General features: G+C 61.7%; 48 protein-coding genes and 2 pseudogenes (2 of these 50 cut by a window edge). 20 read left to right on the top strand and 30 right to left on the bottom strand.

Going from position 1 to position 57,671, the window contains the following annotated elements; translation table 11 throughout:
* Both ACSHWJ_RS09205 and ACSHWJ_RS09200 read left to right on the top strand, forming a co-directional pair.
* Positions 1–411, top strand: partial view of a ketopantoate reductase family protein gene (locus ACSHWJ_RS09205; RefSeq protein ID WP_432539686.1) — the final stretch only. It extends 528 nt beyond the left edge of the window; 411 of the gene's 939 nt are visible here — the last part of the coding sequence; the start codon falls outside the window, past its left edge; its stop codon occupies positions 409–411.
* Complete coding sequence (locus ACSHWJ_RS09200; protein WP_432539687.1) at positions 408–635, top strand: hypothetical protein; 228 nt, start codon at positions 408–410, stop codon at positions 633–635. Before ACSHWJ_RS09205 ends, ACSHWJ_RS09200 begins: the two co-directional genes overlap by 4 nt.
* Before the next feature lie 306 nt (positions 636–941).
* Here the strand turns inward: ACSHWJ_RS09200 and ACSHWJ_RS09195 are convergent, their stop codons facing one another.
* Both ACSHWJ_RS09195 and ACSHWJ_RS09190 read right to left on the bottom strand, forming a co-directional pair.
* The gene (locus ACSHWJ_RS09195; RefSeq protein ID WP_432539688.1) at positions 942–1,730 is read right to left on the bottom strand and encodes an RMD1 family protein; all 789 of its coding nucleotides are present in this window, start codon (positions 1,728–1,730) and stop codon (positions 942–944) included.
* A gap of 11 nt (positions 1,731–1,741) precedes the next feature.
* The gene (locus ACSHWJ_RS09190) at positions 1,742–2,758 is read right to left on the bottom strand and encodes a tryptophan--tRNA ligase (protein WP_218800529.1); all 1,017 of its coding nucleotides are present in this window, start codon (positions 2,756–2,758) and stop codon (positions 1,742–1,744) included.
* 154 nt (positions 2,759–2,912) lie between these two features.
* Between ACSHWJ_RS09190 and ACSHWJ_RS09185 the strand changes: the two genes are divergently transcribed.
* Genes ACSHWJ_RS09185 through ACSHWJ_RS09175 form a run of 3 tightly spaced genes read left to right on the top strand, consistent with a single transcriptional unit; the run spans position 2,913 to position 4,105 of the window.
* A complete protein-coding gene (locus ACSHWJ_RS09185) occupies positions 2,913–3,215 on the top strand; it encodes a PilZ domain-containing protein (protein ID WP_218800530.1) in 303 nt (100 codons plus the stop codon).
* Positions 3,216–3,221: 6 nt separating this feature from the next.
* Positions 3,222–3,635, top strand: a complete 414-nt coding sequence (locus tag ACSHWJ_RS09180) for a 6-pyruvoyl trahydropterin synthase family protein (RefSeq protein WP_333687048.1) — start codon at positions 3,222–3,224, stop codon at positions 3,633–3,635.
* Positions 3,632–4,105, top strand: a complete 474-nt coding sequence (locus ACSHWJ_RS09175) for a DUF1249 domain-containing protein (protein WP_010961749.1) — start codon at positions 3,632–3,634, stop codon at positions 4,103–4,105. Before ACSHWJ_RS09180 ends, ACSHWJ_RS09175 begins: the two co-directional genes overlap by 4 nt.
* A gap of 2 nt (positions 4,106–4,107) precedes the next feature.
* Here ACSHWJ_RS09175 and ACSHWJ_RS09170 read toward each other — a convergent pair whose 3' ends face one another.
* Positions 4,108–5,238: a 5-(carboxyamino)imidazole ribonucleotide synthase gene (locus ACSHWJ_RS09170; protein WP_432539689.1), complete on the bottom strand. Its 1,131-nt coding sequence runs from the start codon at positions 5,236–5,238 to the stop codon at positions 4,108–4,110.
* A complete protein-coding gene (gene purE, locus ACSHWJ_RS09165; RefSeq protein WP_017366194.1) occupies positions 5,238–5,726 on the bottom strand; it encodes a 5-(carboxyamino)imidazole ribonucleotide mutase in 489 nt (162 codons plus the stop codon). The genes ACSHWJ_RS09170 and purE overlap by 1 nt, the downstream gene beginning before the upstream one ends.
* A 183-nt stretch (positions 5,727–5,909) precedes the next feature.
* Between purE and rapA the strand changes: the two genes are divergently transcribed.
* Positions 5,910–8,759, top strand: a complete 2,850-nt coding sequence (rapA, locus tag ACSHWJ_RS09160) for an RNA polymerase-associated protein RapA (RefSeq protein WP_432539690.1) — start codon at positions 5,910–5,912, stop codon at positions 8,757–8,759.
* A 52-nt stretch (positions 8,760–8,811) separates the two neighbouring features.
* Here rapA and ACSHWJ_RS09155 read toward each other — a convergent pair whose 3' ends face one another.
* The 3 genes from ACSHWJ_RS09155 to ACSHWJ_RS09145 all read right to left on the bottom strand — a co-directional run bounded on the left by ACSHWJ_RS09155 (position 8,812) and on the right by ACSHWJ_RS09145 (position 11,869).
* Positions 8,812–9,246: an Hsp20/alpha crystallin family protein gene (locus tag ACSHWJ_RS09155; RefSeq protein WP_010961753.1), complete on the bottom strand. Its 435-nt coding sequence runs from the start codon at positions 9,244–9,246 to the stop codon at positions 8,812–8,814.
* Between the two features lie 100 nt (positions 9,247–9,346).
* Positions 9,347–10,672 (bottom strand): S41 family peptidase, encoded by a 1,326-nt coding sequence (locus ACSHWJ_RS09150; RefSeq protein ID WP_010961754.1) that lies wholly within the window; start codon positions 10,670–10,672, stop codon positions 9,347–9,349.
* A gap of 51 nt (positions 10,673–10,723) precedes the next feature.
* The gene (locus tag ACSHWJ_RS09145; RefSeq protein ID WP_036246115.1) at positions 10,724–11,869 is read right to left on the bottom strand and encodes a murein hydrolase activator EnvC family protein; all 1,146 of its coding nucleotides are present in this window, start codon (positions 11,867–11,869) and stop codon (positions 10,724–10,726) included.
* A 315-nt stretch (positions 11,870–12,184) separates the two neighbouring features.
* On the opposite strand from ACSHWJ_RS09145, the gene ACSHWJ_RS09140 reads away from it, so the two are divergent.
* The 4 genes from ACSHWJ_RS09140 to ACSHWJ_RS09125 all read left to right on the top strand — a co-directional run bounded on the left by ACSHWJ_RS09140 (position 12,185) and on the right by ACSHWJ_RS09125 (position 14,527).
* Positions 12,185–12,487 (top strand): ArsR/SmtB family transcription factor, encoded by a 303-nt coding sequence (locus ACSHWJ_RS09140; RefSeq protein ID WP_010961756.1) that lies wholly within the window; start codon positions 12,185–12,187, stop codon positions 12,485–12,487.
* A 72-nt stretch (positions 12,488–12,559) separates the two neighbouring features.
* Positions 12,560–12,997, top strand: a complete 438-nt coding sequence (locus tag ACSHWJ_RS09135) for a rhodanese-like domain-containing protein (RefSeq protein WP_010961757.1) — start codon at positions 12,560–12,562, stop codon at positions 12,995–12,997.
* Between the two features lie 37 nt (positions 12,998–13,034).
* Positions 13,035–13,502 carry a protein-export chaperone SecB gene (gene secB, locus ACSHWJ_RS09130; RefSeq protein ID WP_010961758.1) on the top strand — a complete coding sequence of 156 codons (468 nt, stop codon included), beginning with the start codon at positions 13,035–13,037 and terminating at the stop codon, positions 13,500–13,502.
* 17 nt (positions 13,503–13,519) lie between these two features.
* Complete coding sequence (locus ACSHWJ_RS09125; RefSeq protein ID WP_218798238.1) at positions 13,520–14,527, top strand: NAD(P)H-dependent glycerol-3-phosphate dehydrogenase; 1,008 nt, start codon at positions 13,520–13,522, stop codon at positions 14,525–14,527.
* On the opposite strand, the gene trmL is transcribed toward ACSHWJ_RS09125, so the two are convergent.
* From trmL to glnL, 4 genes are all read right to left on the bottom strand, one after another.
* Positions 14,524–15,003, bottom strand: coding sequence for a tRNA (uridine(34)/cytosine(34)/5-carboxymethylaminomethyluridine(34)-2'-O)-methyltransferase TrmL (trmL, locus tag ACSHWJ_RS09120; RefSeq protein ID WP_218798239.1), 480 nt, complete (start codon positions 15,001–15,003; stop codon positions 14,524–14,526). The genes ACSHWJ_RS09125 and trmL overlap by 4 nt on opposite strands.
* 7 nt (positions 15,004–15,010) lie before the next feature.
* Complete coding sequence (locus ACSHWJ_RS09115; protein ID WP_010961761.1) at positions 15,011–17,521, bottom strand: glycogen/starch/alpha-glucan phosphorylase; 2,511 nt, start codon at positions 17,519–17,521, stop codon at positions 15,011–15,013.
* Between the two features lie 111 nt (positions 17,522–17,632).
* A complete protein-coding gene (gene ntrC, locus ACSHWJ_RS09110) occupies positions 17,633–19,045 on the bottom strand; it encodes a nitrogen regulation protein NR(I) (protein WP_017366200.1) in 1,413 nt (470 codons plus the stop codon).
* A complete protein-coding gene (gene glnL, locus ACSHWJ_RS09105) occupies positions 19,011–20,105 on the bottom strand; it encodes a nitrogen regulation protein NR(II) (RefSeq protein ID WP_010961763.1) in 1,095 nt (364 codons plus the stop codon). Before glnL ends, ntrC begins: the two co-directional genes overlap by 35 nt.
* A gap of 255 nt (positions 20,106–20,360) precedes the next feature.
* Here glnL and ACSHWJ_RS09100 point away from each other — a divergent pair, with 255 nt between their 5' ends.
* Positions 20,361–24,314 (top strand): LAGLIDADG family homing endonuclease, encoded by a 3,954-nt coding sequence (locus tag ACSHWJ_RS09100; RefSeq protein WP_432539691.1) that lies wholly within the window; start codon positions 20,361–20,363, stop codon positions 24,312–24,314.
* 114 nt (positions 24,315–24,428) lie between these two features.
* Positions 24,429–25,898 carry a glycosyltransferase family 39 protein gene (locus ACSHWJ_RS09095; RefSeq protein ID WP_041361313.1) on the top strand — a complete coding sequence of 490 codons (1,470 nt, stop codon included), beginning with the start codon at positions 24,429–24,431 and terminating at the stop codon, positions 25,896–25,898.
* Between the two features lie 48 nt (positions 25,899–25,946).
* Here the strand turns inward: ACSHWJ_RS09095 and ACSHWJ_RS09090 are convergent, their stop codons facing one another.
* The 11 genes and pseudogenes from ACSHWJ_RS09090 to ACSHWJ_RS09040 form a co-directional block, all read right to left on the bottom strand.
* Positions 25,947–26,822, bottom strand: a complete 876-nt coding sequence (locus ACSHWJ_RS09090; protein ID WP_010961766.1) for a hypothetical protein — start codon at positions 26,820–26,822, stop codon at positions 25,947–25,949.
* A 5-nt stretch (positions 26,823–26,827) separates the two neighbouring features.
* The gene (locus ACSHWJ_RS09085; protein WP_143708547.1) at positions 26,828–27,646 is read right to left on the bottom strand and encodes a class I SAM-dependent methyltransferase; all 819 of its coding nucleotides are present in this window, start codon (positions 27,644–27,646) and stop codon (positions 26,828–26,830) included.
* Positions 27,639–28,829, bottom strand: a complete 1,191-nt coding sequence (locus ACSHWJ_RS09080) for a glycosyltransferase (protein ID WP_010961768.1) — start codon at positions 28,827–28,829, stop codon at positions 27,639–27,641. The genes ACSHWJ_RS09085 and ACSHWJ_RS09080 overlap by 8 nt, the downstream gene beginning before the upstream one ends.
* Positions 28,826–29,935 carry a GNAT family N-acetyltransferase gene (locus ACSHWJ_RS09075; RefSeq protein WP_017366205.1) on the bottom strand — a complete coding sequence of 370 codons (1,110 nt, stop codon included), beginning with the start codon at positions 29,933–29,935 and terminating at the stop codon, positions 28,826–28,828. The genes ACSHWJ_RS09080 and ACSHWJ_RS09075 overlap by 4 nt, the downstream gene beginning before the upstream one ends.
* A gap of 306 nt (positions 29,936–30,241) precedes the next feature.
* Positions 30,242–30,709 (bottom strand): annotated as a pseudogene (locus ACSHWJ_RS09070) (Wzt carbohydrate-binding domain-containing protein); the annotation flags it as partial.
* 279 nt (positions 30,710–30,988) lie between these two features.
* Positions 30,989–31,489: pseudogene (locus ACSHWJ_RS09065) on the bottom strand (ABC transporter ATP-binding protein); the annotation flags it as partial.
* Positions 31,486–32,313, bottom strand: coding sequence for an ABC transporter permease (locus tag ACSHWJ_RS09060; protein WP_256996538.1), 828 nt, complete (start codon positions 32,311–32,313; stop codon positions 31,486–31,488). The pseudogene ACSHWJ_RS09065 and the gene ACSHWJ_RS09060, both read right to left, overlap by 4 nt.
* Before the next feature lie 46 nt (positions 32,314–32,359).
* Positions 32,360–32,800 (bottom strand): hypothetical protein, encoded by a 441-nt coding sequence (locus tag ACSHWJ_RS09055; RefSeq protein ID WP_154656666.1) that lies wholly within the window; start codon positions 32,798–32,800, stop codon positions 32,360–32,362.
* 374 nt (positions 32,801–33,174) lie between these two features.
* Positions 33,175–34,113, bottom strand: coding sequence for a peptidylprolyl isomerase (locus tag ACSHWJ_RS09050; protein WP_036246109.1), 939 nt, complete (start codon positions 34,111–34,113; stop codon positions 33,175–33,177).
* 18 nt (positions 34,114–34,131) lie between these two features.
* Entirely contained in the window at positions 34,132–35,334 is a 1,203-nt protein-coding gene (locus ACSHWJ_RS09045) for an FG-GAP repeat domain-containing protein (RefSeq protein ID WP_432539692.1), read from the bottom strand.
* Between the two features lie 320 nt (positions 35,335–35,654).
* The gene (locus ACSHWJ_RS09040; RefSeq protein WP_256993018.1) at positions 35,655–37,034 is read right to left on the bottom strand and encodes a hypothetical protein; all 1,380 of its coding nucleotides are present in this window, start codon (positions 37,032–37,034) and stop codon (positions 35,655–35,657) included.
* A gap of 628 nt (positions 37,035–37,662) precedes the next feature.
* Here ACSHWJ_RS09040 and ACSHWJ_RS09035 point away from each other — a divergent pair.
* The 3 genes from ACSHWJ_RS09035 to ACSHWJ_RS09025 all read left to right on the top strand — a co-directional run bounded on the left by ACSHWJ_RS09035 (position 37,663) and on the right by ACSHWJ_RS09025 (position 45,678).
* Positions 37,663–39,261, top strand: a complete 1,599-nt coding sequence (locus ACSHWJ_RS09035) for a PIG-L family deacetylase (RefSeq protein WP_432539693.1) — start codon at positions 37,663–37,665, stop codon at positions 39,259–39,261.
* 618 nt (positions 39,262–39,879) lie between these two features.
* Positions 39,880–44,712, top strand: coding sequence for a glycoside hydrolase family 99-like domain-containing protein (locus ACSHWJ_RS09030; protein ID WP_432539694.1), 4,833 nt, complete (start codon positions 39,880–39,882; stop codon positions 44,710–44,712).
* Positions 44,713–44,883: 171 nt separating this feature from the next.
* On the top strand, positions 44,884–45,678 hold the full coding sequence (locus tag ACSHWJ_RS09025; protein ID WP_432539695.1) for a class I SAM-dependent methyltransferase: 795 nt from the start codon (positions 44,884–44,886) through the stop codon (positions 45,676–45,678).
* 314 nt (positions 45,679–45,992) lie between these two features.
* Here the strand turns inward: ACSHWJ_RS09025 and ACSHWJ_RS09020 are convergent, their stop codons facing one another.
* Positions 45,993–46,169: a divergent PAP2 family protein gene (locus tag ACSHWJ_RS09020; protein ID WP_017366215.1), complete on the bottom strand. Its 177-nt coding sequence runs from the start codon at positions 46,167–46,169 to the stop codon at positions 45,993–45,995.
* Between the two features lie 4 nt (positions 46,170–46,173).
* The gene (locus ACSHWJ_RS09015) at positions 46,174–47,064 is read right to left on the bottom strand and encodes a decaprenyl-phosphate phosphoribosyltransferase (protein WP_017366216.1); all 891 of its coding nucleotides are present in this window, start codon (positions 47,062–47,064) and stop codon (positions 46,174–46,176) included.
* A gap of 278 nt (positions 47,065–47,342) precedes the next feature.
* Here ACSHWJ_RS09015 and ACSHWJ_RS09010 point away from each other — a divergent pair, with 278 nt between their 5' ends.
* The 3 genes from ACSHWJ_RS09010 to ACSHWJ_RS09000 are packed head-to-tail and all read left to right on the top strand — an operon-like array spanning position 47,343 to position 49,786.
* Positions 47,343–47,744, top strand: a complete 402-nt coding sequence (locus tag ACSHWJ_RS09010; protein ID WP_017366217.1) for a GtrA family protein — start codon at positions 47,343–47,345, stop codon at positions 47,742–47,744.
* Positions 47,745–49,046, top strand: a complete 1,302-nt coding sequence (locus ACSHWJ_RS09005) for an FAD-binding oxidoreductase (protein WP_017366218.1) — start codon at positions 47,745–47,747, stop codon at positions 49,044–49,046.
* A gap of 2 nt (positions 49,047–49,048) precedes the next feature.
* A complete protein-coding gene (locus ACSHWJ_RS09000) occupies positions 49,049–49,786 on the top strand; it encodes an SDR family oxidoreductase (RefSeq protein ID WP_017366219.1) in 738 nt (245 codons plus the stop codon).
* 499 nt (positions 49,787–50,285) lie between these two features.
* Here ACSHWJ_RS09000 and ACSHWJ_RS08995 read toward each other — a convergent pair whose 3' ends face one another.
* The 6 genes from ACSHWJ_RS08995 to polA all read right to left on the bottom strand — a co-directional run bounded on the left by ACSHWJ_RS08995 (position 50,286) and on the right by polA (position 56,219).
* A complete protein-coding gene (locus ACSHWJ_RS08995; RefSeq protein WP_017366221.1) occupies positions 50,286–50,618 on the bottom strand; it encodes an MliC family protein in 333 nt (110 codons plus the stop codon).
* A 65-nt stretch (positions 50,619–50,683) separates the two neighbouring features.
* Positions 50,684–51,985 (bottom strand): DUF3422 family protein, encoded by a 1,302-nt coding sequence (locus ACSHWJ_RS08990; RefSeq protein WP_017366222.1) that lies wholly within the window; start codon positions 51,983–51,985, stop codon positions 50,684–50,686.
* Between the two features lie 48 nt (positions 51,986–52,033).
* The gene (locus tag ACSHWJ_RS08985) at positions 52,034–52,894 is read right to left on the bottom strand and encodes a radical SAM protein (protein WP_432539696.1); all 861 of its coding nucleotides are present in this window, start codon (positions 52,892–52,894) and stop codon (positions 52,034–52,036) included.
* 26 nt (positions 52,895–52,920) lie between these two features.
* Complete coding sequence (locus ACSHWJ_RS08980) at positions 52,921–53,094, bottom strand: CcdB family protein (RefSeq protein WP_218798256.1); 174 nt, start codon at positions 53,092–53,094, stop codon at positions 52,921–52,923.
* Positions 53,095–53,131: 37 nt separating this feature from the next.
* The gene (locus ACSHWJ_RS08975) at positions 53,132–53,512 is read right to left on the bottom strand and encodes a GIY-YIG nuclease family protein (protein ID WP_218798257.1); all 381 of its coding nucleotides are present in this window, start codon (positions 53,510–53,512) and stop codon (positions 53,132–53,134) included.
* The gene (polA, locus tag ACSHWJ_RS08970; protein ID WP_218798458.1) at positions 53,499–56,219 is read right to left on the bottom strand and encodes a DNA polymerase I; all 2,721 of its coding nucleotides are present in this window, start codon (positions 56,217–56,219) and stop codon (positions 53,499–53,501) included. Before polA ends, ACSHWJ_RS08975 begins: the two co-directional genes overlap by 14 nt.
* A 171-nt stretch (positions 56,220–56,390) precedes the next feature.
* Between polA and ACSHWJ_RS08965 the strand changes: the two genes are divergently transcribed.
* A complete protein-coding gene (locus tag ACSHWJ_RS08965; RefSeq protein WP_218798258.1) occupies positions 56,391–56,831 on the top strand; it encodes a hypothetical protein in 441 nt (146 codons plus the stop codon).
* A 20-nt stretch (positions 56,832–56,851) separates the two neighbouring features.
* A protein-coding gene (locus ACSHWJ_RS08960) for a transporter (protein ID WP_256996541.1) crosses the window boundary here: on the top strand, positions 56,852–57,671 show its 5' portion. Its footprint extends 368 nt past the window's final position; 820 of the gene's 1,188 nt are visible here — the first part of the coding sequence; the start codon lies at positions 56,852–56,854; its stop codon lies beyond the right edge, outside the window.

Raw genomic sequence — 57,671 nt, 5'->3', positions numbered from 1 at the left:
GAAAACATCACCACCGCACGCTGGCAGAAATGCGTCTGGAACGCCGCCTTCAATCCACTGTCGGTGCTCTCCGGCGGCCTCGATACCCTGGACATCCTGTCGACCCAGGAAGGTTTCGTCCGGGCGATCATGCAGGAGATCCGCGCAGTAGCCGCGGCCAACGGCCATCCCCTGCCGGAAGACATCGTCGAGAAGAACGTCGCCAGCACCTACAAGATGCCGCCGTACAAGACCAGCATGCTGGTCGACTTCGAAGCCGGCCAGCCGATGGAAACGGAGGTCATCCTCGGCAACGCGGTACGCGCCGGTCGGCGGACCCGTGTGGCGATTCCGCATCTGGAGTCGGTCTATGCCCTAATGAAGCTCCTGGAGCTACGAACCGCGAAAAGCCGTTGGGGAAACCCGCCGTGACCTCGACCGCACACCGCGAAGCCGCCGAAATCTTCATCGACACCTGGTCACTCCATGGCCGTGTCGTCTCCCATAATTACATGTATCACCGTGAAATCTTCGCCGACGCGGGCAAACATCTCGCGGCACGTTTCGGCGGCACGGGCATCTCGGTCTGCGACCTCGGCTGCGGCGATGCATGCCATTCCTCGAACGCCTTGCGGGATTCGCCCTGCATCACCTGACCACAGAAGAAAAGGGCGAAGTCTTCCGCCAGGTTTCCCGGAGCCTGCGGCCCGGCGGCGTGTTCCTGCTGGTGGACGTGGTCCGCCATGAGGACGAATCGCACGACGCCCATCTGCAGGCGGCCTGCGACTGGATGCGGAAGGAGTGGCACGACTTCTCGCCGGAAGAGATGGCAACGATCTGCCGGAAACCGTCATCACCCTGGCGCGGCTGGCCACGGCCGCCGGGCTGTCCGCACCCGAACCGGTCAACCGGTACCGTCGGCTCCACATTCTGGCGTTCGGGAAAACGCCCGGCCGAGACGCTCAGCTCAGCTTGTCGTACAGACTCAGCACGATCTCCACGACGATCAGGAGGACGATGTACCACTCGACCCGCAGCGCTTGGCGGTGGTTCACCAGATCGAGATAGGTCTCGGCGGTGCGCGAGATAAGTTCGAGCTTGCGTGACAGCGCCCGGTCCCGGTCGCGCAGCTCGTACTCGGTCGCCAGGCGTTCGTAAAGCTGGTCGAGCTGAGGATCGTCCCAGACGATCTCCGGCTTCTCCGCGACCTCGACCCGTCCCACCATACGCCCCATGATGGACAGCGCCTTGCCGATCTCGTTGAGGATTTCCCGCTTGCCCCGCGGCGGGCCGGCGGCGCGGGTCAGACGCTGGGCGATCTGTTCGATGCGGTCGAACTCCTCCGCCACGTTGCGTTCGTAGTAGGACAGGACACAGCTCTTGGCCAGCACATGGGCGACGACCTGCAGGCGGGCGACCGATGCCTCCCGCAATACCAGCCGGCCTGCGCCGTCCAGCCGCTCCGGCAGCTCCGGGTGGATCAGGAGGTCGACCTCCTCCAGTTCCGGTTCCGCCAACGGGTTGTGGACGACCGGACGCAGCCCCTGAAGGACTTCCGCTTCCTGCTCGGCACTGAGGCCGACCAGGACGACGACGCCGAACCGGAATGTGATCCGGTAGCCTTCGCGACCGACCGCCAGGGTCAGGGGCCCCAGTGCGACCGCGCCGCCCCGTTCGATCTCGCGGTAGTCGATGCGGCTGCCGAGAAACCAGGCACGGGCGCAGATCACCCGTTCGGTGGCGGCAGCCATGACGGGAGGAGTCAGGGAGCCAGCGGCCGGATGCCCACTGCCTCCCGGATCCGTTGCATGAACGGGACGGCGTGAGCCCGCGCCCGGGCGGCGCCCGCCCGCAGCTCCTGTTCGATCCTCTCCGGGTCCAGGATCAACGCTTCGTAGCGTTCGCGGGCCGTTGCGAGGTGATCGTTCAAGTACTCGTACAGCCTGTTCTTCATCTCGCCCCAGCCAATGCCTTCGGCATACCAGCGCCGGGCTTCCTCGACCTCGTGTTTGCTGGCGAAGGCCTGGTAGATCGAGAACAGCGTGCAACCGGCAGGATCCTTGGGTTCGCCCGGAAGCTGGGAATTGGTCTTGATCTTCATGATGAGCTTGCGCAACTGCCTTTCCGGCGCGAACAGAGGAATGGTGTTGTCGTAGCTCTTGCTCATCTTGCGGCCGTCCAGTCCCTGGAGCACGGCGGTCTCCTCGTTGACCACGGCCTCCGGCAGCACGAAATGCTCGCCGAAGATATGATTGAACCGCTGGCCGATGTCTCGGGCCATCTCGATGTGCTGCACCTGGTCGCGTCCGACCGGCACCTTGTGGGCGTTGAACAAAAGGATGTCCGCTGCCATGAGCACCGGATAGTTGAAAAGCCCCATGGTGATGCCCTTGTCGGGATCGGCCTCGTCCGCCTCTTGGTTGGCCTGCACCGCCGCCTTGTAGGCATGGGCACGATTCATCAGCCCCTTGGCGGTCACACAGGTCAGCATCCAGGTCAGTTCGACGATCTCCGGCACGTCCGACTGGCGGTAGAATATGGCATTCTGGGTATCCAGCCCCAGAGCCAGCCAGCTCGCGGCGATCTCCAGCGTCGACTGCCGCACCCGCTCCGGATCATGGCATTTGATCAGGGCATGATAATCGGCAAGGAAATAATACGGCTGTACAGTATGGTCATGGCTCGCCTCGATCGCCGGGCGGATGGCGCCCACGTAATTGCCGAGATGGGGGGTTCCGGTGGTGGTGATGCCGGTCAGGACGACTGATTTGGTGCTCATGCAGACGAAGGAGTGCAAAAACGGCAAGAAACGGCGCGGGCGGCACTATGACACAAAACCCCCGGCGCCGCCACCCGCAGCCGAGGCTCAAAACCACCATACCACGCACCATTCGTTTAGAATACGCCCCGAGGACAATCATGGGGGCGAGCCTATGCCGCATTTCATCGAGAGACGCCGCTCTCGACGCATACCAGTCAGCTATCCGATCAAGTACCGGATCGCAGGAGAGAACGAGGAACGCGCCGGCGTCTGCGTCAACATCAGCGGCTCTGGCATCCTGTTCAGGACCGATGAAATCATCGAGCCGGGCCGCGCCCTGGAAATCCGCATCGAGCCGGACAACCGACTCACCCCCCCCCTGACGGCCAGCATCGAAGTGGTACGCTGCACTCCGGCGCCGGAGCCCGGTTTCCACCATGTGGCCGGCGCCATCAAGGGGATCAAGAGCAAATAAGACCCCATGTACAGCGTCACCAAAGAGATTTTTTTCTGTTACGGCCACCGCTTGATGCACCATTCCGGCAAGTGCCGGCATCTGCATGGCCACAGCGTTCGGGCGGCCATCACCGTATCCGCCAGCGACCTGAACTTCCAGGGCATGGTTTGCGACTTCGCCGACATCTCGGCCGCCGCCCGTGATTTCATCGACACTCACCTCGACCACAACCTGTTGCTGCACCGGGACGATCCTTTGCTGCCCCTGCTGCAGCAGGCCGGCGAGCGGGTCCTCGCGCTCGAACAGCATCCGACGGCGGAAACCCTGGCGGAAATGATTTATCGGGACCTGCGGCGGAAGGGATTCGCGGTCCAGAACGTCACCCTGTGGGAAACCTCGAGCGCCTGCGCCAGCTATCGCGAGGGAAGCCCGCCGTGAGCCGGTTTCTGCCCCGCAACCGCTCCTACTGGCTGGCCAAGCTGTGCGAGGCGAATTACCAGCGGCTGTTGGCGTTGGTACCGGATCTGGAGCGGATCCAGCCGGCACTGAAAGCATCGGTGCACGGCAAACCCGCTCTGCATATCCGCGTGCTGGAACGATCCCCCTACACTTTGACGCTGGAACTGACGCACGCCTTCAGCCGCGCCATGGAAGAACTGCGCGAGCCCGCCGTCCGGATTCGGGTCTATCTCGACGCCCATTCCGTCGAAGTGCTCAGCGACCACTGCCGCCCCGAGGTACGTGACGCCCTGGGGGACCAAGCGACGCCGCAGCGGGTGCTGGACTACAAGTGGTCACTGAACTATTTCCTGGCGCGCTGGCTGGATTACTGCGTCGACAGCCGCTACCGGCTGTCATCCGGCCCGGCCGACCTGTCCCCCTGGAGGGACCGCTCGGCGCCGGCCTGACTTCAGCGCCGCAGGGCACGCTTGAGGGCTTCCGCCTTCTCCAGGGCCGCATCGACGGTTTCGGCCAGCACGTTGAAATGGCCCATCTTCCTCCCCGCCCTGGCGCTGGCCTTACCATAAAGATGCAGGACCGCGGCGGGCTCGCTCAGGACCAGGTCCCAGGCCGGCTCGTCGTCCCGCCAGATGTCCCCGAGGAGGTTCACCATGACCACGGGACTGAGCAGGCGCGTGTCCGCGGGAGGGAGCCCGCACAGCGTGCGGACCTGCTGCCCGAACTGGCTCACGCCGCAGGCATCGAGGGTGTAATGACCGCTGTTGTGGGGGCGTGGCGCGATTTCGTTGATGACCAGTCCGCCCTCCTCCAGCACGAAAAACTCCACCGCCAGCACGCCGATATAGTCCATGGCCTCCGCCAGGGCACAGGCCATCTCGCAGGCCCGCGCGGCGATGTCCGGCGTCACCCGCGCTGGCACGATGCTGACATCGAGGATGCCCGCCTCGTGCCTGTTTTCGGCGACCGGGAAGGTTCTGACGAATTCCGCCGAAGTCCGCGCCACGATCACCGAGATTTCGGTCTCGAGGTCCAGCCGCTTCTCCAGCACACAGGGACGGCAGCCCAAAGCTTCGAAGGCGCCATGGACGTCCTCGGGGGTGGCGACCCGCACCTGCCCTTTACCGTCGTAGCCGAAACGCGCCGTCTTGAGAATCCCCGGCAGCAGGGGCGCGAGGTCGCCGGCCAGATCCTGCGGGGCATCCACCGCCAGGAACGGTGCCACGGCCAGACCGGCACCGGCGATATAGCGTTTTTCGAGGATACGGTCCTGGGCAATGGCCACACAAGCCGAGGAAGGCGACACCCGCGTCCGAGATTCCAGGAAGCGCAGGCTGTCGGCGGGGACGTTCTCGAATTCGGTGGTCACCGCGGCACAGCCCGACGCCAGATCTTCGAGCGCCCCCTCGTCATCATAGGCGGCGCGGATGTGGCGGTCCGCCACGCTCCCGGCCGGGCTCTGGATATCGGGATCCAGCACGGTCACCCGATAGCCCATGGACCGGGCCGCCATCGCAAACATGCGGCCCAACTGGCCGCCGCCGAGAATGCCGAGCATCGCGGGAGGCAGAATGTGCGCCATCAGGGCACCTCCGGCAATCGTGCCGCCAATACGGAGTCGGCCTGATGCCGGCGGAACTCGTCGAGACGAAGCTGCAGGGCCGGATCGCCGTTCGCCAGCAGGGCCACCGCGAACAGCGCGGCGTTGACCGCCCCCGCCTCGCCGATGGCAAACGTCGCCACGGGCACGCCCTTGGGCATCTGCACGATCGAATACAGTGAATCCTGCCCGCCGAGATGTCTGCCGGGCACCGGTACGCCCAAAACCGGCACAGTGGTCTTGGCCGCCATCATTCCGGGCAGATGGGCCGCGCCGCCTGCACCGGCGATGATGCACTTGAGGCCGCGGGACCGGGCCCGTTCCGCATAGTCGAACAACAGGTCCGGCGTACGATGGGCGGACACCACCTTGGCCTCGCAGGGGATACCGAACTCCTCGAGCTTGCGGACAGCGTGCTGCATGACCTCCCAGTCGCTGGTACTCCCCATCACGATACCGACCTGAACCATTAGGGTACTCGTTGCCGTTGAAAAAAGTTCTTATGATACCCCACTGCCTCATGCATCCCAACTCCATCGGATCGCCCGGCGGGCGATCCCCCCTCGGGCGGTGCCGTCCGGTCAAGACGCGGACGATCTGGTAGAATTCCAAGATTTTTTCCAACCCTTCTGCACAACAATCCCCTTGATCATATGGCTGGCCCCCTTCACACATTGCGTTCCGGACAACGCTGGATCAGCGACACAGAGCCGGAATTGGGGCTCGGCACCGTGGTCGGCGTCGAACACGACAGGGTCACCGTATCGTTCATCGCCAGCGGTGAACGGCGCATCTACGCGGTCGGCAATGCTCCGCTGAGCCGGGTCCGGTTTGCCGCAGGCGACCGGGTGGAAAGTGTGGACGGCTGGTCGATGCAGGTCGAGGAGGTCGAAGAGCAAGACGGTCTGCTGGTCTATCTCGGCAAGGACGCGGATGGAAAGCCACGTACCCTGGAAGAAATCGAGCTCAATCCGTTTCTGCAGTTCAACAGACCGCAGGACCGGCTGCTCTCCGGCCAGATCGACCCCGGCGACGTGTTCCGCCTGCGCATCGAAACCGGCGAAAAACTCGCTCGTCTCGAACAATCCCCCGTGCTGGGTCTCGTCGGCCCGCGTACCGCACTCATTCCCCATCAGCTGTATATCGCCCACGAAGTCGCGTCCCGACATGCGCCACGGGTGCTGCTGGCGGACGAAGTCGGTCTGGGCAAGACCATCGAAGCCGGCCTGATCATCCACCACCGGGTCCTCACCGGACGGACCGAAAAAGTGCTGATCCTGGTGCCGAACATGCTGCTCCATCAATGGCTGGTGGAAATGCTGCGGCGGTTCAACCTGCGTTTCAGCCTGATCGGCGAGGACGCCTACGAGGACGCCGCCGAAGAAGGCAGCCCGTTCAAAGACGTGAACCTGGCCCTGAGCAGCCTCGATTTCATCCTCAAGGATCCCGAGCGCCGCCGCTACGTGCTGGACGTCGCCTGGGATATGGTGGTCATCGACGAGGCCCATCACCTGGAATGGACGCCGGAAAAGCCGAGCCCGGCCTATGCCTTCGTCGAAATGCTGGCCCGGCGCACGCCTGGCCTGCTGCTTCTGACCGCGACCCCCGAGCAGCTCGGCAAGCTCGGCCACTTCGCGCGTCTGCGGCTGCTCGATCCGGACCGATTCTTCGATTTCGAGCAATTCCGGCAGGAGGAGCAGGAATACACGGCGCTGGCCGGAGTCATCGACAAGCTGCTCGACAGCCCCCGGCTCGATGCCGATACCCTCGGCCAGCTACAACGTTTCCTGCGCCACGACCGCGCCGATGCGCTGGTGGGTGACCTGAACGACCCGGAGCACGCGGCAGCGGCCCGCAATGCGCTGATCCAGCTCCTGCTGGACCGCCACGGGACCGGCCGCGTACTGTTCCGCAACACCCGTAACACCGTCCATGGCTTCCCCTCCCGCCTGCTGCACGGACGCCCCCTTCCGCTGCCAGAGCATTACCGGACCCAAAAGGCTTCGCTCGAAGCCCGGTTGTGGCCGGAATCGGCCACACCCGACCCGGACTGGTGGCGTCACGATCCGCGCGTGCACTGGCTGCTCGACATCGCCCAGCGCCTCAAATCGTCACGCTCGAAGCTGCTGGTCATCTGCCACCGGCAGCAGACGGCCGTGGACCTGGAAAACGCGCTGAGGACGCTGGGCGGCGTCCGCGCCGCGGTGTTCCACGAAGGCATGTCGATCATCGCCCGCGACCGCGCCGCAGCCTGGTTCGCCGAGGAAGAGGAAGGCGCCCAGGTGCTCGTCTGCTCGGAGATAGGCAGCGAAGGGCGCAATTTCCAGTTCGCCCACCATCTCGTGCTGTTCGATCTACCCCTGGATCCGAACCTGCTGGAGCAGCGCATCGGCCGCCTGGACCGTATCGGCCAACACCACAGCATCGACATCCATGTACCCTACTTCGAGGACTCGGCCCAGGAAATCCTGTTCCGCTGGTATCACGAAGGGCTGGACGCGTTCCACCGTCCCGCCGCGGCAGGGGCCGCGGTGTTCGCCCGGCTCGGCGACGAGCTTCGGCGTGTCCTGCTGGCACCGGACACCCATGCCGGCGTCACCCTGATTCAGGACACCCGAACCCTCGCCGAAACCATCGAAGCCGAACTCCATGCCGGCCGTGACCGGCTGCTGGAACTCAACTCCTGCCGGCCGGAGCCGGCCAACCGCCTGGTTGAGGCCGTCGCCGCCTGGGACCGGGACACCGCCTTGTGGCCCTGGCTGGAAGCGGTGTGCGATGCCTACGGCGTCGTCGTCGAGGAGCATTCCACCGACTGTTACATCCTCCGTCCCGGGGAACACCTGCGGGTCCCGAAGTTCCCGGAGCTGCCGGAAGACGGCGTGACCGTCACCCTCAGCCGGGACGTTGCCCTGGCGCGCGAAGACATGGTGTTCCTGAGCTGGGAACACCCACTGGTGCGAGGCGCCATCGACCTGGTGCTGAACGGCGAGCACGGCAACGCTTCACTCGGCTTCGTATCGCACCCGGCCCTCGCCTCCGGCCAGATGCTGCTGGAAACCTTCCACCGCATCGAATGTCCGGCGCCGCGCCGACTGCAACTCTTCCGGTTCCTTCCGAGCACGCAGATACGTACGCTGCTCGACCACCGCGGACAGGACCTCGGCCGGATCGCAATGGCGGAGTTCGACGAGCGTCCCCAGACTTTCGAACCCGCGAACGTCCGGGCGTTCGTGCGGAGCCAGAAACCGAATCTGGAAAAGCTGCTGGCCCTGGCGGAAACCCGGGCCGGAACCCGATTGACCGAAATCGTGGCCGACAGCAGTCGGCGCATGCTCGATGAAATGACGAACGAACTCAAACGGCTGGCCGCACTCCGGAGCGTCAACCCCAGCGTCCGCCAGGAAGAACTGGACAGGCTCAAGGACGATGCCGTCGAGATGCACGGATACCTTCAAGCCGCCCGGCTGCGGCTCGATGCCGTGCGACTCCTCATCACCGTGTAGCGCCCATGAAAAAAGGGAGCCTCCGCTCCCTTTTTTTACCCGCCACCTGGCGTCAGTCGGCGCTGACGACGATTCGCCGCGGCTGAATCGCGGCTTTCTTGGGAATCACGATTTCCAACACGCCGTTGTTATAGCGCGCGGATATGCCGTCGGCGTCGGCGGTATCCGGCAGCGAAAACCGACGGTAGAAGCTGCCGTAGACGCGCTCGATGCGCTTGTAGCCGGAACGCTCCGTACGGGCTTCGGTGTTCCGCTCGCCACGCAGCGTCAAAACGCCCTGCTCCATCGAGACGTCGATGTTGTCCGTACTGACGCCCGGGAGATCGGCGAGGAGGACGTACCGGTCGGCTTCCTCCTTGATGTCGACGGCCGGCGTCCATTCGGCCGTCGCTGCGGAGTCCGAACCCTGACGTCCCTCGAAGGAACGCTCCAGTTCACGCTGCAGTTGATTCAATAAACTCCACGGCTCATTGCGGCCGATTGTCATGACGCATCTCCTGTCTTGATGGGGTCTGTCTGCGTTATGGCGCACCCACTGCCCGATTTCAATGGAAGTCTCGCCCGCATTTTCCGGCAACGCCGTCTGATCAGTTCTTGACGCCGTTTTTGTGCACGATGTTGATGCCCTTGAGCAGGTTGAGCGCTTCATTCAGCGGATAGTCCTGCAGGGCGAGCGTGTCGTCGACCTTGTCCGACTCCTTGTCCTTCGCATCCTTCGCCTCGCCGCCTTTCTTGGCCTTGTCGTTGCTCAGATGGCCGGTGAGATCAGCCTCCTTGATGGGGGCGAACTCCGACTTCGCCGCCATTTCCAGCTTGACCCGGGAGATCGGCACATCCGGCGTGATGCCCTCGGCCTGGATCGAACGCCCGGACGGCGTGTAGTAGCGCGCCGTGGTGAGCTTGACCGCGCCGCCGTTGCTGGTCGGGAGGATAGTCTGCACCGAGCCTTTGCCGAAGGTCTTCTCGCCCATGATGACCGCCCGTTTGTGATCCTGCAGCGCACCCGCCACGATCTCCGAGGCCGAAGCCGAACCACCGTTGATCAGCACCACCATGGGGGCACCGCCGATGACGTCGTTGGGCGTCGCCGAGAAGCGCATCTTGGCATCCTCCACCCGGCCATCGGTGTAAACGATCAGACCGCTTTCGAGGAAAGCGTCGCTGACCGCCACCGCGGCATTGAGCACTCCGCCGGGATTGTTGCGCAGGTCGAGAACGAGTCCTTTCAGTGCCCCCTTCTTCTTCATCTCGTCGATGGCCTCGATCACATTGTCCCCGGTCTTGGACTGGAAACTGGTGATGCGCAGATAGCCGTAGCCATCCTCGAGAATCCGGCTCTTGACGCTCTTGATCTTGATGATGTCGCGGGTGATGGTGATCTTGAGCGGCTGCTCGACGCCTTCACGGACCACGGTCAGCACGATCGGGCTGCCCGGTTCGCCCCGCATCATCTTGACCGCATCGTTGAGGGACATGCCTTTCACCGGCTTGTCGTCGAGGCGGATGATCAGGTCGCCCGCCTTGATGCCTGCATGGAATGCCGGCGTGTCGTCGATGGGCGCGATCACTTTGACGAAGCCGTTCTCCATTCCGACCTCGATGCCCAGCCCGCCGAACTGGCCGGTGGTCCCGACCTTCAATTCGTTGTACTGCTCCTGGTCCAGATAGGTGGAGTGCGGATCGAGGCCCGACAACATCCCGCGGATGGCGTCCTCCAGCAGCTTGTCGTCCGGTACCGGCTCGACATAGTCCTGCTGGATGCGGCCGTAGACCTCGGAAAAGGTCTTCAACCCCTCGAACGGGATATTGACCGCCCCCGCGGACGTGGGCTTGTCTTCCGCCCAACTCGCCGCCGACACCACACCGACCAACAAACCGATCTTGAGTGCACGCATGCCCGTCACTTTCACCATGTTCAAATATTCCGCAACAAATTCCGCCACAAACTCTATCTCCGGCGCCACTCAATCCTTGCACCACTGTGATGGATCGAGGGCCTGGCCCTTTTCCCGGATACCGAAATACAGGCCCGGCTCCACCTGTCCGCCACTGGAACCGACGCTGGCGATGACCTCTCCGGCCTCCACCCAGTCGCCGACGTTCTTGTAAACGCTTTGATTGAACGCGTATAGGCTCATATAGCCATCGCCGTGATCGACGATGGTAAGCAAACCGTAACCGCGAAGCCAATCGGAAAAGACCACCCGCCCTTCCGATACCGCCTTGACCGGTGCGCCCTCCGGCGCCCGGATCACCACACCGTCCCAGCGACCCGACATCCGCTGGCCGCCGAACTGCGCCACCCGCTCCCCCGCCGCCGGCCAGCTCAACTGGCCCTTGCGCCGCGCGAAGGACCTTGGCGCGGCGAGCGAAGCCGTGAAATCCATGACGATTTCGCGTAGGGAGGATACCAGAGCCTCCAGCCGGTGCTCGCTTTCCTTGAGCCGGACCAGTTCGGCGTCCTTTCCCCGGCGCTCCTCGCGGAGCCTGGCCAGCACCTCCAGCCGCTCCCGCCGGGTTTCATCCAGTTCGACCTTTTCGTGCTCGATGCGTTCCCGCAGCGCCTCGAGACGCCCGGCATCGGCCGCCGCCTCGTCCTGCAGCGCCCGGACCTGGGCGACGTCCTTTTGCAGCGCCTCCAGGCGGGCGTAATGGTCGCGGTTCAGGTAACCGTGGTAGGCCATCATGCGGGCCAACCGCCCCGGCTCATCGATGTTCAGCGCCAGCTTGAGCCATTGCCGGCCGCCCAACGCGTAGGCGGACCGGGCCAGCGAGGCCAAGGCCTTATGCTGTCTGAGCACTGCCTGCTGCAGTTCGGTGAGCCGCCGGTTCGACTCCGCCGCACGCCTGGCCTGAACGGCCGTTTTGTCTTCCAGCAGCCGGAGCGTGTGCACCAGGTCGCCATAGCGCTCCTCCACCCGCCGCAACTCGGCGGACACGCTGCCCTGACGGGTTTCGATCGTCTCCAACTCTTTCTCCGCGGATGCGATCCGGTCGCGAACCGCCTTCAGCCGCGCGGCGGCATCGCCCTCATCCGCGGAAATCGCCTGCCCGGCCACCCAGGACATCAGGAAACCGGCGAACACCGCCAGTTTCATGGGCTGCGGCATCCCGGACGATCCTGCCCGGCCCCTCCCCGAGTCCACGGCAAAGGCACCCGACTGGGAGAGAAAACGGGAACATCGCGAGGCGGCTTTCACGTCGAAAGATCACTGGCAGGCACACGGGGGCGCCGGTTCAACGTATAATCATCCGATTCACCGACCACCGCGAACAAAGTCGGGCATGATAGCCTGATAAAATGCAGGATGCGCGCGAAACCAGGAATCATTAGTCTAACCAATTTTCGGGGTGGCGTCGTGCCTGTCCCTCCACGGCTGGCTGAGGATACCCGCCGCGATACATGCCACTCGGGTGCGAATATCATGCAAACTGACCTCATCACCGACGAATCGGAGATCCGCCGCGCCGCCCACAGCCTGAAGGCCATGGCGCATCCCTTGCGGCTCAAGATCCTCTGCACCTTGAGCAAGGGGCGCATCAATGTCCAGGACCTGGTGGAGCAGGTCGGTACGACCCAGAGCAACGTCTCTCAGCACCTCGCCATACTGCGAGACAAGGGCATCCTAAGTTGCCATCGGGATGCCAACAAAGTCTATTACTTCGTGGAAGACGACAGGATGCTGCAGCTCGTCCGCATGATCAAAGAAGTATTCTGCAAGCACTGAAAGACGCCAGAACGACCGGCGGGTGCCGGCCCCAGACCCCAAAATCCCAATTTTCGAAAAAGTGAGGAAGAAATGACCCGGTTGCTCGAATTTCTCGGCAATCACTGGATGATGGCCGGCGCCCTGCTCGTCGTCACCGTCCTGCTGATACAGGATCTCCTGGAATCGCTGTTCCGCAAGCACAAGGTGCTGACACCGGCCGGTGCCGTCCAGCTCATGAATACGGAAGACACGCTGGTGGTCGACGTCCGCGAGCCGGCGGAATTCGCCGAAGGCCACATCGAAGGCGCCTACCACATCCCCTTGGGAAAGCTCGAAGAACGCGCATCGGAGATCGCCCAGTACAAGGAGAAGCCGGTCATCGTCACCTGCCAGCAGGGCACCCGTTCGCCCTCCGCATGCAAGACCCTGACAAAGCAGGGCTTCAGCCGGATCTACGAGATGCGCGGCGGCATGCTGGCCTGGAGAGACGCCCATTACCCCGTGACCAGGAAACGCAAGAAATCCTGACCCCCGTTTCATTCACCACTCGGCCATTGGCAAAATCATGAGCGAAGAAAACCAGCAGCCCGAAAGACAGTTCGCCATCCAGAAGCTCTACGTCAAGGACGTATCGTTCGAGACCCCCAACTCGCCCGCCGTCTTTACTCTGAAGTGGGAACCGAAAGTCGAGTTCAATCTCGGCTCCAAGGTCCAGCAGCTCCAGGAAGGACTGTTCGAAGTCAGCCTCTCAGTCACGATCACCGTGAAGCTGGAGGAGAAGACGGCCTACCTGGTCGAAATCTGCCAGGCCGGCATTTTCACGATCAGTGGTTTCCCGGAACAGGAAATGGGACCCTTGCTCGGCAGCTATTGCCCCAACATCCTGTTCCCCTATGCCCGCGAGGCGGTCTCGGATCTCGTGAACAAAGGCGGCTTCCCGCCGATGCTGCTGGCGCCGATCAATTTCGACGCGCTCTACATGCAGCAGGTTCAGATGGCCCAGCAGCAGGCCCAGCCGGCCACGCCGCACTGAAGCCTGCCGTTATGCCCATGAGGCACTGCATCAGCGTTCTCGGCGCCGGCTCCTGGGGCACGGCGCTGGCCCTGCTCATCGCCAGGAACGGCGTACCCACCCTGTTGTGGAGCCACCGCCGGGAACACGCCGAGGCCATGGCGGCAGAGCGCCGGAACGCACATTATCTGCCCCATGCCACATTCCCCGACACCCTGAGCGTGACCCCGGACTTGGCCGAGGCAGCCGCCACGGCCAGCGATGCCGTGCTGGTCGCGGTCCCCAGCCACGCCTTCCGCGCCACGCTCGAGCTCTGCGCCCCACACCTGCAACCGGAAGCCGGTCTCATGTGGGCCACCAAGGGGCTGGACCGCACCCGCGGCTGTCTGCTGCACGAAACCGCCCGCGAGATCCTCGGCCCGGACCGTGCGCTCGCCGTGCTGTCGGGACCGACCTTCGCCGCCGAAGTGGTCGCGGAACTGCCCAGCGCCATCACTGTCGGCGCCAGCAGCGAAGCCTTCGGCGCCAAGATCGTTTCCTGGCTGCACAACGCCTATTTCCGCGCCTACACCACCGACGACCTCATCGGCGCCCAGTTGGGAGGCGCCTGCAAGAACGTGCTGGCGATCGCCGCCGGCATCTCCGACGGCTTGGGATTCGGCGCCAACGCGAGGGCGGCCCTCATCACCCGGGGACTGGCCGAGATGATGCGGCTGAGTCTCGCCCTGGGCGCCAGGGCCGAAACGCTCATGGGCCTGGCCGGCGTCGGCGATCTGGTACTCACCGCCACCGACAACCAGAGCCGCAACCGCCGCTTCGGCCTGGGGGTGGGCAAAGGCAGGCCGCGTGAGGAAATCCACGCCGAGATCGGCCAGGAGATCGAAGGCATCCTGGCGGCCCGGCTGATCCACGAACTCGCCGGCAGGAAGGGCGTGGACATGCCGATCACCGCCCAGACCTACCGCGTGCTCTACGAAGGCTTGCCGCCGGAGGAAGCCGTGCGCAATCTGCTGCTGCGGGACCCCAAGCCGGAATGGGACCGCTAACGCTCCGAGGCGGACGCCGCGCCCGCGAAGCCGCATTGACGCCAGGCCTCGAAACACACCACCGCGACGGCATTGGACAGGTTCAGGCTGCGCGAGCCCGGCCGCATCGGCAGCCGGATCCGTCGGCCCGTCTCGAACCGGGCGAGCAGCGCCGCGGGCAATCCGCGTGACTCCGGACCGAACAGGAAGGCATCGCCGGGCCGGTAAGTCACGTCGGCATGGCTGACCTCGCCCCGGGTGGTCAGCGCGAATATCCGTTCCGGCGCGACCGCCCCCACAAAACCTTCCCAGTCACGGTGCCGGGCCACCTCGGCCCATTCCCGGTAGTCCAGCCCCGCCCGCCGCAGACGCGCATCGTCCATTTCGAACCCCAGCGGCTCGATGAGGTGCAGACGGGCGCCGGTGTTGGCACAGAGCCGGATGACGTTGCCGGTGTTCGGCGGAATCTCCGGCTCGTACAGCACGACGTGGAACATCGTCCGCTTACTTCACCGGCAAAGCCGGTATCGGCGTCAGCTTCCAGATCTCGCGATTGTATTCGGCGATGGTGCGGTCGGTGGAGAACTTGCCGCTGGCGGCGGTGTTCAGGATGCTCATCCGGGCCCAGCGATCCTTGTCGCGGAAAGCGGCCGCGGCCGCTCTCTGCGCCTCGACATAGCCGGGGAAATCGGCAGCCGTCATCCAGGGGTCGTGAGGACTGCGGATCGATTCGATGATGGGATCGAATATGCCCGGCTCGAATCGGTTGAAAAAACCACTCTCGAGGAGTCCCATGACCCGTTTCAAGTCCTCGTTCGCCTCGATGACCGCGCCGGGATCGTAGCCACCGCGGCGGCGTTCGACCTCCTCGGCAGTCAGGCCGAACAAGAAGAAGTTTTCCGCCCCCACTTCCTCCCGAATCTCGATGTTGGCGCCGTCCAGCGTGCCGATGGTCAAGGCTCCGTTCATCATGAACTTCATGTTGCCGGTACCCGAGGCCTCCTTGCCGGCCGTGGAAATCTGCTCCGACAGATCGGTGCCCGGACAGATCACCTCCATGGCGGTGACCCGGTAATTCGGCAGGAACAACACACTCAGGCGATCGTTCATTTCGGGATCGCCATTGATCGTTCCTGCCACGTTGTTGATGAGCTTGATGATGCGCTTCGCCATCACGTAGCCCGGCGCAGCCTTGCCGCCGAACAGGACGCAGCGGGGCGTCCAGTCCTGGACATCGCCCCGCTTGATCCGGTCGAACAGATGGATCACGTGCAGCACGTTGAGCAACTGGCGCTTGTATTCATGGATACGCTTGACCTGGACGTCGAACATCAGGTCGGGGTTCACCAGAGTCAACCCCAGCTCGCGGTTCTTGAAGTCCAGCAGCTTCTCCTTGTTGCGCCGCTTGATCGCCATCCACCGTTCCCGGAACGCCGCATCCTCGGCGAACGGCCTGAGTTCGGCCAGACGGGTCAGATCGGCGGTCCACTTGTCGCCGATGGCCTCGCTGATGAGGCCGGCCAGCTCCGGATTGCAGGCGGCCAGCCAGCGCCGGGGGGTGATGCCGTTGGTCTTGTTGTTGAAACGCTCCGGCCACAGTTCGTGGAAGTCCTTGAACAGGCCATGCTTGAGCAGGTCGGAGTGCAGGGCCGCGACGCCATTGACCGAGAAGCTGCCGACGATGGCGAGGTAAGCCATCCGCACCTGTTGTTCATGTCCCTCTTCGATCAGCGACATCCGTGCCAGCCGGTCGATGTCGCCGGGCCAGCGCGCCGCGACCTCGCCCAGGAAGCGCGCGTTGATCTCGAAGATGATCTCCAGCAGGCGCGGCAGCATCTGCCGGAACAGCCGCACCGGCCATTTTTCCAGCGCCTCGGGCAACAGGGTGTGGTTGGTGTAGGCCATGGTGCGGTTGGTGATGGCCCAGGCCTCGTTCCAGGCCAGGCCGTGCACGTCGATCAAGAGGCGCATCAGCTCGGCCACCGCAATGGTCGGATGGGTGTCGTTGAGCTGGAAGCAGTTCTTCTCGGCAAACTCCGAGAAATCCTCGCCGTGGTCCGCCAGCCACCGCCGCAGCACGTCCTGCAGGCTGGCCGACGCCAGGAAATACTGCTGGCGCAGCCGAAGTTCCTTGCCGTTCTCGCTGGCATCGTTCGGATACAGCACCATCGAGATGTTTTCCGCCAGATTCTTGGCGCGGACGGATTCGGCATAGTCGCCGGCATTGAACTCGCCCAGCTTGAATTCGTCAGTGGCAGCGGATTTCCATAGCCTCAGGGTGTTGACCGTGCCGTTCCGGTATCCCGGCACCGGGATGTCGAAGGGTACGGCCAGCACGTCATCGGTGTCGAGCCAGACCACCTGACCCGGCCGCGACACATCGTTGGAGAACTCGGTCCGGCCGCCGAACTTGACCCGCACCGTCAGCTCCGGGCGCTCCTGCTCCCATACGTGACCATTCCGCAACCAGTGGTCGGGCTCCTCGACCTGGTAACCATTGACGATCATCTGGCGGAACATGCCGTATTCGTAACGGATGCCGTACCCCATCACCGGAAGCTGCAGCGTGGCGCAACTGTCGATGAAGCAGGCCGCGAGCCGCCCCAGCCCGCCATTGCCGAGGCCGGCATCGAACTCCGAATCCGCCAACTCTTCCAGTTCCAGACCCAGTTCATTGAGCGCCTGCTGGATGGGCTCCTCGATCCCGAGGTTCAGCATCGCGTTGCTCAGGGCGCGGCCGAGCAGGAACTCCAGCGAGAGGTAATAAGTCCGGCGGCAATCCGCCTGATCGTAGGCATATTCGGTGTTCCGCCAGCGCTCCATGAGGCGGTCGCGCACCGTCAACGCCAGCGCCGAGTAGGCATAGTGTACCGAGCGGCAGTCACGGTCCCGTCCCAGAGTGCAGTTGAAATGCCGGCGGATGTCGGCGCTGAGGTTTTTGGCCCCCATTCCCAGACCCGGCATTTCTGTCAGGAGCGCGGTCGGGTTGCTGGTCTTGAACTTGCGCGTGAGCATGGGCGATCACCTCCCGTGTGAGAATCGGATGCGGACCCTTCCTTCGGCAAAACCGGGCGGAAAGGTCCGATGGATGGTACCGACAGTCTGAAGCAGGACGGTTACAACCGTTCAGACGTCAATGTTCAGCTCGCTTATTTTACGGGTCAGGGTGTTCCTGCCGTAACCCAGCAGCTTGGCTGCCTCCTGCCGGCGACCCCGGGTGAATTGCAAGGCGGTGCTGATGAGGATGCCTTCGGCCGAATCGATGGCTTCCTTCGCGACATTGCGGTCGCCACGCCGCAGACGCGCGTCGATCCACTGAGTGAAACTGTCCTGCCATTCGCTGGAGACGGCGACCGGCTCCGGCCGGGCCTTCAGCAGCTCCGGCGGCAGATCGTCGAGGTGTACGTCCTTGCCGGCCGCCATGACCGTGATCCAGCGGCAGGTATTCTCCAACTGCCGGACATTGCCCGGCCAATCCAGCCGGCACAGGTAAGCCTCGACTTCGGGCAGCAGGGTCTTGGTCTCGACGTTGAGTTCCTGGCTGGCCTCCTTCAGGAAATGCTTGAGCAGCAGGACGATGTCCTGGCGCCGCTCCCTGAGCGGTGGGATGTGGATACGGATGACGTTCAGGCGGTGAAACAGATCCTCACGGAAGCGGCCTTCCGCCACCAGTTGTTCCAGGTTCTGGTGGGTGGCGGCGATGATCCTCACGTCCACCTTGACCGGGGCATGGGCGCCGACCGGAAAAAACTCGCCCTCGGCCAGCACGCGCAGCAGACGGGTCTGCAGTTCCGCCGGCATGTCGCCGATCTCGTCCAGGAACAGCGTGCCACCGTCGGCCTGCTCGAACCGCCCCGCCCGGCGGGCCTGCGCACCGGTGAAAGCGCCGCGCTCGTGGCCGAACAACTCGGACTCCAACAAATCGCGCGGTATGGCGGCCATGTTGAGCGCGATGAACGGCTTGTCGGCGCGGGGACTGTGGCGGTGCAGGGCGCGGGCGACCAATTCCTTACCGGTCCCCGACTCGCCGTTGATCAGCACCGTGATGTTCGAACGCGCCAGCCGGGCGATGGCGCGGAACACCTCCTGCATCGCCGGCGCCTCGCCGATGATTTCCGGGGTCTTCTCCGGCAGGCCCTTGTCGGCCGCTTCCCCGGTCGCAGCCCGCTGGCTGTGGGCACAGGCCTTTGCGACCAGATCCACCGCCTCATCCACGTCGAACGGCTTCGGCAGATACTCGAACGCCCCGCCGCTGAATGCGGACACCGCACTTTCCAGATCGGAATGCGCGGTCATGATCACGACCGGCAGATCGGGATATTTGGCCTGCAACTGCTTCAGCAACTCGATGCCATCCAGACCGGGCATACGGATGTCGGTCAGCACCGCATCCGGCCGGTCCCGATTCAGGGCTTCCATCATGCTGTTGGCGGTGGAGAAGGCACGGGTCTGGATCGACGCTTTTTGCAGCGCTTTTTCCAAGACCCAGCGGATCGATCGGTCGTCATCGACCACCCAAACCTGGAACGCTCGCTTCATGATCCTCCTCCAAAGGCAAAAACAGGGAAAAAACGGTGTTTCCGGGCACGCTGCTGCACTCGATCAAGCCGCCGTGCTGGCTGATCAGCCCCTGTGCGATCGACAATCCCAGGCCCGTGCCCTCGGCCCGCCCGGTGACCATCGGATAGAAAATATGGTTCAGGAGTTCCGGCTTGATACCGGGGCCGTCATCGATGATGTCGATTTTCACCGCCATGCGATGGCGCCGCTCACCGATCGTCACCTGCCGGTCGATGCGGCTGCGGATGACGATCCGGCCGTGCATACCGAGGGCCTGGGCGGCATTGCGCACGATGTTGAGGATGGCCTGGATCAACTGATCGGCGTCGCCGAAGATTTCCGGGATGCTCGGATCGTAGTCACGGACGATCCGGACACCGGCGGGCACTTCCGCCTGCACCAGCTGGGTCACCCGGTCCAGCACCCGGTGGATGTTCAGCCAGGCCTTCTGTGGCAGCTTGTTCGGCCCGAGCATCCGGTCCAGCAGGGACTGGAGACGGTCGGACTCCTCGATGATGATCTGGGTATACTCACGCAGCTCGTCCTGCAGCTCCCGCTCCAGGAGCTGCGCCGCGCCGCGCAGCCCCCCGAGCGGATTCTTGATCTCGTGCGCCAATCCCCTTAGCAGTGACCTAGCCGCGTTTTGCTGCGCCAGCAACTGCTCCTCCATGGAAATCCGCAAATGGCGATCCACCTGCTGCACCTGGACCAGTACCCCGGTGGCCTCGTCCTCGGTGATCGGCGAGATGTGCAGATTCACCGTGATCACATGGAGCGGATGAACCAGGGTGACATTGCGCTTGGTCAGGGAAATGCCGGTCTCCATGGCGTGCCGCAAATCCGGCTCGACCGGCTGTTCGCCGCACGGCAATACCAGACGAGCGCGGGCGCCCAGCACCTGGCGGGCGCTGACGGCGAGCAACATTTCGCCGGGCATGTTGATGTAGGTCAGGGTCAGCGTTTTATCGAACAGCAGCACACCGTCCCCCAGGTTGTCGAGGATGCGCCGGTAGAAGGAAGGTGTGTCCGATGCCGTCATGCCAGGACCCGCAGCAAGTAATGCGCCATGCCTAGGCGTTCGCCGGGGCCGGCCTTTTCGCGCCCCGCATGGGGTTGAGTCTCGCAACGTGCACGCGATGCGCAACCATGCGCACCGATATGGTGCACCATTCCTCGAGACTTGTCGCGTTCCTTGGGAGATTCGTTGTGTTTCCTGATCGCGGCCCGCCCGCATTGCCGCGCCGAACCGCCACGCTTACCATGCCGGGATTCCGCCGTAATCCGGAGTTTTTTCGTGGAACCCCAAGCCATTTCCCTGGAAGTCTTGCGAGAGAAATATGCCAGACACGGCGAGACCTGCGCCGAGGAAATCTTTGCGCGGGTGGCGGACGCCCTCGCCGCCGCCGAACAATCGCCGGACGAATGGCGCCCGCTGTTCTTCTCGGCGCTCGAATCGGGGTTCATCCCCGCCGGTCGGATCATGTCCGCCGCCGGCACCGGCATGCAGGCCACCCTCATCAACTGCTTCGTCCAGCCGGTGGGTGATTCGGTATCGGAAGAAACCGACGGCAAACCGGGCATCTACACCGCCCTGGCGGAAGCCGCCGAAACCATGCGGCGAGGCGGCGGCGTAGGCTACGATTTCTCGGCCATCCGTCCCAAAGGAGCGCGTGTCCACACCACCGAATCGCGGGCTTCCGGACCGGTGTCCTACATGCGTGTTTTTGACCGCTCCTGCGAGACGGTGGAATCCGCCGGTTCCCGCCGCGGTGCGCAGATGGGGATACTGCGCTGCGAGCACCCGGACATCTTCGAGTTCGTCCGGGCCAAGGACCGGCCGGGGGAACTGACCAACTTCAACCTCTCGGTTGCGCTGAACGAAGACTTCATGCGAGCCGTGGAAACCGACGGGCCATGGGAACTGACGCACCGCGCCGAGCCCTCCCCCGAACAGCAGTGCGAGGGTGCCTACCTGCGCGGAGATGGGCTGTGGGTCTACCGCAGCGTTCCGGCGCGGGAACTGTGGGAACTCATCATGCGCTCGACCTACGACCATGCCGAACCCGGCGTGCTGTTCATCGACCGGATGAACCGGGAAAACAACCTGAGCTATTGCGAACGCATCGAAGCCACCAATCCCTGCGTCACGGCCGACACCTGGGTGATGACAGCCAACGGCGCACGGCAGGTGCGCGACCTCATCGATCGGCCTTTCGAGGCCGTCGTCGACGGCGAATGCCATCCGACCGAATCGCGGGGCTTCTTCTTCACGGGCGACAAACCGGTGCTGCGCTTGAGTACCGCTGAAGGGCATACCCTCCGCCTGACCGCCAACCACCCCGTGCTGCGGGTTTCCAGGATGACTCGCCACCTGCGCGAAACGGAATGGGTGAAGGCCGGAGAGCTCCGTCCCCATGACAAAATCGTGCTGCACGACCACCGCGCCCTGTCCTCTTGGGATGGCGCGCACACCGAAGCGGAAGGCTACCTGATCGGATTGCTGATCGGCGGCGGCACGCTCACACGGGACAAAGCCGTTTTGAGCGTCTGGGATGCGGCCGCATCGAAGGTCGCCAACGGCGGCGGGAGCGTCCCCTCCGCCGGCGTCGCCGGTGTCATGCGCGCAGCGGAACTGGCCGCACGCACATTGCCGCACCGTACCGATTTCAACGGTTGGCAAACGACCATGGAGGGACGCGGTGAATACCGCATGGCGACCGGCGCCCTGCATACGCTGGCGCTGGAACTGGGACTGACGCCCGGCGACAAGCGACTCACCGCCCCGCTGGAAACCACATCGTCCGCCTTCCATCGCGGCTTGCTGCGCGGCATGTTCGATGCCGACGGCTCGGTGCAGGGTTCGCATCAAAACGGCGTCAGCATCCGCCTGCCGCAGACCGACCTCGGCAACCTGCAAACCGTGCAACGCATGCTTCTACGCCTCGGCATGGCCTCCACGATCCATCAGAATCGCCGTCCCGGCGGAACGAAGGTGCTGCCGGACGGCGAAGGCGGTGCGAAGGGACATTCCTGCCAGGCGGCACACGAACTCATCATCAGTGGCGAGAACGTCGTACGTTATGCCGAACGGATCGGATTTGCGGACAGTGACAAGATGGACCGGCTGACCGCGTTGCTGCAGCGATACCGACACACGCGGCATGCGGAACGTTTCATCGCCACCGTGCAGTCACTGGAAGACGATGGCATGGAAGCGGTCTACGACGTCACCGTGGCTGACGTGCATGCCTTCGACGCCAACGGTCTGTACGTGCACAACTGCGCCGAGCAACCCCTGCCCGCCTACGGCTGCTGCTGCCTGGGCAGTCTGGACCTGACCCGCTTCGTCAGCCGGCCCTTCACACCGGAGGCGGCCTTCGAGGCCGAGCGCCTCGCCGAAGTCGCCACCATCGCCGTGCGCATGCTGGACAACGTCCTGGATACGACCTACTGGCCGCTGGCGCGACAACGGCAAGAGGCGCAAGCCAAACGCCGCATAGGTCTGGGCTTCACCGGCCTGGGGGATGCGCTCGCCATGCTGGGCCTGCGCTACGACAGCGCCGCAGCCCGCGACATGGCGGCCGGCATCGCCCGGCGGCTGCGCGATGCCGCCTACCTCGCCTCGACCGCACTGGCGCGGGAGAAAGGCGCGTTCCCGCTGTTCGAGGCCGAACCCTACCTCGCATCGCCCTTCGTCGCCGGTCTGCCCGAACCGCTGCGGGCCCGCATCCGGGAATCGGGCATTCGCAACAGCCACTTGCTCAGCATCGCTCCGACCGGCACCATCTCACTGGCATTCGCCGACAACGCCAGTAACGGCATCGAGCCCCCTTACGCCTGGACCTATCTCCGCAAAAAACGCGAACCCGACGGCTCCACCCGCGAATTTCCGGTCGAAGACCACGCCTACCGGCTGTTCCGGGCAACGGCAGGTGACCGGCCGCTGCCACCGGCTTTCGTCACCGCGCTGGACATCTCCGCGCTCGATCACATGCGCATGCTCGCGGCGGTCCAGCCTTTCGTGGATGCGTCCATCTCCAAAACCGTCAACGTCCCTGCCGACTACCCTTACGCCGACTTCCAGCACCTCTATCTCGAAGCATGGAAAGCCGGACTCAAGGGACTCGCCACTTACCGCCCGAACCCGGTCACCGGGGCCGTCCTGGAAGCCACACCGACCCACGGAATCTCGCGCCCGGAATTCGACGAATCCGACCCCGACCGCAGGCTCCGCCTGGACGAAGTCCCCACGCCCGCCTTGGCCTCCTTGCGCTGGCGCCGCCGACCCCGGCCCGCTGCCGGCAATCCCGCCTGGAGCTATCTGATCGACCACCCGCTGGGATCGTTCGCCGTGTTCATCGGCCATATCGAGGACCACGGCAACCATCCATTCGAAGTCTGGGTCACCGGCGCGGAGCAGCCGCGCGGCCTCGGCGCCCTCGCCAAATCCCTGTCGATGGACATGCGCTCGAACGACCGCGGCTGGCTCAAAACCAAACTCGAAAGCCTGATGAAGGCGCACGGCGACGACGGATTCGACCTGCCCTTTCCCCCCAGCGGACGGCCCGTCCGCGTCCCCAGCCTGGTGGCTGGCTTCGCCCGGCTGATCTACTACCGCTGTGCGGAACTCGGAGCCTTCGACACGCTCGCCGACACCCCCGTGGTGGACGCCCTGATGTCACCCAAAGAACCCAAGACCGGTCCCGACGGTACGCTGTCCTGGACCGTCGACATCCTCAACGTCGCCACCGGTGACGACTTCGTCATGGGCCTCAAGGAACTGGTGCTTCCCAACGGCCAGCGGCGGCCTTACTCGATGTGGCTGTCCGGCGAATACCCCAGAGTCCTCGACGGCCTGTGCAAGAGCCTGTCCTTCGACATGCGCGTCATCGACCCCGCCTGGATCGGCGCCAAACTACGCCAGCTCCTGGACTTCCCGGAGCCGCGCGGCGATTTCCTGGCCCGGATGCCCGGGACCGGTCGCCAGCGGAACTATCCTTCGACCGTCGCCTACATGGCTCAACTGGCGATCCACCGCTACGCCATGCTCGGGCTCCTGGACGAACAAGGACGGCCGCTGCAGGACATGGGGCTGATGGACTATGAAAGCGCCGGCCCGGAGACGGGAGAGGCCAAACCGCCCGTCCTGAAAGGCGCCCGCTGCCCAGAATGCGGCAACGACGCGGTGATACGCCGGGACGGCTGCGATTTCTGCACGGCCTGCGGGGCGCTGGGAGGGTGCGGCTGACGGGACGGTTGCCGGACGACATTTGATGCCGCGCGCTTTCACCACTTCCCGTGTATTTCAGCAATGAATCAGCCATCGGCAACATCAGGTCGAATCACCCATTTCGTGACGCGCATGTTCGCCCGCTGGCCTCTCCTCTTCGCGATGGGCACGGGCGCCCTCTATGCCGGACTGGCATACCTGATCGGATCAAGCTATTTCTTCATCTACGACGATACGGCTCTCATCGACGTCGCCGATGGCAACTCCGTCACGCATATTCTCCACACCTCTTTCACCGGATTCTTCCGCCCGCTGACCCTCTTGGTGGTAAAACTCGAGGCGACCGGCTTCGGCTGGAGCCGCCCTTATGGGTACATCCTCGTTTCGCTACTGATGCATGGCCTGAACGCAACACTTCTGTATGCCATATTACGCAGGCTCGATTTCCACATTGGCGCATTTTTCGCGGCGACGTTCTTCCTGTTGTCGCCGTTCGCGACTGAAACTTTTTTCTGGTTCAGCAGCCAGTTCGACCTGCTCTCGGCATTGTCGACGCTGTTGAGCATCTGGATGCTGCTGCGATATCTGGATTCCGGGAAAACGAGGCACGCGATGGGCGCGGTCCTGTCCTACACGGGCGCCCTGTTCTCGAAAGAGAACGCCATCGCTTTTGTTTCGGTGCTTCTGTCATTGATCCTATGGCAACGGAAAAAAGCGCCGGTGGCCCGGACGGCGGGTCTGATCTCCGCCTTTCTCATCCCGTCCGCCGGCTATCTTGCCATTCGCTCCGCGCTGGTGGGAGCGTTCCATAGCCCTTACGGCAACGTGCTGACCCTGGTGCGGAACTCGGACATCGCCTCGCATCTCGCCTCCTATGCGACGACCTTCTCGGACCTGTCACTGAAAATGCCGGCCCCTCTCTCCCGGCTCGGTGTCCTATACGCCGGAACATTGATCGCGTTCCTGGCTGTCGCGCTTTACCGTCGCCCCCGATTCACGGTCAACACCCTGCTCCTGTTTTGTCTGACCTTGTCTCCCGTCATCTGGACAGCCCTCACTCCCGCGGCGACCGCCGACACCCGTTTTCTATATGCGCCGGCGATTTTCCTCATCATTGCGATCTCGGTTGGAATGGAAGCCAGTCTTCGACAGCCGGTCTTCAGCGTAGGCCGGCTCCGGATCGCCGCCCACCTCGGTACCGTCGGCACTTTCATTCTGCTGTCCACCGCCGCGCTCAGCACATCGGAACAGGCGGCGATGTGGCGTTTTGCCTACGAAACCGCTCACGGCGCGGTACTCGGCGTCCTGGACACTGCATGGAAGAATCCTGACGCCACCCTGCGTATCCGGAACCTTCCGCTCCGCCTCACGGAAGGACCTTATCTCGTCAAGCCTTATAATCTGGTTCATTATGCCAAGGCGATCAACCGACCCCTATCCAACCGCCTCGTCTGTGATTCCGTAATACTCTCCTACCATGACCCGGAATTGGTCATATCGGCTGGGCAGTCCGAACTGGGGCCACGCGGAAACCCAAACGGTGCAATCCAGGACATCGTCATCCCCGGCCTTCCGGGGGCCCGATTCTCGCCCAGGGAATGACCGTGCCTTCCTGGTCGAAGCGGAAAGCTCTCATGCCCCGAACTGGTATTACGAGACGGCCCACTGCCTGCGGTCGGAACGGAACCATCGGGTGATCCATGCGGGATGCGCATCGGAAAGGACGAACGACAAGGTAATGTGCGCGTAAGACCAGAAAATGAACTGCTGATAGTAGAAACTCTCGGAAACGGCGCCACCAGCGATGCCAGCCGGCGAAAACAGCATGAACACGACGACCATCACTAGCGAGATGGCGGCGTAGCGCCACAAAGCCCCGTCTCCCAGCCTCTTGAACTTTTCTATCGGATATAGTGACCAGAAGATGAAGTGGTACAGGACTATATGATTAAGATCAAACCTGACGAAGAAGGAAGACAGAACCAGCAACAGACCGAACACCTCAAAAATACTACCATCGATCATGCCCCTTACGCCCAACACAGGACGCAGTTGGCCGAGCCGATAGAAAAACAGAGCGTAGAAAAACAGTAGAACGACGAACAAAAATTCCGGCCCGATCCAAGCCAACTCGGAATAATGACGCAAAAGGACAGCGTAAATCGCAGCGTTGAGAAAGATGGCTGCGACTCGTAAACCGCGACGTCTCTCGGCTTCCTTCGCCGGCAATTTCCGATCCAGAAGATAAACTTCATTGAATACGTGATGCACCCCGAAATACAACAAAAGGGAAAATTGACTCACATACAATGCCGCACCGCCGGACAGGACGATCAGCGCGGGAACGAGAGAACTGGAATCCTTTGCGACGGCAAGAATTCGATGCCTCGAGTAATAAAGCGCGAGCCCATAATGGACGAACGCGATGCTCCAGAAGAGGGAAGACCAAAGGATACCGCTCGTCCGGCTGGCGATCAGTACGGTGATGGAAACAGCGACGATTCTTGTCAATGCATGAATGGGCATCGGAGTCATTCCATTTCGGCGACAACTGGAGCGACGTTTTTCTCCAGAACCGCGGTGTAGCCAAGAGTGATAGGACTGAATTTTCCCACGGAAACCTCATCACAAACCACGGCGTCACCTTGCCCGTCGCGCCTTTTCCATAGCCCGAGGTAGAGTCTTTGTGGCAGGACGATGGTCAGACGGGTCAGTAGTGAGCCCAGAAAAGGTGACGCATTTCCAAGCCGTTCCGACAGTTTCAGCCAGAACCTCATCCACAGATAGGTCACGTACATCAAGGCAAAAGCACCCTCGCCACCCTTCTGGCCGATGGCCACTACACGCAACCCTGAGCAAGCCGCGATGTGCCTTATCGCGAATGGCGTAAAACGATAATAATCATGAGGAATCTCGTGCAGGGGGTTGAAGAATGGCGTGCTCATGAACATTCTGCCACCATGCTTCAAAACCCGACTGCATTCCTTCATCGCAAGAAAAGGATCATGGAGATGCTCGAATACCTCCGTGCAGAGAATGCAGTCGAATGCTCCGTCGCCGAAAGGGAGTCGGTGCAGAGTCCCCGCGACATCCAGACCTGCGATGCCATGAGGAGATCCGGGTATGTCTATGCTCACGACGGACGCGAAAAACTCCTTGTAAACCGGCAGATAAGGCCGGGATCCCGCCCCCGCGTCCAAAAGCCTGCCGCTGCCGCCCCTTTCGAAGTATCGTTCGAGAAAAGCCACCAGTTCCTGGAGAATGATCTCGTCGATGAGCAGACTGTCCGGCCGCTGCCGCTCGTCGACATGAAAGCGGCCATTCGCCGCTTTGATCACCAGCTCACCCATCGGGATTGGATCCTCGCGATTCATCAAAAACGGCGCCAGTCAGCATTTCGTTCAGACAACCGTCAAACGCCGTCAGCATGGCACCGACACTGAAGTAGTCCGCCCTGTCGAGCCCGGAACGCACCATGGCGGAACGGCGCTCATCGTCGGACAGTAGGGTGACACAGCGATCCGCAAGTGCGCGGGCATCCCCTACCGGCACAAGGAACCCATTTTCCCCGTCGCTGATGATCTCCGCTGGCCCCGACGGACAATCGCTCGCCACTACCGGGACTCCCAGAGCCATGGCTTCGACGATCACATTGCCGAAGCCTTCGAAGAACGAGGAAAGAACGAAAATATCAGCTTGTGCCATGTAGGGAAAGGGATTCTCCCGGAATCCCACCATAACGACATGCTCCCTGATTCCAAGGTCGGAGGCGATTCTCTCGATGTCCTGGCGAAGTTCGCCGTCTCCCACCAGAACGAGCCTGGCGGGACGACGGGCCAGAACATCCTTGAATGCCGCGAGGAGCGTGGGAAAGTCCTTTTGGCTGCTGAACCGGCTGGCGGAAACGATCCAGCTTCGGTCCTTGGTCAACTCGATCGGCTGTTCGGCTTTGCGCCGGACGCCGCAGACGTCGATACCGTTGTAGATGACCTTGAGCCTGCCAGGCTGCGCTCCAAACGTGTCTACCAGGTCTTCGAACACACCGTACGAGGGGACGATCACGCGGTCTGGCAGAGTCAGGCAACAGTGAATGACCCAACGTTCCAGCAGTGTCGGCTTCCTGCCGACACGGGTGAAATAGCCGGTGAGGCTGCCCAGAATGGTGCCCGCCAAGGGAATACGAGAAAAAAACAGCCTTTTCGCCAATGAGGCGAAAAACGTGCCGTTATGCATGATCGAAAGCACCAGGTTGGGCCTTTCGCGCCGCACGACCGATCGGATCGCCCAGGCATAGCGCAGGCCGTTGCCGACCGACAACCGGTAAGGCTGGCCGCACCGCCAGTCGTCGAACAGGTAGAGCCGGATGTCGCATCCGCGATAAAAGTCCGCGATGGCGGATTGGGTCAGCAAAACGCAGTCGAATCCCCGCAACCCCGCCAGTAGATTGAAAACGACGGTCTCGGCCCCGCCGATCACATCGGCCGGCAATATCACCAGCAACCGGGGCTTCCCCGCCGGCACCCGGGAGCTCATAAGAAATCCGTGTCGCCCATCATCAGCCACCAGCGATCCTGCAGGCGTTCGACGCTGCGGCCGTCGGTCCAGACGTTGGTCGGAATTCGGATATCAGTATCGGTGGCCACGCCTCCGCCGTGAACCAGGCACCGGGCATAGGAGGAGGATATCCAGGCGGTGACCACGGACAACGAGCGACGGGCGGCGGCGGTCCTGGCGGCATCAACCAGCAGGGGAATGCTGTTCAGCGGTGCCAGCATATCCATGAGCTTGCATTCATTGTTGTCGCACCGAAGTATCGCCACCCCCTGGGGACGCCCGGTCAAGCGGTCACGCACCACGAGAGCCTCGTAGCGATGCACGGGGTGGTGCTGGTAGCGGTATCGGACATAGGCGGGATCCCGGAGCACGAGCACCGCGTCCGGAAGATCCGCGGCCATCTGGCCCCATAGCCTCGCAAGCAGACCGTCATCGAGTTCGGCAACGTCGCTCAGGGTGGCCGCGTATCTGACCCGGAAGCTCGGGTACGGCGTCCAGCGCACTTCCGAAATCCGGCCGACTTCGCCATAGAGCCCCAGCCGCTCGGCAACCCGCATGGCGCGGTGATTCGGAAAACCGAAGGCCAGCTCGTGCTCGTCGTAATAGCCGAAATGGGTCTCCAGGAACGCGCTGGCGACCTCGAAAAATACTCCCTTTTTCGTCATCAGCCCCCGCTCCCCCGGGACCACCATCACATCGCATACCTGCAATCCCTCGACGATTCGACCGTTGATGGCAATGCGACGGGACGTCGCCCCATAATGTGCGACGATGTGCCCGTTCCTGCGGGCGACGACGGCCCGGCCCCGGCCTTCGCCGTACTTCCATTGCCATAACTCGGGACTCATCTCGGCTGCGAAAGCCTCTTTGAACAGCGACAGGCATCCCGGCAGGTCTTCGGGCGTGGATTCACTCAGCCGCCAACGTGCCGCCGTCGTCTTCGCCAGGACGGTTTGCGCCGGCCCGTCACCGCGCGGGAGGGCGACATGACCGGAGAACCCGGAATGCGCAGCCAGCGCCTGCAGGTAACGGGCCTTTTCACGACATCGCGCAGGACTGCCGTCCTTTTCGGCACCGAGTTCCAAGATCAGTGAGCCGCCCTTCCGTAACAGCGAGTGCGCGTGCGAGAGGACCTTCAGGGGCGGAGCACTCCACCCCTGAAGGTCGATCCAAAGACACGAAGGGCGATCATCCCTTTCCGGTTCCGATGAGGTGGGCGCACATTCAAAAAATTCCGCGGGAGAGAAATGCCGGACGCCAGCCCTACGCGCACGTTGCCGCCGCGGCGCCTGCCCGACCCACCAAACGGAACCGGCCTGGGACGAAGACTCTTCCCGGAACATACACATGGCCGCTGGTGAACCCAACCGGGAACGCGCGGAGTCTGGGTACTACCGGGCAGCGACGGTCGGTACCGTCGGCGAGACTGCGGAGGCGGGAGCGCCATTCACCGACCATCGCCGGGGAAGGCTGACCACCCCCTGTTCCAAGCCGTCCTGCACCACCTCCAATTCCGCGGCGTGTTCGATGCGATCGTAAAGGTGGATGCCCTGTTCGCACAGCAGGAAAACGTTCACCCAATAGGCACCTTTCAGCAGGGGAAAACGGGGAAACGAGAGCTCGACCTCTCCGCTCCCATCCGGGCGACGACTGATCGTCAGACCATCATTGGACGTCGAAGCACTGGTCACGGCCCAGCCGTTGGATCCCGTGATGGTCAACCCAACGCTGGGGGGTGGCAGGGCCGGGTCCGACGCGAACCCGACAGCAACCGTCAAATCCGTCTGGCCACTCCGCACCGTGAGTTTCCGGCCCTCGACGCCATCCGCCTCCACTTCGACTTTGGTGAGCCGACCCACACCACTTCCCGCCACCGCAGCCGGCGCCGGCTGATCCGGCGTTCCGCATCCCTCGCCCCCCCCGCCCAGAAACTCGGCGTAAGCACTGACCACCCGCGCAGGTTCTCCGTCCATGACGAGCCGGCCATGATCCAGCCACAACACCCGGCTGCAGATGGCCTCCACCTGATACAGGGAATGGGAGCAGAACAGGATCGTCTTGCCGGCATCCTTGTAGCCGATGATCCGTTCGAACGACTTCCGCGCAAACGCCCCGTCACCCACCGAAAGCGCCTCATCGAGAATCAGAACGTCCGGATCGGCGGCCGTTGCCACCGCGAACGCCAGACGCATATACATGCCGGAAGAGTAAGTCTTCACGGGCTGATCCATGAATTCGCCCAGTCCGGCAAACTCGACGATCCCGTCGTACAGTCGATCGACCCGTTCACTGGACAACCCCATGACGGAGGCGCCCAGATAGACGTTCTCGCGGCCGGTCATGTCCGGGTGGAATCCCGCCCCCAGTTCCAGCAGCGCCGCCACATGCCCGTTCACGCGGATATCTCCCGCGGACGGCGTCAAGGTCCCGGCGATCAGTTTGAGCAGAGTACTCTTGCCGGCACCGTTCGTCCCTACGATACCGACGACTTCGCCATGGGCGATCTCCAGACTCAGGGGATGCAGCGCCGTCCATTCGCGATGGCATCGAGTCTTCGTGAAAACCTCCCACAACGTCTCCCACGGATGGTCGTAGGAGCGATAGCTCTTGGCCACGTTGTGGAGGAGAATGGCCGTCATACCGCCTCGCGTATGTGGGGCTCGCCGCGATGGAACAACACCCAGGCAGGCCCGAGCGACAGCAGCCAAAGCAGCAAGGGCCGGATGAAGTTTCCGGCGGTCACCGGCAGACCGTGTATCCAGGACTCGAACACCGCCATCACGTCCGCCAGCGGATTGACCACCAGCAGTTCCCGGAATTCCTGCGGCAGCATTTCCGGAAGATACAGGATGGGTGTCAGATACAGCAACATATTGAGCGTAAAGGGGAATGCTTGGCGCAAGTCCTTCACGAAACAGCCGAGCACGGCGAGAAGATAGCAGGCTGGCATCAGCAAGACGAGCAGTCCCGTCATCAGCAAAACGGCCTGGACCGCCGCACCAGGCCCTGCCAGCAGTCCCATCGTTGCCGCGTAGATCGGGGTGTAGACCAGACAACCCGACAATCCGGGCAGCAACGGAAGCACCTTCAGCGGAAAAACCGTGCGCTTGTAAAGGCTGCTGAATTCCGTGAGAACGGACAGACAGCGATTCAACGTGTCGCTGATGAACAGCCAGGGCAACATGGCGGTAAGAAAATAGTCGATGAACGCGACTTTACCCGGCACCCTGAGCCGGAGGACGAAATCCAGCAGAAACCAAAACGCCACGACCTGCAACGCCGGCTGGGCGAGCATCCATACCCAGCCCAATACCGTCCCCCGGGTACGGCCAATGATGTCCCGCCGCACCAGCAGACCCAATAACTGCCGCTCCCGTGCAAGCACGCGAAAAGGGCCGAGCAGACCCGCCCAGGTCATGGCCCCGAAGCGGGAAAACCTCTGAATCGGCGCTATGCCCGACATGGTGTCCGCAAGGACCTCAAGCCGAAAGCCGTGACCTGGAACCACCTCAAGGACGGGGGGACGGCGAAGCCCCACCCTTGGCGGATTTGGACCGTTCGCCGTGATACCAATTGCCGTCCACATATGTCCAATAATCGACGATCGAAGGCCCCACCAGCGCTTTGCCCTGCATGGCCGGATGCATCACTTCCGTATCCAGCTTGATTTCCGCCTTGTCTCCGGTGATCCTCACATCCGTGATGCTGTAACCGACGATTCGTAGCGTCGAAAACTGGGTCCGCGACATCTGGTCGGGTCTCAGCCTCCCTTCCACGGTTGCCGTCTCCATCGAATACAGTGTCTGCAAGTCATTGATCTTACGCGCATCCCAATACGCTTTCACCCTTTCGCGAAGCGCAGCCTCTCCTTCCGCCCCGGCTGCGACACCCACCGACGTCACGACCGCCAGCCATACACCAGCCGTCCATACGACCCATCTACGCACCATCACCATGCCTCTCAACGAAGATTACCGACTACCGGGAAAGTAATGCCCCATACGGACCGCCGCACGCCGGCCGGTTCATACCGGGCCATCCTGCGCGACCGCTCCCGGACGAATACGCGAACCCGCTTTGCCGCCGATTCGACACGAACCGGCGAAAAGCGCCCGCCTGCGCGTCTCCCGCAAGCGCGAGAGACGGTTAGAGTGACGCACGATTGGCGAGCAACCGCGCTCCACACGACATCTCCCCCGAGCCACACCCTGCAGGCACCGAGCATGCGCAACCGCCGGGAGCGAACCGAACATGCGGAACAAGAGCCCGCCGGCCACCGGCTCCGTCCTCCAACCCCAGAAATGGGCCCGTTTTCCGGACCCGATCAGGGGAACACACCCTTCGGGAACAAAGGCTTCAGCTCCTCTTGAACGATTTCGATCTTGGCGTGCTTGGCAAGATCCCTAATGTAGGCATCCCGCAACCTGGCCTGCTCGGCGCCCCGCATGCGTTGAATCACCTTGTCCCGGACATTGACATACGGCGTGATCAGAGCCTTACGCACATCCGTCAGCATCAGGATTTCGTAACCGGCCGGCGACTCGATCACTTTGGTGTGTTCGCCAACCTTCAAATTACGCACGGCCTCGGTCAGCCAGGGATCACCCTCGCGCGGCAGAAAACCGATATCGCCCTGCGGCGGTTTGGCCGAAGGATTTTCAGTCAGCTCTCCCGCCACCTTCGGGAAAGGCTCGCCCGCCTCCAGCCTCCGCAAGGCGGCCTCGGCCCGCTGGCGTGCGGCGGCCTTCTGCTCGGCGGTCGCATTGTCCGGAACCCGGAACTGGATCTGGCTGATCCGTACCATCTCCGGAATCCCGTAGTCGTTCTGGTGATCGAGATAATATTTGTAAACCGCGTCTTCTTCCGGCACCGGCGGCAGCGGGAAATGCTCCTTGGCGAGCTTCTGGAACGCCTCCCCCAGCTCGGCGGCCGTGGCGTCCTTCTTCGCCAGCCCTTTCTTGATGATGTCATCCTTGAGCAGCTGATTGCCGATGATCTCGCGGATCACTTCCGCCTTGCCTTCGTCCGTCATCGACTTCTGGACGTAGGCCTGGTTCCGCTGAAGGAAGTTCACATAGTCCTGAACGGTCACCTCCACCCCATTGGTCTTGAACATCACGACCCGCTGGGGTTTGACGGGAGCGCCCTGTTCCGCGGCGGCCTTGTCCTCCTTCGCCGCCGGCGCCGGTTTTGCGGCTGCGCCGGCGTACGACGCCGCACCCAGCCCCAACCCGGCCACCAATACACCCAATGCAATTTTCACCTTGTTTGCTCCTTCGACTCAGTTCAACACAAACCGCGCGGCGGAAAGTTCTTCGAAATGCTCCCACAAGGGTCCGTAGACGATCCACGCGCCCGGGGGACCCTTGCCCCGCCCGACGACGCCGTCCAGCCAGCCGTCGCCGTCCAAATCCTCGAGGAGGATATCCTGGCTCCCTTCACTGGAACCGACGGGCACGCTGCGCATCGGCACGGGCGCCTTTCCATCCCAGCGGTCGGGAAAACGATAAAGCGTGACGGCGCCGTACCCGACACCGAACAGATAACCGAACCCGTCCTTGTCCTTGCTCCAGGCGAACCGTCTCAGCCCCATATCGGTCGGAAACGGCAACGCCGCCGTCTCCTGAAAGTTCCCGTGACCGTCGTTCAGCAGCGCGTGAATCACGAAAGGCTTCGATTGGTTGGGCACCAAGAGGTCGATCGCTCCGTCGCCGTTGAGATCCGCCGACAGGACGTCCCAAGGCGCGCCCGAACGGAATTTCGCGACCAGCTTCGGCTTGATCGCCCCTTCGGGGCCGGGATATTTCAGCATCAATACTTCCTGCGTCGTGTTGCTGGCGAACAGCAACTCGTCGACACCATCGCCATCGACGTCCACTGGACGCACCCACTCCGCCCGACGTATCGAGTGCTGCTTTTCGCTGAGCGCGACCTGGACCTGCTCGGCCTCCTGTATCCGGGCGGCATTAAAGTTTTTCAACAATACCAGGAAATCCTGCCCGAAGGGGGTGAGTGCCACGCCGTCCCCCCACCCCGGCCAGCGGAACGATGCGACGTGACGGGGTACGGGCACCTTCAGCTCTCCGGTCTGACGGAGACTGCCACCGGGGCCCGGCTCCAGGACGAGGACCTTGTTCTGTCCTTCCGCCGCGACCAGGTAACGCGGACGGGCACCGGATAGGCGCAGGAGGTCGCCGGGATGAAATCCGACCAATGACTGGCGCTCGCCGGCCTGGAACACCCGCCCCTCCCGTTGCAGAAAGATCTGGACGTAATTGTCGCCATGGGAGACGAGCGCGATGTCGGAACGTCCATCGCCATCCACGTCGTCAACCAGAATGTCGAAAGGCGAATCCGCGAACGGCAGCGACTGGTGAAACGAACTCGTATCCTCGCTGCCGACCGACGCAGCCTTTCTCGAGGCGCAGCCACCCGACAAGAATACGCTCAGAGCGACCACCAAGGCCAAGATGATACGGGACATAGCAACCACAATACCCTAGGTTCGTGAATGAGAAACAACCGTCACTGGCGCGCAGTGTCGACCATCGAGAAACCTTCGGCACGAAGCCCGGCCTGCCCGAAGGGCTGCGACGGATCCCATTGCGAGGAACTCGAGAAACCAAATTCCGAGCAACTGGCAGCGAAGATCGACCGATGGATTCAATCGAACTGGAAAGCCCGGACACGGGCGGATGACATTCTTCCGGGAAGAATAAAGAACGGCGTGCGGCAGGCCGCACGCCGTATGCTTTCTCGGCCGCTGAGGCCGGCTCCACCGGCCGGCCCCAACACCGTGTCAGATCACGGAGCCTGGCTGAAGAGGCCGCGATCGTGGCCCAGCGCGGTCTCGAACGGAATCAGGCTGATGTCCGTCGGGACCCAGTCGCCGGTCGCAGGATCGGTCTCCAGAGTCACGAAGTACTGCAGAGGAACCGACCAGGCCACTGCCGCCGATTCCGGCGCGCCGATGCCGGTATCGATCAGCTCGGGCAGATACAGCTTCATGAAACCGCCCTGAAGCAGCTGTTCCAGAGCGATGGCGCCATCCGGATCGGTGACGGGGGTCGCCTGGTACGGCGGTACGCAGAAGATCTTGTCCAGACCGAACGGCTTGCCGGTGTACGGATTCTTTCCGTAGATGAATTTCGGCACCGGCCAGGCAAACGGAATCTGCGCGTTCTTGCCGGCAGTCACGTCGGTCTGCGCCCATACCAGGTTCAGCTGATAGGGAAGGTCGATGCTGTCCGAGCACTTCTCTTCCTTGTCGTTGTAGATGTCGACGCCCAGCCCGCTCCATTTACCGCCTGCGTTACGGTCGTTCCACACGACGAGCAAGGTCGGAACCTGCAGCGCATTGATCAGGTTGGCGTTGCCGATCGGCACGTTGCGGTTGCCCAGGGTCAGATCGACCACGGTCACGTCGCTGCCGTTGCCGTCCGACCAGTTGGTACGGATGCCGGCGACCAGCGGCGATGCGATGACGCTCTGGTTCACACCGGCCTCGATCACGCTGTTTTCGACGGTGGGTTTCTTGCTGCCGTTGTCGGCACCGTCACTCATCGGCATGACCGGGATCTTGGCATCCACGATGCCGATGACACCACCGGTATCCGGGTTGGCGCCTGCGCGGACGCCGGCGAACATCCAGGCTTCCGCGAAGAAGCTGAAGTCGGCGTCGTCACCGCCGGCACCGGCTTCGGTCACCAGCACCATGTAGCCGGGGAAGCCGTCGAATTCACCCTGCTTGCCGTTCTTGCGAACGAACGCACCCCAGTCCAGCACCGCCACGTCTTCCGGCGTGACGTCGATGGTGCCGTTCAGGCGGTGGACGCTCGTCTGGTCCATGAAATACCAGTGAACGGTGTTGGAGGGCACCAGATCCGGATCCGCGGGCTTCTGCTTGCCCGGCTTGTTGATGGTGCCATTGGTCGGCGAAGTGTGGATCGCGGTATAGAAGTTCGGGATCACGTCGTTACCGACCGACATCGGCACGGTGAGCTTGATCACGGTGTTGATGCCGAAGATGGTCGGATTCTTGTCGAATACGCTGCTCGACCACAGAACGAACGGTACGAGGTTCGCTTCACCGGCTTCGGTTTCGCGCACCGCATGAGCCGACATGCTCGTCGCGGCCAGAGCCGTGAACATGCCCGCTGCGATAGCGGTCTTTTTGAAGTTCATACTCATTAGAAGATCTCCCTTTGAAGTCGACAGTTAACCCAGGAAATGGAGCACCCCAATCCTTTGCCCTAAAACTGCTTGAGACCAGGGCCAAGCCAGACGTCCAGGACGCCCTCCGGGAATTATGAACGTTTCGCCGCTATTTGCCAAACACGACAGGGGCCCACGCATTCCCGCAGCTCCATGCGAGGGATAAGCTAAGCCGCGTGGCGCACAGTGTCAAGCTTTTTTGTCGCTAAACTATGACTGTTTTGTTGTAAAAACGAGATAAGCGAGACGGCGCTTCCGCACCCGGCAGCCTCACCCCTTGCAGAACGCAGCCAGACACCTGCAGGAGCATCCGTAAGCCCCATGGAACGCCGCAGGGCGCACTGCTCGGCACGCCGCCCCCTCGAACTCGAAACCATGCCCCACCCGCCCGAGTCAGCACCAGGGACCTCCTTCCAGCGCGGCACGCAACACCATGAAATACAACCATGTTCACAGTCTCGCTTCCCCCCGATTTCAACGCTCCGCCCTAAGGTGCTAGCATTTCGGGCAAGTTGCCACGGGAATGTGCCACACCACAGACGAAGGACGAAAGGCGCAGACGCGCGCCCGCCGCCCCTCCCAATCACCCAGTTCGTTCATGCAGTCCTACGAACCAGACTTCATCCCCTACACGGCGCTTGCTTCCATCGGACCCGGCCCGGCGATCGTGTTCGCGCCCCACCCGGACGACGAAGTGTTCGGCTGCGGGGGCGCCATCATGCGCCATGTCTCGAACGGCGATCCGGTTCGCGTCGTCATCGTCACCGACGGCGCCTACGGCGCTCCCGCCGAATCCGGTGACTATGCGCAGACACGCCGACGGGAGAGCACCCGGGCCGCAGCCATCCTTGGCTACGGGGTGCCGGAGTTCTGGAACCTGCCCGACCGGGGTCTGGAATATGGGGAGCGGCTGATCCAACGCGTACTCACCGCAATGGAAGACCATGCCGCGGAACTCGTCTACGCGCCGTCCTGGTGGGAGGTTCATCCCGACCACCGCGTGCTGGCGTTGGCGGCGACGGAGGCGGTACGCCGCTGCACCCGGCCGCTCCGGCTGGCGATGTACGAGGTCGGCGTGCCGTTGCAGCCCAATGCCCTCCTCGACATCACCGATCTGGCGGAACGCAAGGCCTCGGCCGTCGCCTGTTTCTCCAGTCAGTTGGCGCAGCAGGACTACGATGAGCAGATCGCCTCGCTCAACCGCTTCCGCACCTATACGCTGCCTCGAACCGTCCGGGCGGCCGAGGGTTATCTCGTCCTCGCCGCGGAGGAACTGAGAAACCGTATCCCCCGCATGATGACACAAAAGGACCGCCTGGCGGTGCGCGGTGAAACCGCCGACACGGCCACGACACCCCTGGTCTCGGTCATCATACCCAGCATGGACGGGCCGCGACTGAAAGAAGCCCTCGACTCGGTCGCGCTGCAGACTTACCCTCGCATCGAAGCCGTCGTGATCGATGCCAAAGGCGAAGGACATACACCGCTGCCCCGCTGGTGCGGCCGCTTCCCGCTCCGCTTCATTCCTTCGGACGTTTCCCTGTCACGCGGCCGGGCCGCCGATGTCGGACTCGGGCATGCCGGGGGCGATTATTTGGTCTTCCTCGAGGAGGATGACGTTTTTCAGCCCGGCGACGTCGCTTCGCTGGTAGCGGAAGCCGCGCGCAAGCAGGGAACCGGTTTCTGCTCCCATGCCGACAGGCGAATGACGGTTTTTTCGGGAGGCGTCGTCGATGGGGCGCCCCGGACTGGCAAACCAGGGAAGCCAGCCTTCCTCCCACTTCACGCGGTCCTGTTTGATCGGTCTCTGGCCGAACTGCGGTGCCGCTTCGACGGCGACGCGAATGTTCCGGAAGACGGCGACTTCTGGGACCAGGCGATGCAGCACGTGGCAAGCATTCATCCGGGCGCATGCCGTCACGGTCACGGACTCCCGGGTGGCGAGGCGGGCCGTCATACCATCGTCAGACTCCCGCCATGGACCAGCCCGGCGCCGTTGCCTCCTGGCGCCTCTCTGGCTCGGACGCCCCATCCGACCGAGCGGGATTCATTGCGCCGACGGATTCAGCGGGCAGGACGTAGAATATACGAAACCCTGCCACGCGGGTTGACCGATGCCTTGGTCCGTACAGCCTATCGCATTTGGGCCCGACTCTCGTCGGATTCGATGATTACCAACGACGGGAAAGGGACTTAGGCTCCGGCCAATCCGATCACTGACCACGTCACACCGCTCGTGCGCGTTTTTTCATGTGGATCCAAGAAGGCGTTGGCGGAAGGGAGGAGCCACGATCACGCCCGCTGCGATGCGCCGAAGCAACCACCTCGACCTGGACTGATCGCCAATTCCAATCCGTCTATTGTCATCAGGACCGTTCCATGCCGAAAGAATCCGGATAGGGGAAAGAACAGCCAGACCAGGGCACTTCCGAATCAATAGATAACTGGGCGACCGAGCGAATACAGTACAACCCTATCATCCCTCGGTGCGAAAAATTTCTCACTGCAATGATTCCGCCACACTCAGCCCGGAAGATCTCATCTACGACATGGCGCCAAAACTTGTATCGAAAACAACGTAAACATGACCCACACCCGTATCCATTCAGATTGCCGCCGACCGATCGTCGTCTGGCTCCATACCCGAACCATTGACTCAACGGAGTCATCGGCACGGCGACCCCAGACCGATATGGCACAAACCGATCACTAAAATGCACCAGTGAACCAGCAGCCATCCACGAGCCTTTTATAGCATGGAAAATAGGCTGTTTTTTCATAGAAAACTTGTTTACGTCCGATCATCGGAAGCAGAATGAATAATACTCCTGTTGAACCAGTTCGCCTGACCCCTGACAATCCACTGGTTTCAGTGGTAATACGAACGAAGGACCGCCCCAAACGTCTCGCAGAAGCCGTACGAAGCGTACGCGAACAAACTCACCGCCCATTGGAAGTGATCGTCGTCAACGACGGCGGATGGCCCTTGCCCGAGGAGGCTCTCAAGGAGCAGGCCGGTGACGTAGAACTCATACTGATTCAACTGGAACAGAACCAAGGCCGCTCCATCGCTGCCAATACGGGACTGCAAGCCGCCACGGGACGCTATCTGTGTTTTCTCGATGACGACGACAGGTTCCTGCCGGACCATATCGAACTTCTATCCTCTTGCCTGGAACACATAGAACACCGGGTGTGTTATTCCGACGCCGAGCTTTGCTGGCAGGTTTACAATGTCGAAACAGGTGAATTCGATATCGTCAATCGCCAGGTATTTGGCTCGCGAGACTTCAACCTCGCCGAACTGCTCTGTGGCAACTACATTCCGCTAAACACCCTTCTTTTCGATCGACAGGTCTTACTGCAAGTTGGGGGGTTCGATCCGCAGTTCGATATTTACGAAGATTGGGACCTCCTGCTGCGTGTCGGCAGCCTCTACCCTTTCTATCACCTGCCTCGTGTGACCGCACAGTACAACCAATGGAGCAAGGATCATCAAAACTTTTACAACCATTTTTCCCAAACCGGCCAGGCTCCCCTCTTACACATTACCGGCTACGACAGGCTCATCGAAAAAAACCGCCATCTTTTCAGCGCTGATGCAGCTAGGCATCTGCTGTCCGTCATCAACCGCCTGCGGGCCATCGAGGCAGAACTTGCTCAACGCGATGCCGTCCCGGCCGAATCCCCTTTAACCCGACTGACGGCACAACTCGAGCAAACGCTCGCGACCATCGGTCCATCCTTTGCCACGCTCGAAGGACGTCTCGCCGATCTCGACGCCTGCCAACGTGACGCCCTGGTTTCGGCCACATCCAAACTAAATGAGGGTGTCAGCGACCTCGACGGGCTGCGCTCCCAGGTCGCTCACCTCTGCATGGAATTCGAAAACGCCTCGGGGAAGATCGATACCAGCCAAGCCGAGCTGCAAAAAACCGCGACCCTGCTCGTCCAGACTCAAAACCTGCTAGAGGATTATCGAAAAGAAATTGCCCGAACAACCGAGCTCAATCGACTCATCTCCGAGCGCGACAGCGAACTCCGAACGCTTAGGCAGACCATCGCACGGAACGAGGCGGAAATCACCGCACTTCATAAAGAAAGGAACGAGGCTAACGCGACGATCTCCGCCCTCGATGAAAAGGTCGCTCACGCGGAGACAGAGAAGGCTTCCTTGCATCAAATCATCGCCCAAACGGAGGCCCAGCTCGCTTCGGTCTACGGCTCGACCAGTTGGCGTATAGCCGCGCCACTACGCGCCGTCTCCGTGGCTGTGAGATGGCTCTTACGAAACACCCGCCGAGCGTTCCTGCTGATGTGGTGGCTGTGTACCGGCCAGTACGCCAGGGCAACAAACCACGCTTTCCCCCATCTTTGGCGTCACGTGCCGCCCCGGCTAAAAATGATCATTCCGCCCCGTCTCGCCGGATCGGTGAAACGCCGCCTTCACCTGGCTGATATCACAGCCCCCCGGCCCCTGGAAAATCAGCCAGAAAACTCTCACCCGGATACCACCGCCGAAGCACATGTGCCATTGGATGTCCCGGAAAGACATTACGTCGACCTATCGTCCGAACCGGTCGCGCATACGCCGATCAAGGCGATAGCTTTCTATCTTCCCCAATTTCACACCATCCCGGAAAACGATAAATGGTGGGGAGAAGGTTTCACCGAATGGACCAATACCCGCAAAGGCAAACCCCTGTTTGACGGGCACCATCAGCCACGCGTGCCGTTGCATCTCGGCTACTACAACCTCGAAAACATCGAGGTGTATGCCCAGCAAGTACAACTCGCCAGGAAAGCCGGACTTTATGGATTCTGCTTCTATTTCTATTGGTTTGGCGGCAAAACGCTGCTAGAAAAACCGCTATTGAATATGCTTGCCAACCCGCAAATCGACCAGCCGTTTTGCCTTTGCTGGGCCAATGAAAATTGGACACGCCGATGGGATGGGCTCGATGATGACATTCTAATAGCGCAACATCACAGCGAAGAAGACGCCATTGCTTTCTTGCGCTACATAAACACCTATTTTTGCGACGACAGATATATAAAAATAGACGGAAAACCGTTACTCCTCGTCTATCGACCGAGCATCATACCCGACATCACCCACATCCAAGAAGTGTGGAGAAAGCATGCCACCGAACTCGGATGGCCCGGCATTTACCTCGTCTCCGCGCAGACCTTCGGCCAAAAGGATCCGCGCGATTTCCACTTCGACGCCGCGGTCCAGTTTCCGCCCCAACATGCTGCGCCTTGCGCAGCATTCCATTCCGAAACACCCAATCTAGCCGATGATTTCGAAGGCTGTGTGTTTGATTATCGCAACGTCGCAACTCAATTCTGCGACAGTCCTGAGGTCGACTACAAGCTGTTCCGAAGCGTCACACTCGCCTGGGACAACTCCGCCAGGCGCGGGAAACGGGCGACGATCCTGAGAAATTTCAGTCTGACCAGCTACGCGCAATGGCTTTTGACAGCCTGTAAGGCAACACTCGCCGACCACAATCTTACTGAAAACGAAAGGCTCGTCTTTATCAATGCATGGAACGAATGGGGCGAGGGCACTTATCTGGAGCCGGACACCAAATATGGTTTTGGATACCTGGAAGCCACAAAAAAGGCGCTGAATGCATCCTCGGATGGAAAACCCAGGCTATCCGTAATCGTTCCAAACTATAACCACGCCAATTTCCTCGAGCGCCGCCTGCTCTCGATAATCAATCAAACCCAGAAACCCGATGAAATAATTTTCCTCGATGACGCCTCATCCGACGACAGCGTCACCATAGCCCGAGACATCCTTTCAAAGTCGAACATAAGATATTCGATCATCGAGAACGACATCAACTCCGGTAACGTATTCAAACAGTGGATCAAGGGCTTAGAACATGCCACAGGCGATTTGGTATGGATAGCCGAAAGCGATGACGAGTGCGCACCTGATTTCCTCGCCAACATGGTTCCCCATTTCAAACGCGAAGAAATTCTTCTTGCTTACGGCAATATCAGCTACATCAACACCGACGGAACCCCCAACAGCGACCTTTCCAACTATTATGACGGTTTGACAGACCTCGATTGGAGCCATTCTCACATCGTTTCTGCTTGGCGGGCCTTTACAGGACCTTTTGCCGTCAAGAATATCATTCCAAATGTCTCCGGCGCGGTGTTCAGAAAACCAACTCTCACCGAGGCCGAAAAAAGCCGCTTGACTTCATACACTTTCGCTGGTGACTGGTACTTTTATGCACTGATTGCGCGCGGCGGCTCGATCGCTTTCTGTAATGAAGCCAGATCTTATTTTCGCCTCAACCGTACGAGCACTTCACAGAAAGCATTTTTCTCCGAAAAGCATCTCTCAGAACATCGCATGATCGTTCAGGATATCCGCAAGCTATATGGAATCAAGGAAAATGCCATTCAGCTCCATGCGGAAGAGCTCGCACGAGTACTAGAACATCGAATACCTGATATTTCTGTCGCCGACGTCGCTAGACTGATAGATACCAAAGAACAAGGACCGAGGGACCTGCGGATCTGTATTGCCAGCTATGGCTTTACGGTTGGCGGAGGGGAGATCATACCCATCGAGATTGCGAATGCGCTGAGAACACGGGGACACCATGTAACGTTCCTGGCTTTGATGCAAAATTTCCATGACGACATTCCTGTTCTTCGCCACCGTCTTCGCAACGACATACCCGTTGTCTATTGGGATGAAGTTAGGAATAATTTTCAAGGGTTCCTGAATGAGTATGGTATCGAGCTGATCAACTCCCACAACTTCGGGGTGGAATATTTCCTGTATTGCTCCGGCACCCAAATCAACATTCCCTATGTTTCCTCGCTGCATGGCGGCTATGAATCGGTCGAGAAAGAGTTCTTGACAGCGGATTTCATTGCGTACGTCAGGCGCAATGTCAATGAATGGTTATACCTCTCGGAGAAGAACATCATCCCCCTGACGGAACGGGGCCTGAATGGTATTCACTTTACGAAATCTTTTAACGCGCTTACCTTGCGCCCCGCGAATGCAGGACTCGGACTTCGTATCCGACAAAGCCTCAATGCAGGCAACGACTCCATACTCCTGGTTCTCGCTTCGCGTGCGCTCCATGAAAAAGGATGGCAGACAGCGATCGAGGTTACGCAAAGATTGCGGGCTCAAACCAACCGTGACTGCAGATTATTGCTGATCGGAGATGGCCGGGATTTTGAAGCGATCAGGGCAGCCAATCTCGACAAACACTTCGTGCATTTTCTCGGACGGCTCGACAATCCTTGCCCAGTCATAGACGAGTGCGACTTTGGGATTTTCCCCAGCACCTTTTCTGGCGAATCCTTTCCTCTTTTCGTTCTAGAATGCCTTCAAAGTGGTCTGCCGGTCGTTGCGACGGACATTGGCGAGATTCCATCCATCATGACCACGACGACCGGTGAAATGCCTGGACAGGTGGTCTCGAGAAATCAGAGTGAACAGCTTCTGATCAACGAAATGGTACAGGCCCTGGCCGGCATGATTGATGATGATGCAAGGTTGCGCTCTGCAAAGCGAGCCGCCCGTATCGCTGGCGAGCGATTCTGTATAGAGAGACTCACGGATTTCTATCTCGATACCTTCTTCAGATACTTCCATTAGATTTTGCTTCGATTCATTTTTACTTATCTGACCCGGCATTTCCAGCATCAACCATGAAATGACCAAACAGTTCTTTTTTGAACCCTTACTCCAATAATGCGCAAACACATTCTTCAGAAGATAGCTTCAAAGATTCCACCGTTTGGAAGGCTCATCTCCGAACGGGACCAGATGCGCGAAGCGATAGGCCATCTGTCCCGAGAAAGATGCCGTCTTCTCGAAGAAGTGTCATCGATCACTTCGGAGAACCTGTGTCTTCAGCAGTTATTGGACGAAAAGAACATAGGATATTGTCACTGCTGCAGACAACAAACGACATTCGTTATCACGGGAAACTGGCTCAGGGATCAATATCTATGTACAAACTGCCTTTCCATTCCCAGACAGCGCCATATCCAGTATATCCTCGATACACACTTTCGAGGCTGGGATAGCCTGCAGATTCATGAATCATCCCCATCCAACGACCTAATCGCCAGGCATTGCAGCCACTATTCGTTTTCCCAATATTTCGAGTCCGAAGAAGAAGGCGCTACGATTGATGGAATTCGCAATGAAAATCTCGAGTCCCTCACGTTTCCGGACGACAGCTTTGATCTATTCATTACCCAAGACGTATTCGAGCATATTTTCTCTCCGCATCTTGCGGCCAAGGAGATCATGCGGGTATTGAAACCTGGGGGAGCCCATGTGTTCACCGTTCCAAAGGAGAAACATCTACCCGGCAGCCGACCGAGGGCGAGAATTGTTGATTCAGAAATCGAGTATCTCGATGATCCGGTCTATCACGGAAATCCCGTAGGGGATGGTAAGGCACTCGTAACCTGGGAGTACGGAGATGACTTCGAAGCCTTGATTGGCAAATGGTCGGGCGGCATTACCACCACCTACGTAACCAGAGACAGGTCGTTAGGTATAGATGGAGAGTACATCGAGGTCTTTGTAACAAAAAAGCCACGCCATTGATTCACATCTGAACGACCTCGCCAATACTTTTGAATGGTTATTTCTATAGGAAACATGGGGAAACTTGCCCAACATCGCTAGGCGTTATGTCCCGAGGTTTCTGAAAGGAATTATGCTCTGTTCGAAGCCCGGAGCGTTCTCCGGGAAGTGTTGGGTCACCCCTTGAAAAGGGTATCCATAGGATGATCCGTCTCCATCCCCGTGTCCGCACGAACACCGCCGTACGGAAGGAACTCCAAGAGTCAAACCTGGGCTCACGCGCCGACGAAAGCGATAGTGACCGGGCCCCTGAAAGCTGGATGGCTCATACCCTCTCAAAACGCTATGAGCGCGGCTGTACTGCTGACTATGGCGCTGTGATTGCTTGGCAGACCGCCATAACCGATCTGGCCGAATGCCAGACGCCGGGCGCGGCAACTGTTGACGATGAATTTCAAGGTTCCGGCGGTGAGCCAGGCCAGAAAAGGAGTAATGGCGCAGGCGATATCCATAAGATCACACTGTCATCGGCCAAAGGGCCCAGATACACGTACCGATCCACAGCAGCACAGTCAGAGCGAGTTGCCAATCGCCGAGGAGGGCGTCGGTGGGGGATTCGCCGCCGTCCAGCGCTTCGATCACGTACCAGTAGCGGAATAGCCCGAACAGCACGAGGGGTATGGTGACCACCATTCCGGGCTTGGCCGATATCACGAACAAACTGTAGAACACGAGCGCGCCGGTCGCCGCCATTTCGGCGTAGCGGTCCACCAGCGCCACGCTATAGCGCTCGAGCACCCTGCTTCCACCGGTGCCACTGAAGGCGAGTTCCTGGCGGCGTTTGGCGGCGGCGAGATAGAGGGCGAGACACAGGGTGGTGACGAACATCCAGGGGGAAACCGGAACCGCGAGGGCCTGGGCGCCGGCATAAACGCGCAGGACGAAACCAATGGCAATCGTGAAGATGTCTATCACCGGCTGATGCTTGAGCACGAGCGTGTACAGGAGATTCAGCACCAAGTACGCCGCGATGACCTGAACCACGCCGGGCATGACGAAATATGCCCCGATCAGCGCACCGTAGAGACCGGCGAGCAGCAGACCGGCCTGAGACGGTGAGACGATACCCGCGGCGAGGGGACGGGTCCTGGATTTGGTGGGATGGCGACGGTCACGCTCGATGTCGTGGAGGTCGTTGACCACATAGGTGGCCGAGGCCGCGAGGCTGAACAACAGGGCGGCGAGCAGCGACTGGCCGATGGCAGGCAGGTTGAGAAACTCGCCGGAAAATATCAGGGGGGCCAGGACGAAGGCATTCTTCACCCACTGGCGGAGCCGCAGCAGCATGAGCAGCCCGACAAGAGTGGATTTACCCGTGTTGCGCGCCGTGGCAGGATTGGGAGCCATCAAAGCCCTCCCCCTTGACGGAAACCTGTAAAACTTTCCCCCACCCTGGCCCAGTCATGCCGGGCCGTCCGGGCCATGCTCCGCATGTCCAAACCTGCTCCCTGCGAATTTGTGCACGCGGAGCGCCCGAAGGGTGCGGCATGGGGGATGTGCCGCATAAAATCCGCTCCTGGCGGATTTGTCCCAGAGGGAGAGTGGGTCAAAAGCTTTGTGGTTTCGAACGCATACATTGCCGTGAATATGTTGCATGAATTGGAATCTGGAATTTTGCACAGGGTATGAAGACGGCGCTATGGTATTCATTTTTTGCGCTTATCGCCACCGTAGCCAATATCGGCAGCCAGGATGTCGCTATCCGGCTTTATCAGGGGATTCATAGCGTGACGGCCTCCGTATTGGTCGGCACGGCGGTGGGGTTGGTGGTCAAGTACGTGCTCGACAAGAAATACATCTTCCGTTTCAAGGTGAAGGGACTGGGGCACGACACCCGCACCTTTGCCTTGTATACGCTGATGGGGTTGGTGACGACCGGGGTTTTCTGGGGATTCGAGTTCGGGTTCGACTATCTGTTCCAGACCAAGACGCTGCGGTACGCGGGGGGAATCATCGGCCTCACCCTGGGATATTTGATTAAATATCACATGGACAAGCGTTTCGTGTTCCGGCAGCGGGGAGTCTGAATGAGGCTGACAGGATGGGGGCGGAAACCCGCCGTCGACGCCGAAGTGTTCGCGCCGTACTCGATCCCGGACCTTCGGTCGCGGTTTCCGCGGGCTCGATTCCGCGGCATCCCGCGCGGAAACGGCCGCAGCTACGGGGACAGCGCCCTGGCGCCGCAGGTGTTGAGCAGCCGCCGGCTGGACCGGTTCCTGGCGTTCGATGCAGAAACCGGGGTACTGCGGTGCGAAGCGGGCGTGCTGCTGGCCGACATCCTCGACGTGTTCGTGCCGCGCGGCTGGTTTCTGCACGCGACGCCCGGCACCAAGCTGATCAGCGTCGGCGGCGCCATCGCGAGCGACGTGCACGGCAAGAGCCATCACCTCGAAGGCTGTTTCAGCCGGCATGTGGAGCGCTTTTCGCTCATGCTGGCCGATGGCGGGATGGTCGACTGCTCGAAGACGCAGCATGCGGATCTGTTCCGCGCCACCTGCGGCGGCATGGGCTTGACCGGTTTCATCCTGGAAGCCACGCTCCGGCTCAAGCCCATCCGCAGCGCTTATCTGCGGGAAACCACCTTCAAGGCCGACGATCTGGATCACGCCCTGAGCCTTTTCGCCGAGCAGTCCGGCGCCCCCTACTCGGTCGCCTGGATCGATTGCCTCGCCACCGGCCCGAGGCTGGGCCGGTCGCTCCTCATGACCGGCGACTTCATCGACGACGGCCGCCTGCACGGGACCGCAAAGACGCCGCTCTCGGTTCCCGTCGATACGCCGGGTTTCGCCCTGAACCGGTACAGCGTGACCGCTTTCAACGCACTCTATTACCACAGGGTCAGGGGGCGGCAACGCGAACGTGTCGTGCATTTCGACCCGTTCTTCTATCCGCTGGATGGCATAGGCCACTGGAACCGGATTTACGGCAAGTCGGGCTTCACCCAGTACCAGTTCGTCATCCCCAAGGCGTCGGGAGCGGCCGGCATCGAGGAGGTCCTGCAACGGATCGCGGCTTCCAAGAGAGGTTCGTTCCTGGCCGTGCTCAAGACCTTCGGCCCAGCCAACGGCAACCCTCTGTCCTTTCCCATGGAAGGCTACACCCTGGCGCTGGATTTCAGGCTGGAGCCGGGACTGCTTCCGTTTCTGGAAGAACTGGACCGCATCGTGCTGGATCACGGCGGGCGTTTGTACCTGACCAAAGACGTGCGCATGAGTGCAGAAACCTTCCGCGCCGGTTATCCGCGCTGGAAGGAATTCCAGGATTTGCGCCGAAAATATGGAGCGGACACCACCTTCCGTTCGTTGCAATCGGAACGTTTGGGACTTTGAGCATGCAGAAGATACTGATCATCGGCGCCACTTCCGCCATCGCCCAAGCCACCGCCCGACGCTTCGCCGGGCGCGGCGACCGGCTCTACCTGCTGGGCCGTGACTTCGACAGACTGGAAGCGCTGGCTCAGGACCTCCGCATCCGCGGCGCCGAGTCGGTGGACTGCGCGAATTTCGAGGCGGAGAACTTCGCCGGCCATCCCGCTCTGCTCGACCAGGCGTACGAGACCCTCGGCGGCATCGACGTGGCCTTGATCGCCCACGGCACCCTGCCCGACCAGCGGGCTTGCGAGCAGAGTTTCGATGAGGCGCTGCGGGAACTCAACGTCAACGCCATCGGTACGCTGTCGCTGCTGACCCACCTCGCCAACCGGATGGAGCAGCAAGGGAACGGAACCCTGGCCGTCGTCAGTTCGCCCGCGGGCGATCGCGGCAGGCAAAGCAATTACGTCTACGGGGCGGCCAAGGCCATGGTCACGGTGTTCTGCCAGGGGCTGCGCAACCGGCTGTTCGGGAGCGGCGTGCGCGTGCTCATCATCAAACCCGGCTTTGTCGATACGCCGATGACCGCGGCCTTCGAAAAGGGCATGCTGTGGGCGCAGCCGGAGCGGATCGCAGCAGGTATCGAAAAGGCCATCGGCAAAGGCGCGGACTCGGTCTACCTGCCGGGGTTCTGGGCACTCATCATGTTAATGATCAGATCAATACCGGAGACGGTTTTCAAGCGGCTGAAGCTCTGACAGAACTCCGCAGGGCCGAATTCCAGACACCATCGACGCAATCATGGCACGCCCAAATCGGATAGTGTCACGTCCATCGATGGCATAGGCTGTTTCATCCCCTTGATACCCGCTACCGTCCTCTTTGTAACGGCAACTCGCCATACGCCCAACATACCTCATGGCGATGACTACGACGCCTTTCTTGTAACTTCGCTTCCAATGGGCTGGCGGGAAATCATCCCGCTCATCACCGCACGACACGATGGGCATCGTATCGCCCATTGCAGAATCACGGCAATCCTGGATTGCTTGGTATTTGGAAGAGTCGGTTTCGTACGTCCCGCGCTCCGTGGCGACTCGTTTCTCCTCGGGATGGCCCTGGTGATGATCCGGGCCGCAGGCGTGTAGCGCCAGGCGATGGCCAGGCCGCCCGCGTTCCTGACCCTATTCGGATTGCGCCATGACGGGTCCAGGTCCCGGGCCATGGCAGCGCGGTCGAATAACGCACTCGAACACATCATCCCGACATACAGGCGCTGTAGGTCACGACCTCGTTCTCCTCCACCACGGCGACATCGTCCTTGACCGACAAACCGGTGACGCCGTCCGAGTAATAATCTCCGCTTTCGGACGCGGTAAGCCTGGGCAGCGAGACCGACCTATCGCCCAGGTCCACGACCGCCGTCGCGCGGTCCCGTTGAAACCAGACCCGGAGTTTCCGGCCGCCGTCGCAGTAATAAAGAACATAACGATCCGACTGTATTCCGTCCTGCCCCATGCCGACGCAGCCGGAAGCCAGAACGCCGATCGCCGCACTAAGCGCCCGCCGAATAACGGAGACCGGATTCACGGAGCGCTTCCTCCTTCCGTCGTCTTTCGAACAACAGGGCCGTGATATGGCCCCTCTAAAGAAGCTCATTTTGGCTCCGAGAGTTCGTCCTGCTCGATCGTCTCCCTGAAGCGGCACAGTCCGCGGTAGACCATGTAGCCGACCCAGGGCACGCTGAGGCCGGTCATGAATTCCACGTTGACGAAATGCAGGCCGGCGGCTTTCAAGCCCTTGAACAGTTCGTTGGCCAGCGACACGCCGTAATAGGTGATGGCGACCGCCGACAGCCCTTCCACGGTCTGCTGCAGGCGCAGCTGCAGCTTGGCGCGGCGGTTCATGGACTGCAGCAGGGACTGGTTCTGCTGGGCCAGCTTGACGTCGATGCGGGTGGTCAGCAACTGATTGGCATTGGCGATCCGGCGGGACAGCTGCTCCAGTCCGTGCGCCACCGCCACGATGGTCTGCATGGCCGGCGCCAGCCGCCGGGTCAGATATTCGGTAAAGGTCGGGAATCCGGGAATGCGCTGCTCGCGCAACTGCTCGAGCCGGGTGTTGACGATGGCGTGGTAGGCACGGGAGGCATCGAAGCGGGAATAACTCGCCGACAGCAGATTCTCGACGTGGGCCGCCAGCTGGGACAGCTCCGCCTGAATGACTTCGTCGGTCTCGCCGCCATCCCTCGCCAGACAGGCCGTGAGGCGCAACAGCTCGTGGTCCGCTGCCCGCAGGCGCGGAATCAGCTTGCGCGCCTCGGGGAACGCCATGAGCGCGAGCATGCGATAAGTCTCGATTTCCAGAAGGCGCTGCACGGTCCGGCCCGCCTGCCCCGGGGAAAGCGATTCGTCCACTACCAGGAAGCGGCTGTAGCCGTCCGCATGGATGCGGAAATCGGTGTAGGCCCGGCCGGCACCGCCGGCGATCTTCGCGCCGATCACCCGGTTGCCTTCGAACACCCGGCTCAAGTCTTCCTCGCTGCGGAACCGGCTTTCGTCCTGGTGCGGCACGAGTTCGACGTGGGCCGCGACCAACAAGGCCCCCGGCAGCTTGCCGAGCCAGTCGTTCGGCAAGGCATTGCACAGCGAATTTTCGAACGACCCGACGCCGTCGACCCGCCGGCTGAACCGGTAGCGGGTGAACTCCTGGTGGCGCTCGATCTGCACCCGCACCTCGCCGTTGTCGAAGTATATCTGCCCGCCCGCCTCCGGCGCGGACACCCGCCAGGCACGGCACAGCTTCGCGATGTGCGCGGCCTCGTTGGCGCGGTCTTCGGGCGTCACCAGCATGATCAGTTGCGACACCTGCTCCGGAGCGAACAGGTTCTCATAGGCGCGCGCATGGACTTCGTCGTTCAGCTCCCTGCGGTCCGCGTGGCTGTGGGTCGGTAGCATAACCTCGATTCTCGTGGTTGTTGTTCGAATTCGGCCGTCGAGCCGACGTCAGGGAGTGATCCTGACCGCCAGCCCGCGTTCCCGGATCGCGGCGCCGAACGCCTCCAGGGCCTCCGCCGGCAATCGTTCCAGCCGGGACGACTCCGGCTGCAGGGAAGGCCGCGCCAGACCGTACAGCAATACGCCGCGCACAGGGATTCCATCGCAAACCAGACCGGACAGGAAGGCCAGATAGGCCTCCTGTTCGGGAGCGGAAGACGGCGCACCGTCCAATGCGAACAGACAGGTCTGGAGCCAGGTCGGGCAAAGCTTCGCGCAGGCCGCGATGCGGCGCCTGACGGTTTGGGGCTCGAGATGCACGTTGTTGATCCGGCGGATGCCCGCCTCGGTGGCGCTGTCCAGCTTGAACCAGACTTCTCCGCCGAGGGCGGCCCAGTGCCTCAGACCCTGCTGGACGGGCAAGCGCTCGATGCCGCTGCCATTGGTGATCAGCACCAACCCGATCCGTCCGGACAGGCCGAATCGCTCCGTCACCTTCTCGATGGCTGCGATGACCTGCTCGAACTCGGCCGCACCGGTCGGCTCGCCGTTGCCGGAAATGGCGATGTCACGAATCCGCCGTTGGTCGTCCGGTACGCCGTAACGCTCGAAAAAATCCCCTTCGAGCACATCGGCCAGCAAACCCTCCAGCTCTCGAGAGAGCAGAACGACGTCGACGGCCGGAGCGCCGCCACGGCGCAGGTCGGGCACCTGGCAGTAGATGCAGCGCCAGTTGCAGGCATTGTTCGGGTTGAGATTGATGCCGAGCGACAGGCCGCCCGCGCGCCGGGACAGGACCGGATAGACGTAGCGCAGGCCGGCGCTGTCGCGGCTGTGGTCGGAGACGGAAAGTCGATGGGATGCGGACATGCTCGAAGATACCACGCGGGTTCCGGTCAGAACCCTCGAAACAGGAATTCCACCGCCCGGGTGATTCCCGGGCGGCAGGCGGATAACGAGGTCACCGGCACTTTCAGGATTCGCACCGGGACGCCGGCGAGATTGGGAATTCCCAGCCCGCTCGACACCTCGGTTTGCACATCGGGCAAAAAAGGCAGATCGCCGGACATCCTCGTGGTGGCATCGGATGCGCATGATAGGCCAACATCAAAACTGGTGCCAATGCCCGGAGAATTTCAGGTGGCTGCCGCAGCCCCTGCGGCAATCACTGGCGCCGAAACCTGGCGCGACGACGATGCCTTCGGTCGCTTGGTTCACCGCGCATTCACCGTCCTCGAACAAACGGACGCCCACCACTTCGGCCTCTCCGACCATCAGCAGGTAATCGATATGCCAGCGCAGTTTCTTGTTCCGGCTCAGATGGCGACGTATGCGGGCATCCAGCTTGCGGCGGGCACTGCCGGTGTAGACGTAGCGGCCGGCCGGAAACAGGAATTCGCCCAGCCGGCCGACGGTGATCCGCGCCTCGGCTGTCAGCAGGATGTCGAGCTGGTAGACCGTCGCCGTTTGCGTGTCAGTGAGCCTCATCCCAGTTGTCGCCGGTGCCGATGTCGACCATCAGCGGCACCGCGAGTTCGGCGGCACGGCTCATGTGCTCACGCACGGTGGCGGTGGCTTCGGACACGAAATCCTCGGCCACCTCGAACACCAGCTCGTCATGCACCTGCATGATCATCCGCAACGGCGCCCCGCTGGATTCGATCCAGGCGTCCAGGGCGATCATCGCGCGCTTGATGATGTCGGCGGCCGTTCCCTGCATGGGCGCGTTGATCGCCGTGCGCTCGGCGTACTGGCGGCGCTGGCCGTTACGGGACTGGATGTCCGGCACGTGCAGGCGGCGGCCGAACAGGGTTTCGACATACCCCAACTCGCGCGCCGATTCGCGGGTACGGTCCATGTAAGCGCGCACGCCGGGATAGCGGGCGAAGTAGAGGTCGATGTAACCCTGCGCCAGCTTCTGCTGGATACCGAGCTGCTTGGCCAGTCCGAAGGCGGACATGCCATAGATCAACCCGAAGTTGATGGCCTTGGCGGAACGGCGCTGGCTGCTCGTCACCTCTTCCAGCGCCACACCGAACACCTCGGCGGCGGTGGCGCGGTGGACGTCGGCGTCCTCGGCGAAGGCGGCGAGCAGGTTCGCGTCGCCCGACAAATGCGCCATGATCCGCAGTTCGATCTGCGAGTAGTCCGCCGCCAGCAGCTTGTGGCCGGGTGGCGCGATGAAGGCCTGGCGGATGCGGCGGCCTTCCTCGGTCCGCACCGGGATGTTCTGCAGATTGGGGTCGGACGAAGACAGCCGCCCGGTCGCCGCCACCGCCTGGTGATAGGATGTGTGGACCCGGCCGCTGACGGGATTCACCTGGTGCGGCAGCTTGTCGGTGTAAGTGGACTTGAGCTTGGACAGCGAGCGGTATTCCAGGATCAGCCGCGGCAGCTCGAAAGTCTCGGCCAGTTCCTGAAGCACGGACTCGTCGGTGGACGGCTGGCCGGTCGGCGTCTTTTTGATGACCGGCAGCCCAAGCTTGTCGTACAAGATGGTCTGGATCTGCTTGGGTGAGCCGAGATTGAAGGTCTCACCCGCCACGGCCCGGGCCTCGGCCTCGACCTCCGCCATGCGCCGTTCCAGCTCGCGGCTCTGTTCCGCCAGCTTGTACACGTCCACCAGCACGCCGGCACGTTCGATGCGGGACAGCACCGGCACCAGCGGGATCTCGATGGTCTCGTACACAGCCCGCAGTGAAGGTATGCTCTCGAGTCGGGGCCACAGCGCCCGATGCAGGCACAGCGTGACGTCGGCATCCTCGGCGGCATAGCGGCAAGCGTCCTCGACCGAAACCCGGGCAAAAGGGATCTGCTTCGCACCCTTGCCAGCGACATCCTCGTAATGGAGGGTCTTGCGGTCCAGGTAGCGCTCGGCCAGCGAGTCCATGTCATGCCGGGTGGCCGTGCTGTTCAGCACGTAGGACTCGAGCATGGTGTCGTGGCGGATGCCGCGCAGCATGATGCCATGGTTGAGCAACACATTGGCATCGTACTTGAGGTGTTGGCCCAGTTTGGCCTTGCCCGGGTCCTCCAACAGCGGCCGCAGGCGCTCCAGCACCATGGCCCGGTCGAGCTGGGACGGTGCACCGGGGTAGTCGTGCGCCAGCGGCACATAGGCCGCCGCGCCCGGCTCGACCGCGAAGGACAGGCCGATGACCTCGGCGCGCATGTAGTCCAGACTGCTGGTCTCGGTATCGAAGGCGAAGAGCTCGGCCGCTTCGAGTTTCTCCAGCCAGCGGTCGAATGCGGCCGGGTCCATGACCGCCTGGTAGCGTGTTTGGACTTCCGGCGCCGCGGCGACGGGAGGAGCGGCCTTCGGGTCGTCCGCTTCGGCGTCCAGTTGCCGGAGCAAGGTCTTGAATTCCAGCCGAGTATACAGCTCGCGCAAAGCGGCCTTGTCCGGCGGCCGCCGCTCCAGGGATTCCGGCGTCAGCGGCAGCGGGAGGTCGCAACGGATGGTGGCCAGTTCGCGCGAGAGCGGGATCAGCTCCAGACTGGCGCGGAGGTTCTCACCGGTCTTGCCGCCGATTTCTCCGGCGCGGGCGATCAGTGCATCGAGCGAACCGTATTCGGCCAGCCATTTCGCGGCGGTTTTGGGGCCAACCTTTGGCACGCCGGGGATGTTGTCCGAGGTGTCTCCGACCAGGGCGAGATAGTCGACGATGCGCTCGGGCGGGACGCCGAACTTGACGATCACGCCGTTGACGTCGAGCCGGCTGTCGAACATGGTGTTTTCCAGAGTCACCCGGTCACACACCAGTTGCGCCATGTCCTTGTCGCCGGTCGAAATCACCACCCGGAAGCCCCGTTCCACCGCCTGCCTCGCCAGGGTGCCGATGACATCGTCCGCCTCCACCCCCGGCTCGATCAGCATCGGCAGCCCCATCGCCCGCACCACCTGGTGCAGCGGCTCGATCTGGCTCCTCAGATCGTCGGGCATGGGCGGGCGGTGCGCTTTGTAATGCTCGAAGAGCTCGTCGCGGAAATTCCGCCCCGGCGCATCGAACACCACGGCGATGTGGGCGCCGTCGTAGGTCTGCAACAATTTGCGCAACATGTTGATGACGCCATAGACGGCCCCGGTCGGCTCGCCGTGGGAGTTGGTCAGAGGCGGCAGGGCAAAGAAGGCGCGGTACAGAAAAGAGGATCCGTCGACGAGGACGAGGAGCGGAGAGGTGTCGGACACAGGCATGCTCAAGGAAATTCGCAGGGGCTCAAGATATACGATCTCACGCGGGAGGCGAAGCCTCGGAACCCCCTTGACACCTCATCCGCGATCGGCCGGTGCTAAACTGGGCCGACGCCAATCGGCGCTCCTGCCGACCCCGCCTGCATCCGCCGACATCCATCTTCAGGAGTACCCATGTCCCGTACCGGCATCATTCTCGCTCTGATCGTATGCGGCATCCTTCCGCCCGTTCATGCCGCCGAGGACGAAGACTACGCCCGGTCGCGGCGGCGCCTGATTGAAGCCAATCTGCCATTGACACCCGAGGAGGCCGCCCGGTTTTGGCCCATATACGACCAATACTGGAAAGAACTCTCGGCGCTGACGGCACGGCGGGAGGCCTATTACGTCGAACTGGGCAACAACTTCGACTCGATGACGGATGAACATGCGAAAAGAATCGTGCTGGAGCACATCAGCCTCGAAGAAGAGCGTTACCGCTTGCTGAGAACGTTTTTCCCGAAATTTGCAACGGCGATCCTGGCCAAGAAGGCGGCCCGTTATTACCAGATAGAAGCCAAGATCCAGGCGGCGGTCAATGCCGAAATCGCCGAACGCATTCCCCTGATCAAATAGAACCCGTGCGGAACCCTCTGATGTCACCCCTCGGAGCCGCCGGACTCGCGTTGACCGCCACGCTGGCCGCCGGATGTACCTCGCTCGGAAACCCGTCTCCCAAAACTCGGACTGGCGCGGCGACCGTAGCCACGGAAGCCCCCCGGACCGAGACAGCGACCGTGGTCGCTGCCGATGTGACCTTCGCATCTTCGTACGCGGCGTTCCGGACCTTCGCCAAACAACACGTAGCGGCGATGGAAGCCCGCCGGCGAAACGCCGGCCCGGGAACGAAAACGGGTCGAGGGAATCCCGCTCCTGCCGAAGCCGAAGCTCCGGCGGCTTTTGCCCGCCCCCCCTCCTACGAACCCTTCGAGACTTATGGCAGCCAACGTGCCGAGGCAGTGACCGAAGCGTTTTTCAAAGGCCGCTATAACCGTTCCCGCGCCCGCTTGCCCGAAAACGTCGAGAAATGGCGCTCGCAACCCGACATCGACAACCCCGGCCCGGACCTGGCCAACTTTCCCAACAGCGCATTCACCCTTCCAGCCGGACACGCCTATGTGGAATTCGTGCCTTTCACCTACTACGGCACTTCCCGGTCGAACCCTGCGCAGTACAACACGGAATTCCTGCTGCGCTACGGCCTGACCGACGAAGTCGAGCTTCGTCTGTTCGGCAATGGTGTCACCTGGCAGGGCGGCAGCAATTCCGCCTGGGGCTTTGCACCCATCGCCTTCGACACCAAGATCAATGTCTGGTTGGAAAAGCCGGATTATTTCCTGCCGGCTCTGGGGATAGAGGCCTACCTCCAGACCCAGTGGCTGGGCTCCGCACCCTTCGATTCGGGCACCCAGCCTT

The sequence above is a fragment of the Methylococcus sp. S1M genome, from assembly GCF_051295855.1.
Lineage (GTDB): Bacteria > Pseudomonadota > Gammaproteobacteria > Methylococcales > Methylococcaceae > Methylococcus > Methylococcus capsulatus.
The sequence above is the reverse complement of the archived record's forward strand: the minus strand, read 5'-3'. Positions and strand labels throughout refer to the sequence as shown.

Coding starts and splice junctions, on each gene's coding strand:
- ACSHWJ_RS09195 (WP_432539688.1), bottom strand. CDS start 1,730: ATGGCTGCCGCCACCGAACGGGTGATCTGCGCCCGTGCCTGGTTTCTC.
- ACSHWJ_RS09190 (WP_218800529.1), bottom strand. CDS start 2,758: ATGAGCACCAAATCAGTCGTCCTGACCGGCATCACCACCACCGGAACC.
- ACSHWJ_RS09185 (WP_218800530.1), top strand. CDS start 2,913: ATGCCGCATTTCATCGAGAGACGCCGCTCTCGACGCATACCAGTCAGC.
- ACSHWJ_RS09180 (WP_333687048.1), top strand. CDS start 3,222: ATGTACAGCGTCACCAAAGAGATTTTTTTCTGTTACGGCCACCGCTTG.
- ACSHWJ_RS09170 (WP_432539689.1), bottom strand. CDS start 5,238: ATGGCGCACATTCTGCCTCCCGCGATGCTCGGCATTCTCGGCGGCGGC.
- purE (WP_017366194.1), bottom strand. CDS start 5,726: ATGGTTCAGGTCGGTATCGTGATGGGGAGTACCAGCGACTGGGAGGTC.
- rapA (WP_432539690.1), top strand. CDS start 5,910: ATGGCTGGCCCCCTTCACACATTGCGTTCCGGACAACGCTGGATCAGC.
- ACSHWJ_RS09155 (WP_010961753.1), bottom strand. CDS start 9,246: ATGACAATCGGCCGCAATGAGCCGTGGAGTTTATTGAATCAACTGCAG.
- ACSHWJ_RS09150 (WP_010961754.1), bottom strand. CDS start 10,672: ATGGTGAAAGTGACGGGCATGCGTGCACTCAAGATCGGTTTGTTGGTC.
- ACSHWJ_RS09145 (WP_036246115.1), bottom strand. CDS start 11,869: ATGCCGCAGCCCATGAAACTGGCGGTGTTCGCCGGTTTCCTGATGTCC.
- ACSHWJ_RS09140 (WP_010961756.1), top strand. CDS start 12,185: ATGCAAACTGACCTCATCACCGACGAATCGGAGATCCGCCGCGCCGCC.
- ACSHWJ_RS09135 (WP_010961757.1), top strand. CDS start 12,560: ATGACCCGGTTGCTCGAATTTCTCGGCAATCACTGGATGATGGCCGGC.
- secB (WP_010961758.1), top strand. CDS start 13,035: ATGAGCGAAGAAAACCAGCAGCCCGAAAGACAGTTCGCCATCCAGAAG.
- ACSHWJ_RS09125 (WP_218798238.1), top strand. CDS start 13,520: ATGAGGCACTGCATCAGCGTTCTCGGCGCCGGCTCCTGGGGCACGGCG.
- trmL (WP_218798239.1), bottom strand. CDS start 15,003: ATGTTCCACGTCGTGCTGTACGAGCCGGAGATTCCGCCGAACACCGGC.
- ACSHWJ_RS09115 (WP_010961761.1), bottom strand. CDS start 17,521: ATGCTCACGCGCAAGTTCAAGACCAGCAACCCGACCGCGCTCCTGACA.
- ntrC (WP_017366200.1), bottom strand. CDS start 19,045: ATGAAGCGAGCGTTCCAGGTTTGGGTGGTCGATGACGACCGATCGATC.
- glnL (WP_010961763.1), bottom strand. CDS start 20,105: ATGACGGCATCGGACACACCTTCCTTCTACCGGCGCATCCTCGACAAC.
- ACSHWJ_RS09095 (WP_041361313.1), top strand. CDS start 24,429: ATGTTCGCCCGCTGGCCTCTCCTCTTCGCGATGGGCACGGGCGCCCTC.
- ACSHWJ_RS09090 (WP_010961766.1), bottom strand. CDS start 26,822: ATGCCCATTCATGCATTGACAAGAATCGTCGCTGTTTCCATCACCGTA.
- ACSHWJ_RS09085 (WP_143708547.1), bottom strand. CDS start 27,646: ATGGGTGAGCTGGTGATCAAAGCGGCGAATGGCCGCTTTCATGTCGAC.
- ACSHWJ_RS09080 (WP_010961768.1), bottom strand. CDS start 28,829: ATGAGCTCCCGGGTGCCGGCGGGGAAGCCCCGGTTGCTGGTGATATTG.
- ACSHWJ_RS09060 (WP_256996538.1), bottom strand. CDS start 32,313: ATGTCGGGCATAGCGCCGATTCAGAGGTTTTCCCGCTTCGGGGCCATG.
- ACSHWJ_RS09055 (WP_154656666.1), bottom strand. CDS start 32,800: ATGGTGCGTAGATGGGTCGTATGGACGGCTGGTGTATGGCTGGCGGTC.
- ACSHWJ_RS09045 (WP_432539692.1), bottom strand. CDS start 35,334: ATGTCCCGTATCATCTTGGCCTTGGTGGTCGCTCTGAGCGTATTCTTG.
- ACSHWJ_RS09040 (WP_256993018.1), bottom strand. CDS start 37,034: ATGAACTTCAAAAAGACCGCTATCGCAGCGGGCATGTTCACGGCTCTG.
- ACSHWJ_RS09035 (WP_432539693.1), top strand. CDS start 37,663: ATGCAGTCCTACGAACCAGACTTCATCCCCTACACGGCGCTTGCTTCC.
- ACSHWJ_RS09030 (WP_432539694.1), top strand. CDS start 39,880: ATGAATAATACTCCTGTTGAACCAGTTCGCCTGACCCCTGACAATCCA.
- ACSHWJ_RS09025 (WP_432539695.1), top strand. CDS start 44,884: ATGCGCGAAGCGATAGGCCATCTGTCCCGAGAAAGATGCCGTCTTCTC.
- ACSHWJ_RS09020 (WP_017366215.1), bottom strand. CDS start 46,169: ATGGATATCGCCTGCGCCATTACTCCTTTTCTGGCCTGGCTCACCGCC.
- ACSHWJ_RS09015 (WP_017366216.1), bottom strand. CDS start 47,064: ATGGCTCCCAATCCTGCCACGGCGCGCAACACGGGTAAATCCACTCTT.
- ACSHWJ_RS09010 (WP_017366217.1), top strand. CDS start 47,343: ATGAAGACGGCGCTATGGTATTCATTTTTTGCGCTTATCGCCACCGTA.
- ACSHWJ_RS09005 (WP_017366218.1), top strand. CDS start 47,745: ATGAGGCTGACAGGATGGGGGCGGAAACCCGCCGTCGACGCCGAAGTG.
- ACSHWJ_RS09000 (WP_017366219.1), top strand. CDS start 49,049: ATGCAGAAGATACTGATCATCGGCGCCACTTCCGCCATCGCCCAAGCC.
- ACSHWJ_RS08990 (WP_017366222.1), bottom strand. CDS start 51,985: ATGCTACCGACCCACAGCCACGCGGACCGCAGGGAGCTGAACGACGAA.
- ACSHWJ_RS08985 (WP_432539696.1), bottom strand. CDS start 52,894: ATGTCCGCATCCCATCGACTTTCCGTCTCCGACCACAGCCGCGACAGC.
- ACSHWJ_RS08980 (WP_218798256.1), bottom strand. CDS start 53,094: ATGTCCGGCGATCTGCCTTTTTTGCCCGATGTGCAAACCGAGGTGTCG.
- ACSHWJ_RS08975 (WP_218798257.1), bottom strand. CDS start 53,512: ATGAGGCTCACTGACACGCAAACGGCGACGGTCTACCAGCTCGACATC.
- polA (WP_218798458.1), bottom strand. CDS start 56,219: ATGCCTGTGTCCGACACCTCTCCGCTCCTCGTCCTCGTCGACGGATCC.
- ACSHWJ_RS08965 (WP_218798258.1), top strand. CDS start 56,391: ATGTCCCGTACCGGCATCATTCTCGCTCTGATCGTATGCGGCATCCTT.